The organism is Burkholderia sp. JP2-270, from assembly GCF_003233675.1.
In the GTDB taxonomy this organism is placed as follows: Bacteria; Pseudomonadota; Gammaproteobacteria; order Burkholderiales; family Burkholderiaceae; genus Burkholderia; species Burkholderia pyrrocinia_C.
On sequence record NZ_CP029824.1, the window covers coordinates 455669 to 511737 of the forward strand.

Annotated in this window: 61 protein-coding genes (2 of these 61 running past the window's edge); 4 read left to right on the forward strand and 57 right to left on the reverse strand. The window is 63.6% G+C overall.

The window, feature by feature from the left end:
• From ugpE to DM992_RS02180, 10 genes are all read right to left on the reverse strand, one after another.
• Positions 1 to 498: the 5' portion of a sn-glycerol-3-phosphate ABC transporter permease UgpE gene (gene ugpE / locus DM992_RS02135; RefSeq protein WP_111015492.1), read on the reverse strand. 348 nt of this gene lie to the left of the window's left edge; 498 of the gene's 846 nt are visible here — the first part of the coding sequence; its start codon is at positions 496 to 498; its stop codon lies off the left edge, out of view.
• The gene (gene ugpA / locus DM992_RS02140; protein WP_111015493.1) at positions 495 to 1379 is read right to left on the reverse strand and encodes a sn-glycerol-3-phosphate ABC transporter permease UgpA; all 885 of its coding nucleotides are present in this window, start codon (positions 1377 to 1379) and stop codon (positions 495 to 497) included. Before ugpA ends, ugpE begins: the two co-directional genes overlap by 4 nt.
• Before the next feature lie 96 nt (positions 1380 to 1475).
• Entirely contained in the window at positions 1476 to 2810 is a 1335-nt protein-coding gene (gene ugpB / locus DM992_RS02145) for a sn-glycerol-3-phosphate ABC transporter substrate-binding protein UgpB (RefSeq protein WP_111015494.1), read from the reverse strand.
• Between the two features lie 90 nt (positions 2811 to 2900).
• Positions 2901 to 4085 carry a deoxyguanosinetriphosphate triphosphohydrolase gene (locus DM992_RS02150; protein ID WP_239511321.1) on the reverse strand — a complete coding sequence of 395 codons (1185 nt, stop codon included), beginning with the start codon at positions 4083 to 4085 and terminating at the stop codon, positions 2901 to 2903.
• A gap of 65 nt (positions 4086 to 4150) precedes the next feature.
• The gene (aroB, locus tag DM992_RS02155) at positions 4151 to 5230 is read right to left on the reverse strand and encodes a 3-dehydroquinate synthase (protein WP_111015496.1); all 1080 of its coding nucleotides are present in this window, start codon (positions 5228 to 5230) and stop codon (positions 4151 to 4153) included.
• Entirely contained in the window at positions 5227 to 5781 is a 555-nt protein-coding gene (locus DM992_RS02160) for a shikimate kinase (protein ID WP_111017771.1), read from the reverse strand. The genes aroB and DM992_RS02160 overlap by 4 nt, the downstream gene beginning before the upstream one ends.
• A 40-nt stretch (positions 5782 to 5821) precedes the next feature.
• Positions 5822 to 7456 (reverse strand): type IV pilus secretin PilQ, encoded by a 1635-nt coding sequence (pilQ, locus tag DM992_RS02165; protein ID WP_111015497.1) that lies wholly within the window; start codon positions 7454 to 7456, stop codon positions 5822 to 5824.
• The gene (locus DM992_RS02170) at positions 7453 to 8319 is read right to left on the reverse strand and encodes a pilus assembly protein (RefSeq protein WP_111015498.1); all 867 of its coding nucleotides are present in this window, start codon (positions 8317 to 8319) and stop codon (positions 7453 to 7455) included. Before DM992_RS02170 ends, pilQ begins: the two co-directional genes overlap by 4 nt.
• A complete protein-coding gene (locus DM992_RS02175; RefSeq protein ID WP_111015499.1) occupies positions 8316 to 8960 on the reverse strand; it encodes a fimbrial protein in 645 nt (214 codons plus the stop codon). Before DM992_RS02175 ends, DM992_RS02170 begins: the two co-directional genes overlap by 4 nt.
• On the reverse strand, positions 8960 to 9883 hold the full coding sequence (locus tag DM992_RS02180; RefSeq protein WP_111015500.1) for a competence protein ComA: 924 nt from the start codon (positions 9881 to 9883) through the stop codon (positions 8960 to 8962). The genes DM992_RS02175 and DM992_RS02180 overlap by 1 nt, the downstream gene beginning before the upstream one ends.
• A 220-nt stretch (positions 9884 to 10103) precedes the next feature.
• Between DM992_RS02180 and DM992_RS02185 the strand changes: the two genes are divergently transcribed.
• Positions 10104 to 12497 (forward strand): penicillin-binding protein 1A, encoded by a 2394-nt coding sequence (locus DM992_RS02185; protein WP_162631572.1) that lies wholly within the window; start codon positions 10104 to 10106, stop codon positions 12495 to 12497.
• An 81-nt stretch (positions 12498 to 12578) separates the two neighbouring features.
• On the opposite strand, the gene cyaY is transcribed toward DM992_RS02185, so the two are convergent.
• A complete protein-coding gene (cyaY, locus tag DM992_RS02190; RefSeq protein ID WP_047899594.1) occupies positions 12579 to 12905 on the reverse strand; it encodes an iron donor protein CyaY in 327 nt (108 codons plus the stop codon).
• A 36-nt stretch (positions 12906 to 12941) separates the two neighbouring features.
• On the opposite strand from cyaY, the gene DM992_RS02195 reads away from it, so the two are divergent.
• The gene (locus tag DM992_RS02195) at positions 12942 to 13220 is read left to right on the forward strand and encodes a lipoprotein (protein ID WP_111015502.1); all 279 of its coding nucleotides are present in this window, start codon (positions 12942 to 12944) and stop codon (positions 13218 to 13220) included.
• 81 nt (positions 13221 to 13301) lie between these two features.
• Here DM992_RS02195 and msrQ read toward each other — a convergent pair whose 3' ends face one another.
• The 5 genes from msrQ to DM992_RS02220 all read right to left on the reverse strand — a co-directional run bounded on the left by msrQ (position 13302) and on the right by DM992_RS02220 (position 19351).
• On the reverse strand, positions 13302 to 13988 hold the full coding sequence (gene msrQ, locus DM992_RS02200; RefSeq protein WP_111015503.1) for a protein-methionine-sulfoxide reductase heme-binding subunit MsrQ: 687 nt from the start codon (positions 13986 to 13988) through the stop codon (positions 13302 to 13304).
• Positions 13989 to 14008: 20 nt separating this feature from the next.
• Positions 14009 to 15004 (reverse strand): protein-methionine-sulfoxide reductase catalytic subunit MsrP, encoded by a 996-nt coding sequence (msrP, locus tag DM992_RS02205; protein WP_111015504.1) that lies wholly within the window; start codon positions 15002 to 15004, stop codon positions 14009 to 14011.
• A 159-nt stretch (positions 15005 to 15163) separates the two neighbouring features.
• The gene (gene ccsB, locus DM992_RS02210; RefSeq protein ID WP_111015505.1) at positions 15164 to 16354 is read right to left on the reverse strand and encodes a c-type cytochrome biogenesis protein CcsB; all 1191 of its coding nucleotides are present in this window, start codon (positions 16352 to 16354) and stop codon (positions 15164 to 15166) included.
• A 4-nt stretch (positions 16355 to 16358) separates the two neighbouring features.
• Positions 16359 to 18575 (reverse strand): cytochrome c biogenesis protein ResB, encoded by a 2217-nt coding sequence (locus DM992_RS02215; protein ID WP_111015506.1) that lies wholly within the window; start codon positions 18573 to 18575, stop codon positions 16359 to 16361.
• Positions 18576 to 18697: 122 nt separating this feature from the next.
• Positions 18698 to 19351 carry a c-type cytochrome gene (locus DM992_RS02220; protein ID WP_072443826.1) on the reverse strand — a complete coding sequence of 218 codons (654 nt, stop codon included), beginning with the start codon at positions 19349 to 19351 and terminating at the stop codon, positions 18698 to 18700.
• Between the two features lie 214 nt (positions 19352 to 19565).
• Between DM992_RS02220 and yihA the strand changes: the two genes are divergently transcribed.
• Together yihA and hemB are read left to right on the forward strand one after the other, a co-directional pair.
• Positions 19566 to 20225, forward strand: coding sequence for a ribosome biogenesis GTP-binding protein YihA/YsxC (yihA, locus tag DM992_RS02225; protein WP_034183610.1), 660 nt, complete (start codon positions 19566 to 19568; stop codon positions 20223 to 20225).
• A 253-nt stretch (positions 20226 to 20478) separates the two neighbouring features.
• The gene (hemB, locus tag DM992_RS02230; protein WP_034183609.1) at positions 20479 to 21477 is read left to right on the forward strand and encodes a porphobilinogen synthase; all 999 of its coding nucleotides are present in this window, start codon (positions 20479 to 20481) and stop codon (positions 21475 to 21477) included.
• 162 nt (positions 21478 to 21639) lie between these two features.
• Here hemB and dsbD read toward each other — a convergent pair whose 3' ends face one another.
• The 41 genes from dsbD to rplA all read right to left on the reverse strand — a co-directional run.
• Complete coding sequence (gene dsbD, locus DM992_RS02235) at positions 21640 to 23493, reverse strand: protein-disulfide reductase DsbD (RefSeq protein ID WP_111015507.1); 1854 nt, start codon at positions 23491 to 23493, stop codon at positions 21640 to 21642.
• The gene (gene cutA, locus DM992_RS02240; protein ID WP_111015508.1) at positions 23486 to 23812 is read right to left on the reverse strand and encodes a divalent-cation tolerance protein CutA; all 327 of its coding nucleotides are present in this window, start codon (positions 23810 to 23812) and stop codon (positions 23486 to 23488) included. The genes dsbD and cutA overlap by 8 nt, the downstream gene beginning before the upstream one ends.
• Before the next feature lie 201 nt (positions 23813 to 24013).
• Positions 24014 to 24409, reverse strand: coding sequence for a 50S ribosomal protein L17 (rplQ, locus tag DM992_RS02245; protein ID WP_006477175.1), 396 nt, complete (start codon positions 24407 to 24409; stop codon positions 24014 to 24016).
• A gap of 139 nt (positions 24410 to 24548) precedes the next feature.
• Complete coding sequence (gene rpoA, locus DM992_RS02250) at positions 24549 to 25526, reverse strand: DNA-directed RNA polymerase subunit alpha (RefSeq protein WP_006477176.1); 978 nt, start codon at positions 25524 to 25526, stop codon at positions 24549 to 24551.
• A 124-nt stretch (positions 25527 to 25650) separates the two neighbouring features.
• On the reverse strand, positions 25651 to 26274 hold the full coding sequence (gene rpsD, locus DM992_RS02255) for a 30S ribosomal protein S4 (protein ID WP_012362893.1): 624 nt from the start codon (positions 26272 to 26274) through the stop codon (positions 25651 to 25653).
• Between the two features lie 154 nt (positions 26275 to 26428).
• Complete coding sequence (rpsK, locus tag DM992_RS02260) at positions 26429 to 26830, reverse strand: 30S ribosomal protein S11 (protein ID WP_004197937.1); 402 nt, start codon at positions 26828 to 26830, stop codon at positions 26429 to 26431.
• Positions 26831 to 26858: 28 nt separating this feature from the next.
• Entirely contained in the window at positions 26859 to 27224 is a 366-nt protein-coding gene (rpsM, locus tag DM992_RS02265) for a 30S ribosomal protein S13 (RefSeq protein WP_034183606.1), read from the reverse strand.
• A 38-nt stretch (positions 27225 to 27262) separates the two neighbouring features.
• The gene (gene rpmJ, locus DM992_RS02270; protein WP_004199844.1) at positions 27263 to 27379 is read right to left on the reverse strand and encodes a 50S ribosomal protein L36; all 117 of its coding nucleotides are present in this window, start codon (positions 27377 to 27379) and stop codon (positions 27263 to 27265) included.
• A gap of 20 nt (positions 27380 to 27399) precedes the next feature.
• Positions 27400 to 27618: a translation initiation factor IF-1 gene (gene infA / locus DM992_RS02275; protein ID WP_004521905.1), complete on the reverse strand. Its 219-nt coding sequence runs from the start codon at positions 27616 to 27618 to the stop codon at positions 27400 to 27402.
• Between the two features lie 8 nt (positions 27619 to 27626).
• Positions 27627 to 28976: a preprotein translocase subunit SecY gene (gene secY / locus DM992_RS02280; protein WP_006482915.1), complete on the reverse strand. Its 1350-nt coding sequence runs from the start codon at positions 28974 to 28976 to the stop codon at positions 27627 to 27629.
• Between the two features lie 42 nt (positions 28977 to 29018).
• Complete coding sequence (gene rplO, locus DM992_RS02285) at positions 29019 to 29453, reverse strand: 50S ribosomal protein L15 (RefSeq protein ID WP_006482880.1); 435 nt, start codon at positions 29451 to 29453, stop codon at positions 29019 to 29021.
• Between the two features lie 26 nt (positions 29454 to 29479).
• Positions 29480 to 29662, reverse strand: a complete 183-nt coding sequence (rpmD, locus tag DM992_RS02290; RefSeq protein ID WP_006400644.1) for a 50S ribosomal protein L30 — start codon at positions 29660 to 29662, stop codon at positions 29480 to 29482.
• A gap of 15 nt (positions 29663 to 29677) precedes the next feature.
• Complete coding sequence (gene rpsE, locus DM992_RS02295; protein WP_006482895.1) at positions 29678 to 30196, reverse strand: 30S ribosomal protein S5; 519 nt, start codon at positions 30194 to 30196, stop codon at positions 29678 to 29680.
• A 14-nt stretch (positions 30197 to 30210) separates the two neighbouring features.
• On the reverse strand, positions 30211 to 30576 hold the full coding sequence (gene rplR, locus DM992_RS02300; RefSeq protein WP_006477183.1) for a 50S ribosomal protein L18: 366 nt from the start codon (positions 30574 to 30576) through the stop codon (positions 30211 to 30213).
• Between the two features lie 12 nt (positions 30577 to 30588).
• A complete protein-coding gene (gene rplF / locus DM992_RS02305) occupies positions 30589 to 31119 on the reverse strand; it encodes a 50S ribosomal protein L6 (protein ID WP_006758786.1) in 531 nt (176 codons plus the stop codon).
• Positions 31120 to 31137: 18 nt separating this feature from the next.
• Complete coding sequence (rpsH, locus tag DM992_RS02310; RefSeq protein WP_034183605.1) at positions 31138 to 31533, reverse strand: 30S ribosomal protein S8; 396 nt, start codon at positions 31531 to 31533, stop codon at positions 31138 to 31140.
• Between the two features lie 14 nt (positions 31534 to 31547).
• Positions 31548 to 31853: a 30S ribosomal protein S14 gene (gene rpsN, locus DM992_RS02315; protein WP_006482884.1), complete on the reverse strand. Its 306-nt coding sequence runs from the start codon at positions 31851 to 31853 to the stop codon at positions 31548 to 31550.
• A 7-nt stretch (positions 31854 to 31860) separates the two neighbouring features.
• The gene (gene rplE, locus DM992_RS02320; protein WP_006482882.1) at positions 31861 to 32400 is read right to left on the reverse strand and encodes a 50S ribosomal protein L5; all 540 of its coding nucleotides are present in this window, start codon (positions 32398 to 32400) and stop codon (positions 31861 to 31863) included.
• 16 nt (positions 32401 to 32416) lie between these two features.
• The gene (gene rplX / locus DM992_RS02325) at positions 32417 to 32725 is read right to left on the reverse strand and encodes a 50S ribosomal protein L24 (RefSeq protein WP_006477187.1); all 309 of its coding nucleotides are present in this window, start codon (positions 32723 to 32725) and stop codon (positions 32417 to 32419) included.
• A 9-nt stretch (positions 32726 to 32734) separates the two neighbouring features.
• Positions 32735 to 33103, reverse strand: a complete 369-nt coding sequence (gene rplN / locus DM992_RS02330) for a 50S ribosomal protein L14 (RefSeq protein WP_006482918.1) — start codon at positions 33101 to 33103, stop codon at positions 32735 to 32737.
• A gap of 309 nt (positions 33104 to 33412) precedes the next feature.
• Entirely contained in the window at positions 33413 to 33685 is a 273-nt protein-coding gene (gene rpsQ, locus DM992_RS02335; protein ID WP_006752928.1) for a 30S ribosomal protein S17, read from the reverse strand.
• Positions 33682 to 33876 (reverse strand): 50S ribosomal protein L29, encoded by a 195-nt coding sequence (rpmC, locus tag DM992_RS02340; protein ID WP_006400652.1) that lies wholly within the window; start codon positions 33874 to 33876, stop codon positions 33682 to 33684. The genes rpsQ and rpmC overlap by 4 nt, the downstream gene beginning before the upstream one ends.
• A 9-nt stretch (positions 33877 to 33885) precedes the next feature.
• Positions 33886 to 34302, reverse strand: coding sequence for a 50S ribosomal protein L16 (gene rplP / locus DM992_RS02345; RefSeq protein ID WP_006482873.1), 417 nt, complete (start codon positions 34300 to 34302; stop codon positions 33886 to 33888).
• A 2-nt stretch (positions 34303 to 34304) separates the two neighbouring features.
• On the reverse strand, positions 34305 to 35105 hold the full coding sequence (gene rpsC / locus DM992_RS02350) for a 30S ribosomal protein S3 (RefSeq protein ID WP_006482899.1): 801 nt from the start codon (positions 35103 to 35105) through the stop codon (positions 34305 to 34307).
• Positions 35106 to 35116: 11 nt separating this feature from the next.
• A complete protein-coding gene (rplV, locus tag DM992_RS02355) occupies positions 35117 to 35446 on the reverse strand; it encodes a 50S ribosomal protein L22 (RefSeq protein WP_004199272.1) in 330 nt (109 codons plus the stop codon).
• 12 nt (positions 35447 to 35458) lie between these two features.
• Positions 35459 to 35734, reverse strand: a complete 276-nt coding sequence (rpsS, locus tag DM992_RS02360; protein WP_004199273.1) for a 30S ribosomal protein S19 — start codon at positions 35732 to 35734, stop codon at positions 35459 to 35461.
• A gap of 10 nt (positions 35735 to 35744) precedes the next feature.
• Positions 35745 to 36572, reverse strand: a complete 828-nt coding sequence (rplB, locus tag DM992_RS02365) for a 50S ribosomal protein L2 (RefSeq protein WP_006482900.1) — start codon at positions 36570 to 36572, stop codon at positions 35745 to 35747.
• A gap of 2 nt (positions 36573 to 36574) precedes the next feature.
• Complete coding sequence (rplW, locus tag DM992_RS02370; RefSeq protein WP_004199275.1) at positions 36575 to 36889, reverse strand: 50S ribosomal protein L23; 315 nt, start codon at positions 36887 to 36889, stop codon at positions 36575 to 36577.
• On the reverse strand, positions 36886 to 37506 hold the full coding sequence (gene rplD, locus DM992_RS02375; RefSeq protein ID WP_040143046.1) for a 50S ribosomal protein L4: 621 nt from the start codon (positions 37504 to 37506) through the stop codon (positions 36886 to 36888). The genes rplW and rplD overlap by 4 nt, the downstream gene beginning before the upstream one ends.
• The gene (gene rplC / locus DM992_RS02380) at positions 37506 to 38156 is read right to left on the reverse strand and encodes a 50S ribosomal protein L3 (protein WP_006482922.1); all 651 of its coding nucleotides are present in this window, start codon (positions 38154 to 38156) and stop codon (positions 37506 to 37508) included. Before rplC ends, rplD begins: the two co-directional genes overlap by 1 nt.
• 178 nt (positions 38157 to 38334) lie before the next feature.
• The gene (gene rpsJ / locus DM992_RS02385; RefSeq protein WP_004199280.1) at positions 38335 to 38646 is read right to left on the reverse strand and encodes a 30S ribosomal protein S10; all 312 of its coding nucleotides are present in this window, start codon (positions 38644 to 38646) and stop codon (positions 38335 to 38337) included.
• Between the two features lie 286 nt (positions 38647 to 38932).
• Positions 38933 to 40123 carry an elongation factor Tu gene (tuf, locus tag DM992_RS02390; protein WP_006482910.1) on the reverse strand — a complete coding sequence of 397 codons (1191 nt, stop codon included), beginning with the start codon at positions 40121 to 40123 and terminating at the stop codon, positions 38933 to 38935.
• 42 nt (positions 40124 to 40165) lie between these two features.
• The gene (fusA, locus tag DM992_RS02395; RefSeq protein WP_105393663.1) at positions 40166 to 42268 is read right to left on the reverse strand and encodes an elongation factor G; all 2103 of its coding nucleotides are present in this window, start codon (positions 42266 to 42268) and stop codon (positions 40166 to 40168) included.
• Positions 42269 to 42391: 123 nt separating this feature from the next.
• Positions 42392 to 42862 carry a 30S ribosomal protein S7 gene (gene rpsG, locus DM992_RS02400; RefSeq protein WP_006477195.1) on the reverse strand — a complete coding sequence of 157 codons (471 nt, stop codon included), beginning with the start codon at positions 42860 to 42862 and terminating at the stop codon, positions 42392 to 42394.
• 172 nt (positions 42863 to 43034) lie between these two features.
• Positions 43035 to 43415 (reverse strand): 30S ribosomal protein S12, encoded by a 381-nt coding sequence (gene rpsL / locus DM992_RS02405; RefSeq protein ID WP_006400662.1) that lies wholly within the window; start codon positions 43413 to 43415, stop codon positions 43035 to 43037.
• Between the two features lie 226 nt (positions 43416 to 43641).
• Positions 43642 to 45489 (reverse strand): DNA helicase RecQ, encoded by a 1848-nt coding sequence (recQ, locus tag DM992_RS02415; RefSeq protein WP_152859258.1) that lies wholly within the window; start codon positions 45487 to 45489, stop codon positions 43642 to 43644.
• A gap of 312 nt (positions 45490 to 45801) precedes the next feature.
• Positions 45802 to 50049: a DNA-directed RNA polymerase subunit beta' gene (gene rpoC, locus DM992_RS02420; RefSeq protein ID WP_111015509.1), complete on the reverse strand. Its 4248-nt coding sequence runs from the start codon at positions 50047 to 50049 to the stop codon at positions 45802 to 45804.
• A gap of 21 nt (positions 50050 to 50070) precedes the next feature.
• Entirely contained in the window at positions 50071 to 54177 is a 4107-nt protein-coding gene (rpoB, locus tag DM992_RS02425) for a DNA-directed RNA polymerase subunit beta (RefSeq protein ID WP_111015510.1), read from the reverse strand.
• Positions 54178 to 54554: 377 nt separating this feature from the next.
• The gene (gene rplL / locus DM992_RS02430) at positions 54555 to 54929 is read right to left on the reverse strand and encodes a 50S ribosomal protein L7/L12 (RefSeq protein WP_034183755.1); all 375 of its coding nucleotides are present in this window, start codon (positions 54927 to 54929) and stop codon (positions 54555 to 54557) included.
• Between the two features lie 63 nt (positions 54930 to 54992).
• The gene (gene rplJ, locus DM992_RS02435; RefSeq protein ID WP_034183754.1) at positions 54993 to 55490 is read right to left on the reverse strand and encodes a 50S ribosomal protein L10; all 498 of its coding nucleotides are present in this window, start codon (positions 55488 to 55490) and stop codon (positions 54993 to 54995) included.
• A 296-nt stretch (positions 55491 to 55786) separates the two neighbouring features.
• On the reverse strand, positions 55787 to 56069 hold the final stretch of the coding sequence (gene rplA, locus DM992_RS02440; RefSeq protein WP_006482906.1) for a 50S ribosomal protein L1. It continues 416 nt past the right edge of the window; the window shows 283 of its 699 coding nt (coding positions 417-699); its start codon lies beyond the right edge, outside the window; it ends in the stop codon at positions 55787 to 55789.

The following is a 56069-nucleotide window of genomic DNA, read 5'->3' on the forward strand; positions in this document are numbered from 1 at the left end:
GAAGAACTGACGGAACAGGAACGTCGCGGTCGCCGACGCGATCAGCGGCAGCGTGAGCCCCGCGTAGGTGTTCGTCAGGTGCAGCGTCGACACGACCTGCACGGTCGGGAAGATCCGCACCTCCACCGGCAGCATCAGCGTGACGAAGATCAGCCAGAACGCCGTGTTGCGGAACGGGAAGCGGAAATAGACGATCGCGTACGCGGACAGGATCGACATCGCGATCTTGCCGACCGCGATGCCGAGCGCCATCGCGAAGCTGTTCACGAGCAGGCGGCCGAACGGCGCCGTCGTGCCGCCGCTGCCGTGCCCCCAGATGTATGCGATGTTCTCGAACAGGTGTGTGCTCGGCACGAGCGACAGCGGCACCGTGAACACTTCCTGCGCGTTCATCGTCGCCGCGCAGAACGCGACGTAGACGGGGAACACGATCAGCACGACGCCCGCGACCAGCACCGCGTGGCAGAACAGGTCGAAGCCCTTGCGATTTTCGATCATGCGTATTGCACCCTGCGTTCGACGAAGCGGAACTGGATCACCGTGAGCCCGACGACGATGATCATCAGCACGACCGACTGTGCGCCCGAGCTGCCGATGTCGAGACCCTGGAAGCCCTCCGCGAAGATCTTGTAGATCAGCGTCTTCGTGCTCTGCGCCGGGCCGCCGCCGGTGGCCGCGTCGATCACCGGGAAGGTGTCGAAGAACGCGTAGACGAGGTTCACGACCAGCAGGAAGAAACTCGTCGGCGACAGCAGCGGCAGCACGATGTTGAAGAAGCGCCGCACCGGCCCCGCACCGTCGATCGCCGCCGCCTCGATCAGCGAGCGCGGGATCGCCTGCAGGCCCGCGTAGAAGAACAGGAAGTTGTAGCTCACCTGTTTCCACACCGACGCGAGCACGACGAGAAACATCGCCTGCCCGCCGTTCAGCGCGTGGTTCCACACGATGCCGTCCTTCGCGAGCGCATAGGTGATCAGGCCGATGCTCGGGTTGAACAGGAACGCCCACAGCACGGCCGCGATCGTCGGTGCGACCGCGTACGGCCAGATCAGCAGCGTGCGGTACACGCGCGCGCCGCGGATCACGCGGTCGGCGCACGCGGCGAGCAGCAGCGACACGACGAGCCCGCTCACCGTGACGAGCGAGCTGAACACGAGCGTCGTGCGAAACGAATCCAGATACAGCGGATCGGCAAACAGGTGCGTGAAGTTCGCAAAGCCGACGAATTCGCTCGACGTGCCGAACGCGTCCTGCATCTGCGTCGACTGCCACAGCGCGACGCCGGCCGGCCACAGGAAGAACACGGCGGTGATCGCGAGCTGCGGCGCGATCAGCAGGTACGGCACCAGGCTCGTACCGAAGCGGGAACGGGATTGCATCGCGGATATCCGGTCAGGCGAAACGGAAAGGAAACCGCGCCGCCGGACCGCACGCACGCATGCGCGGCGCGGCCGGCGGCACGAAGCGATGCGTGCTCAGCCGCCCGACTTCTCGAAGCGGCGCAGCAGTTCGTCGCCGCGCGAGGCCGCCGAATCGAGCGCGTCCTTCGGCGACTTCTTCTGCGCCCAGACCTGCTCGAACTCCTCGTCGACGATCGTGCGGATCTGCGGCATGTTGCCCAGACGCAGCCCCTTCGTGTACGGCAGCGGCGGCTTGTTCAGCATCTGCTTGATCGCTGTTTCGGCGCTCGGGTTCTTCGCGTAGAAGCCCTGCTGGCGCGTGAGGTCGTACGCGGCGGTCGTGACCGGCAGGTAGCCCGTGTCCTGGTGCCACTTCGCGGCGACGGCCGGCGATGCCAGGTACGCGAGGAATTTCGCGACGCCCTTGTAGGTCGCCGGATCCTTGCCGGCCAGCACCCACAGGCTCGCGCCGCCGATGATCGCGTTCTGCGGCGCACCCTTCACGTTCGCGTCGTACGGCATCATCCCCGTGCCGTAGCTGAACTTCGCGAATTTCTGCACGTTCGCGAGCGCGCCCGACGACGTCGTCATGATCCCGCAGTCGCCGCTGTAGAACTTCGCCGACGCTTCATCCTTGCGGCCCGCGTACGTGAACGTGCCGTCCTTCGCCATCTGCTGCAGGAACGCGATGTGCGCGATCTGCTGCGGCTTGTTGAATTCGAGCGCGGCGTCGGTGCCGTCGAAACCGTTGTTGCGGCTCGCGAACGGCAACCCGTGCCATGCGCTGTAGTTCTCGAGCTGGATCCAGCCCTGCCAGCCGGTCGTGAAGCCGCACGTCATCCCCGACTTGCGCAGCTTCTCGGCATCGGCCTGCACGTCGGCCCACGTCTTCGGCGGCTGGTTCGGGTCGAGCCCGGCCTTCTTGAACGCATCCTTGTTGTAGTACAGCACCGGCGTCGAGCTGTTGAACGGCATCGACACGAGATGGCCCGTCTTCGCGTCGCTGTAATAGCTCGAGATGGTCGGCACGAACGCCTTTTCGTCGAGCGGCACGCCGGCCTGCTTGAACACGTCGTAGACGGGCACGACGGCCTTCTTCGCCTGCATCATCGTGGCCGTGCCGACTTCATAGACCTGGAGAATCGCCGGCGCGTTGCCGCTGCGATAGGCGGCGATGCCGGCAGCAAGCGCCTGGTCGTAGGTGCCCTTGAAGACCGGCACGATCTTGTAGTCGCTTTGCGACGCGTTGAACTGCTCGGCAATCGCGTTGACCCGCTCGCCGAGCGCGGCCTCCATCGCATGCCAGAACTGGATCTCCGTCGCGGCGAGCGCCACGTGCTGCACACCGAACATCAGCGCGCCGCCGAGCGCGATCGAACGAACCATGGTCCCCGCAGGCTTCTTCTTCATCGACCTCTCTCCTATGAAAACGTTACCAACAGCGTGTGCAACATTCCCATCGCCATTGAACCGGCGAAGTCTAGTGATCGTTTGTGACAGTCAGTTGTCGTTGATGACGAACAGGCGCTGATACTCCTTCAGCGCGAAGCGGTCGGTCATTCCGGCGATGTAGTGCGCGACGAGACGCGGCTGCCGTGCTGCGTCGTCCGACTGGTACGGCGGCGGCAGCAGGCGCGGATCGTCGATGAACGCGTCGAACAGCCCCGTGACGACGCGCTGCGCCTTGCTCGCCATGCGCATCACCTTGTAGTGGCGATACAGGTTCTTGAAGAGGAAACGCTTGAGCGCGGCGGCCTGCGCGGCGACCGCCGCGCTGTGCGACACGAGCGGCGGCGCGGCGCGCACGTCGTCGAGCGACGCGGGCGCGACGCGCGCGAGATTGCGCGTCGTCTCGTCAATCAGGTCGACGATCAGCGTGTTGATGATGCGGCGTACCGTCTCGTGCACGAGACGGCGGCCCTCGAGGTGCGGGAATTCGGCGAGCGCCGCTTCGTAGTGGCGCTGCCACAGCTCGACTTCCGCGAGCTGCTCGATCGCGATCAGGCCGGAACGCAGGCCGTCGTCGACGTCGTGGTTGTTGTAGGCGATTTCGTCCGCGATGTTTGCGAGCTGCGCTTCGAGCGACGGCTGGCGGCCCTGCAGGAAGCGCTCGCCGAGCGCGCCGAGCTTGCGCGCGTTCTCGCGCGAGCAGTGCTTCAGAATGCCCTCGCGCGTCTCGAAGCACAGGTTCAGCCCGTTGAACGCGCCGTAGTGTTCCTCGAGCTCGTCGACGACGGCAAGGCTCTGCAGGTTGTGCTCGAAGCCGCCGTGGTCACGCATGCACGCATTCAGCGCGTCCTGGCCGGCATGGCCGAACGGCGTATGGCCGAGATCGTGCGCGAGCGAGATCGCCTCGACGAGATCCTCGTTCAGGCGCAGGTTGCGCGCGACCGAGCGGGCGATCTGCGCGACTTCGAGGCTGTGCGTGAGGCGCGTGCGGAACAGGTCGCCTTCGTGATTGACGAAGACCTGCGTCTTGTATTCGAGCCGGCGAAACGCGGTCGAATGGACGATGCGGTCGCGGTCGCGCTGGAATTCGGTGCGCGCCGCCGGCGGCGTTTCCGGATGGCGGCGGCCGCGCGACTGCGACGCGTGTGCGGCATACGGAGCGAGATGGGCTTCCAGCGCCGCCAGCGTCGGCGGCTCGGCCACCGGCGCAGCGGATGCGCGGCCGGCTTCGGGCAGTGTGCTGCTGGATGTCTCGCTCACGTCTCCTCCATGTCAGGGGCGCCGGGGCATCCGGGCCGCCGTTACCGGGTTGTCTGCGCCAGTGTAGCGAATACGGCTTCGTCCGGCGCCTGCGTGATCAGCGTATCGCCGAATCGCTTCAGCAGGATGAATTTTATCGCGCCGGCTTCAGCCTTCTTGTCGACGCGCATCAAGTCCATATAGCGCGCGTCGCCGAGCGCGGGCCCGCGGGTCGGCAGATGGGCGGCCGCGATCACCGCGTCGAGCCGCTGCCGCGACGCTTCGTCGAGCAGGCCGAGCCGTACCGACAGGTCGCCCGCCATCACCATCCCGCAGCCGACCGCCTCGCCGTGCAGCCACTCGCCGTAGCCAAGGCCGGCCTCGATTGCATGGCCGAACGTGTGGCCGAAGTTCAGGATCGCACGCAGGCCGCCTTCGCGCTCGTCGGCCGAGACCACGCTCGCCTTGATCTCGCACGAGCGCTTCACGGCGTGTGCGAGCGCTGCCGGCTCGCGACGGTTCAGCACGTCGACGTTCGCCTCGATCCAGTCGAAGAATTCCGCATCGGCGATCGCGCCGGTCTTGATGATCTCGGCGACGCCGGCCGCCAGTTCGCGGTCGGGCAGCGTCGCCAGCGCGCCGATGTCCGCGATCACGGCCTGCGGCTGGTAGAACGCGCCGATCATGTTCTTGCCGAGCGGGTGGTTGATGCCCGTCTTGCCGCCGACCGACGAATCGACCTGCGACAGCAGCGTCGTCGGCACCTGGATGAACGGCACGCCGCGCATGTAGCACGCGGCGGCAAAGCCCGTCATGTCGCCGACCACGCCGCCGCCGAGCGCGACGAGCGTCGTCTTGCGGTCCGCGCGCTCGGTCAGCAGGCCGTCGAAGATCAGGTTCAGCGTTTCCCAGTTCTTGTACGCCTCGCCGTCCGGCAGCACGACCGTCGACACATGCTTGCCGAGCGGCGCGAGCGCCGCGCGCAGCGTGTCGCCGTAAAGCGGATCGACCGTCGTGTTCGTGACGATCGTGACGGAAGAACCCTTGATGTGAGGCGCGAACAGCTCCGCGCGGCCGATCAGGCCGGCGCCAATGTGAATCGGATAGGCGCGGTCGCCCAGATCGACGTTGACAGTAATCATGCTTGTAGCGGCTTGGCGATGACGCCCGCCAGTTCGAGTTGCATCAGCACCATGTTGACGAGACCGTTGACCGACGGACGGCCGGTCTCGATGACGAAATCCGCGCATTCGCGGTACAGCGGGTCGCGCACTTCGTAGAGCGCTTCGAGGCGCCCCTTCGGATCTTCGGTCTGCAGCAGCGGACGGTTCTTGTCCTTACGCGTGCGCAGCCACAGATCGTGCGGATTGGCACGCAGATAGACGACGATGCCATGTTTTTTCAGGCAGTCGCGATTTTCCGGGCGCAGCACCGCACCGCCGCCCGTCGCGAGCACGATGTTCTCGCGCTGCGTGAGCTCGGCGATCACCTGCGTTTCGCGATCGCGAAACCCGGCCTCGCCCTCCAGCTCGAAGATCACCGGAATGCGCGCGCCCGTACGGGCCTCGATTTCGTGGTCGGAGTCGAAGAACGTCCTGTCGAGACGACGCGCGACCGCACGGCCCACGGTGGTCTTACCCGCTCCCATAAGGCCGACGAAAAATACGTTTGCATGTGGGTCCCGCGCTTGCAACGGCTTCCTCTGCTTCAATCTTGCTGGTGTGTGGCGCAGCTTACTGGCAAAGCGGCTGCCTTGTCGAGCCTGCACCGGCGGCTTCCGGCCCCGTTTTATCGGGATCCGCGCCAGCCGCGCCGCGTGCATCGCAGCGCGCGTCGACGACGGTCGGCGTGATGAAGACGACCAATTCGCTGCGCTGGTCGCGCTGCGCGCGGTGCCGGAAAAGCGCGCCCAGAAACGGTATTTTGCCCAAGAGCGGCACGCGCGTCACATCGTTCCGGCGCAGTTGCTCGTAGATCCCGCCGATCGCGACCGTCCCGCCGTCCTCGACCTCGACGCGCGTCTGCACGTGCTTCGTATGGATAGCCGGGCCGGCCGCCGTCGGCTCGCCGACACTGTCCTTCGTCACGTCCAGGTCGAGCACCACGCGCCCGTCGGGCGTGATCTGCGGCTCGACCTCGAGCTTGAGCGTCGCGCGGCGGAACTGTACGCCGCTCATGCCGTTGCCGACCTTCGCCTGGTACGGCAGCTCCGAACCCTGCTCGACGATGGCCTTGACGCGATCGGCGGTCACCACGCGTGGACTCGAAACGATCTGTCCCCGCCCCTGCGCTTCGAGTGCGCTCAGTTCGATGTCGAGTACGCGGCTGAGCGGCGCGGCGAACAGCGTGAAGCCGGCGGTTGCCGCCTCGAAGCCGCCGAGCGGCCGCGCAGCAAGGTCGAGCGCGTTGCGCGCGTCCGTCGTGAATGTGGCGCCGTCGCCCGACGACTGGCGCCCCTGCGCACGCAGCGCGACGCGTGCGCCGAGGTTGCGCGAGAAGCCCTGTTCGCCCTCGACGATGCGCGCCTCGATCCGGACCTGCCGCGACGGCCGGTCGATCGCGTCTATCAGGCCCGCGATCTGCGCGATACGCGGTTCGAGATCGGTGACGAACAGCAGGTTCGTGCGCGGATCGGCCGCCGCGGCGCCGCGCTTCGACAGCAGGCGCTGGCCGGTCGCGCCGGTCAGTAGTCGCTGCACGTCCTGCGCGCGCGGGTAGTGCAGCGCGAACGTACGGCTCGCGAGCGGCTCCAGATCGGCGGCCCGCGCGTGCATCTCGAAGCGCTCGCGTTCGCGCGCGGCCAGTTCGGCAGCCGGCGTGACCCATATCACGTTGCCGCGCCGCGACATCGCGAGCCCGTGCGTGTCGAGCAGCGTATCGAATGCATCGCGCCAGCGAACATTGTTCAGACGTAACGTGACGGTGCCGCGCACCTGCTCGCCGACGACGATATTGAGCCCCGTGAACCGGGCGAACGCGTCGAATGCAGCTGCGAGACCGACGCCTTGCAGATTCAGCGAGATTCGCCGGACGTCGTTCGTATCGCCCGGTTGCCGTGCCGCGTCGTCGCTCATCCGGACCGGCGGCGCCAACGGGATCGGCGGCCCCTCCAGCCGGGGAGCCGGAGCGGCGGTTTCTGCCTGACGCGCCGCGTGAGCCGCCTGATCGAACCGTTGCGGGCCGACCTCCGCCGACACGGCATCATCCACGCCATCGACCAAACCTCCGGGCGGCGGCAGGCCCGGCACCTGCGCATCGATCGCCGCTGCTGGCCAGACGGCCGGCAGCGGTGGCAATGACGCGCTTGCTCCGGCCGCCGTCAATCCGGCCCAGACGACGGCGAGTGCCCGACATCCGTACTTCATCATGGCCGGCCTCCGTCATCGAGGACGAGCCGGTGCGCCCCGTCCGCCGTCGCGAGCGTCACGGCCGCGGGCTCGACACGCACCACGCGCGCAGCCCCGAGCGCTTCGCCGGCCGCCACGGCGGTGAACGAGCCGTCGCCGCCGTCGAACAGCGCGAGACCGGCGCGCGCGTCGCGAATCGTGCCGGCCAGGCGGGCCGCCTGACCATCCGCTGCGGACAAGCCAGCCGTGTCGAACGGGTCGTCGTCGAGCGCCGCTGCCGGAACCGCCACCGTGCCGCCAGCGCCCGTTGCAGCCGGCAGCGCCGGAAAAACGTCGACGGACATTTCCACGCGTGCAGCTTGCAATCCTCGCTCGACACGCAGCGCCGACGGTACCGCCAGCACCGGAAAGCCCGCCAGCCCGCCGACCATGTGCAACAACGCACGAAAACCGCCATCCGCGACGATACGCACCGTGCGCCGGCCGTCCGGCGCCGCGCCGCCGGCTTGCTGCGGTTCGATCGATACGCGACGCAGCCCGCTCGACGCTGCGAGATCGGCCAGTTCGAGCATCAGCGCGCCCCATTCCGGCGCAGGCGACACGCGGTCATCGCGCGTTGGTGCCGGACCTGCGTCGCGCCGCTGCCCGGCGCCGGCAAGCACGTGCTGTGCATCGGCCTCACGCACCTGCGCCGCTGCCAGCAACGAGCGACTGTGCGCGAGCCCGCTCCAGTCGGCGGCATTCGCCAGATGAATGCCGCCCGCCAGCACGGCTGCGAATGCCAGCGCACAGCCGGCCGCATGGGCAGCCTCGGGCGACACGCGCCGCATGCCGCGCAGCCATGCTTCACCGCGCGGCGCAGGCCGATGCATGATCGCCGTCATGCGCCACCTCCCGATGTGTTCCGCGACGGCATCGCATCGCGCCAGCGCAGTTGGACCGAGAACCGGAACGACATCCCCGTCGACGCGACCGGTGCATCCGAAGCAGGCTTCAACGCGTCGATATCGATCCGCCAGTCCCGCTGCTCGCGCGCCATCCCGGCGAGCCATCGTTCGGCCGCCCGGTAACTCGTGGCGCGCGCATCGAGCTCGGCACCCGTCGGTGTCATGCGCAGCGTGTCGAGCCGAACCGCGTCGTCTCGCACCTGCGCCAGCGTCGCCAGCAGCGCTGCGACGCGCCGGTAAGGCGCGGCGAGCTCGGCTGCCCGCGCGCCGCGCCGGGCGGCGGCTGCTGCTGCACTGGCGGCGCGCGTCGCAACTTCCACCCGCGGCTGCAACTGCCGCAGCCGCGTCTCCACGCTTACGCGCTCGGCGTCCGCGCGCCACCGCAGCCATGCGGCAGCGCCCGTCCACAGACCGGCGCCGAGCACGCCGAGCAGGATTGCCGTTCCGCACTGCGCGGCCCGGCGACGTCGCAACGCCTGCGCCAGCCGCTCACGGTACGGCAGCAGGTTGAAACCGCCGAGCCCCGCACGATCGAACCCGGCCGGCCCGGACGCGCGTGCCGGCATGCGACCGGCCATCATTCCCACACCCCGCGCAACGCCAGCCCGAACGCGACGGCAAACGCCGGGCCGCCCGGCATGCCGGCGGGCGGGCACGGCTGCCCATCCCAGCCCGTGCAGTCGAACGGCACCGCAACCGCGCCGAGCACGTCGCCGATATCGGCGACGGACGTCCCGAAGCGGGCGATGCACCGCTCGTCCCCAGCCACGACTACGCAACGCACTGCCCCGAGCACGCGCTGGCGCAATGCGTCGGAGAACGCCTCCGGCACCCCGCCCGACAGCTCGAGCACCTGCGCGGCCAGCGCACCGTCGACCCGCCACGCCCGCACGCCCGAGTCGCTGAACCAGAGCGCGGCATAGGGACCGTGCGCGTCAAGCTCGAACTGCGCCGCATAACGCAACGCGCGCAGCGCAGCCGCCGACTCACCGTCGACGGCCGTCAGGTCGACACCGGCCTGGGCGGCCACGTCGATCCGCCGTTCGAGCAGCGCCAGCGGGGTCACCGCGACCTCGATCTCGCCAGACTGCGCGCTGCCATCCTGCCGCCAGTCGAACGCGAGGCTGTCCGGCGCGAGCCCCGAAATGCGCTCGGCCGCCTGCCGCGCGGCATCCTCGACGTCGTCGCGCCCGGCCAGGTCGAGCGTCGCGGTGCGGATCTCGTCATCGCACAGCGCCATCACGCCGCACGCCTCGCACCGCACACCCGCCGCCGACAGCCGCGACACGGCCGCCGCCAGCGAGCGCGCAACCGCCGCCCAGCGCGCGTCTTCCGGCCCGCCCGCCAACCCGACCGGCTCCCGCTCGAGCCCCTCGACACGCACATCGGCAGCGCGGCCGCGCCGGCTCAGCGCGACCACCCTCACCTCGTCCGCCCCGACGTCGATTCCCGTCGCCCCGTGCCTACCCTGCGCGAACCGCGCCATCCATCGTCCCGCCATCCCGGCCTCCCGCGATCGTCGCGGCCCACGCCGCGTTTCCGAGACCTGATTCTGCAAAGCGATGCGTTCGGCCGACAGTCGGCCGAACGGCCAGCATCGGCTCGGAACGGCCGCGCGCGGGCTATGCTGAAGACACGGCAACCCGCTGCTTTCCGGCGGGCAGCCCCCGCGTCAGGACCGGTCTTACCGGGCAGCTATAATCGCGGGACTGTTTTCCGGTATGCCTATGCAATCCACGACTCCTACGTCCCCGCCTCCCGCCCCGGAGCCGAAGAAGCGGCCCTGGTGGCAAAAAGTCCTGCTCGGCTTCGCCGCGATGTGCGTGGCCCTCGTCGTGGCCGGCGGCCTCGTGCTCGGCTATGCGCTCGTCGTCGCGTGGCCGAACATGCCGTCGCTCGACGCGCTGACCGACTATCGCCCGAAGGTGCCGCTGCGCATCTATACCTCCGATCACGTGCTGATCGGCGAATTCGGCGAAGAGCGCCGCGACGTCGTCCATTTCAAGGACGTGCCCGACTCGCTGAAGAAGGCGATCCTCGCGATCGAGGACGCACGCTTCTACGATCACGGCGGCGTCGACCTCACCGGCATCATCCGCGCCGGCTTCGTCGCGCTGACGAACGGCCATGCATCGCAGGGCGCGAGCACGATCACGATGCAGGTCGCGCGCAACTTCTTCCTGTCGAGCGAGAAGACCTACACGCGCAAGATCTACGAGATGCTGCTCGCGTACCGGATCGAGCGCGCGCTGACGAAGGATCAGATTCTCGAGGTCTACATGAATCAGATCTATCTCGGCCAGCGCGCGTACGGCTTCGCGAGCGCCGCGCGGGTTTATTTCGGCAAGGACCTGAAGGACATCACGCTCGCGGAGGCCGCGATGCTCGCGGGGTTGCCGAAGGCGCCGTCCGCGTATAACCCGGTCGTGAATCCGAAGCGCGCGAAGGTGCGCCAGGAATACATCCTGCAGCGGATGCTCGAGCTGAACTTCATCACGCGCGAACAGTACGACGAGGCCGTCGCGCAGCCGCTCGTCGTCAAGGGCCCGGGCCGCGATTTCAGCGTGCACGCCGAGTACGTCGCGGAAATGGTCAGACAGATGATGTACGCGCAGTACCGCGAGGAAACCTACACGCGCGGCTTCAACGTCGTGACGACGATCGATTCCGCAGACCAGCAGGTCGCGTACACCGCGCTGCGCAAGGGCATCATGGATTACGAACGCCGGCACGGCTATCGCGGGCCGGAAGGCTTCATCGAGCTGCCGGCCGGTGCGGACGACCGCGAACAGGCAATCGACGACGCGCTGCTCGAGCACCCCGACAACGGCGAACTGATTGCGGCGGTCGTCACGGCCGCGAGCCCGCGCCAGATCACGGTCGCGTTCATCGACGGCAGCACGGCGACGATTGAAGGCGACAACCTGCGCTTCGCGTCGGGCGCGCTGTCGACCAACGCGCAGCCGAACCGCCGCATCCGCCCGGGTGCGATCGTCCGCGTCGTGAAGAGCGACACCGGCAAGTGGTCGATCACGCAGTTGCCGCAGGTCGAAGGCGCGTTCCTGTCGATCATCCCGCAGGACGGCGCGATCCGCTCGCTCGTCGGCGGCTTCGACTACAACAAGAACAAGTTCAACCACGTCACGCAGGCATGGCGGCAGCCGGGTTCGTCGTTCAAGCCGTTCATCTATTCGGCGTCACTCGACAAGGGCCTCGGGCCGGCAACCGTGATCAACGACGGCCCGCTGTATTTCAGCGCCGCCGAAACGGGCGGCCAGCCGTGGGAGCCGAAGAACTACGGCGGCGGCTTCGAAGGCCCGATGTCGATGCGCACCGCGCTGCAGCGCTCGCGCAACCTCGTGTCGATCCGGATCCTGAACCACATCGGCACGAAGTACGCGCAGCAGTACATCACGCGCTTCGGCTTCGACGCCGAGCGCCATCCGGCCTACCTGCCGATGGCGCTCGGCGCGGGCCAGGTCACGCCGCTGCAGATGGCCGGCGCGTACTCGGTCTTCGCGAACGGCGGCTACCGCGTCAATCCGTACCTGATCGCCGAAGTCACCGATCCGAACGGCGCGATCGTCGCGCGCGCGCAGCCGCTCGTCGCCGAGCAGAACGCGCCGCGCGCGATCGACGCGCGCAACGCATACGTGATGAACAGCCTGCTGCAGAGCGTCGCGCAGCGCGGCACGGGCGCGCGGACCAACATCCTGAAGCGCACCGACCTCGCGGGCAAGACCGGCACGACGAACGATTCGCACGACGCGTGGTTCGCCGGCTACCAGCACTCGCTCGCCGCGATCGCGTGGATCGGCTACGACAACCCGCGCAGCCTCGGCGATCGCGAAACCGGCGGCGGCCTGTCGCTGCCCGTCTGGATCGACTACATGGGCGCGGCACTGAAGGGGGTGCCGGAGTTCAAGCCGACGGTGCCGGACGGCGTCGAGTCGCTCGGCAGCGAGCTGTACTTCACCGACTTCACGCCGGGGCACGGTTTCGTGTCGACGGTCGGGGTGCCGCAGGCGCCGGCCGCGCAGAACGTCGACGAAGCGGTGCCGCACGTCGACGAGCAGGAAAAACAGGACATCATGAACCTGTTCCGCGGCCACTGACCCGCGGCCCCGGACATGAAAAAAGCGCCCCGCGGGGCGCTTTTCTTTTGGTTCGACGTTCGGGGCCCGGCGCCCCGGCCGTCACGCGCTGAACGTGATCGGCAGGCCGGCCTGCTGCGTCGCGTATTCGGTGAGCGCCGCGTAGAACTCGGTGCCCGTGCGCGTATCGCGCCATTCGCCGTCCACGAAACGGTAGTGGAATCCGCCCGCCTTCGCGGCGATCCACACTTCCTTCATCGGCGGCTGCAGGTTGACGATGATCTTCGAGCCGTTCTCGAACGTCAGCGTCAGGACGCTGCCGTTGCGCTCCAGATCGATGTCGTGGTCGCCGTCGTTCGCGGTGTCGACGGTACGCTCGACGGCCGTCAGCACGGCCTCGGCACGGGTCAGGTATTCGGTATCGGACATGCTAAACTCTATCGGTTCAATTGTTCAGGGACGATCATGCGAGTCGTTTTCCGGATGAGCGCGATTGTAGCGGCTTTGGCGATTCTTGCCGGCTGCGGTCAAAGCGGCCCGCTCTATCTGCCTACCGTGCCTCCGCTGCCCAAGCCGATCCAGCAGCAGGACACGCCGCCGTCGGACGTGAAGCCGACCGATGAAAACGCGTCATCCGACAGTGTGCCCGATTCGTCCGGCACGCCGCTCACGCTGGCGCCCGAACTGTCGAGCGACGCATCGAAAATGCCCGCACCGGCGTCGGGCTCGGCCGTCGCGCAGTAACGACGCGACGGCGCCCGCGCAGCTCGCGAAACAAGGCGACGACTTCCCGGTCATCGCCTTTTGTTTTTGCAGGCCGTGCCGTCACGCGCACACGCGCCGCCATCCCCATGCGGCCAGCCGCCAGCCGAGCAGCGCGGCGACGATCGCCGCGTAAAGCTTCGGCTGCGCGAGATCGTGCTTGCCGGCCCTCATCCACCAGAAGTGCAGCACGCCGAACAGCGCGATCGCGTAGACCGCACAGTGCAGCGTCGCCCAGTGACGGCCGAGCCGGCGCACCATCGCACGCGGCGACGTCGCGGCGAGCGGGATCAGCAGCACGAACGCGGCAAAGCCGACCGTAATGAACGGGCGCTTGCCGACGTCCTTCAGGATCGCGACGACATCGAACCACTTGTCGAACCACAGGTAGGTCGTAAAGTGCAGCGTCGCGTAAAAGAACGCGAACAGCCCGATCATCCGGCGAAAGCGCAGCAGCGTCGCGAAGCCCGTCATGCGCCGGAGCGGCGTGACGGCCAGCGTGATGCACAGCATCACGAGCGTCCACAGGCCAGTCGAACGCGTGATGAATTCGATCGGGTTCGCACCGAGCCGGTCGGTCAGTCCGAACAGCACGAGACGCGCAAGCGGATAGAGGCCGGCCGCGAAAACCAGCACCTTGGCCGGCACGAGCCAGCGCGGCGCGCCGGTACGGATCGCACCGGCCCGGGCCGCGCGTGCGGTCGATCCGGTGCCGGCTGCGCGCGCGGGTGTCAGTGTCGAAGGAGGCATGTCGTTTCTCACTGTCGCGCTCAGAAGTTCTTCTTCAGGTCCATGCCCTGATACATCGACGCGACCAGATCGCCGTAGCCGTTGAACATCAGCGTCTTGCGCTTCGGCGTGAAGAAGCCGTCCTCGCCGATGCGCCGCTCGGTCGCCTGACTCCAGCGCGGATGATCGACGTTCGGGTTCACGTTCGAATAAAAGCCGTACTCGTTCGCTGCGTACGTGTTCCAGCTCGTCTTCGGCTGCTTGTCGACGAAGCGGATCTTCACGAGCGACTTCGCGCTCTTGAAGCCATACTTCCACGGCACGACGATTCGCACCGGCGCACCGTTCTGGTTCGGCAGCACCTGCCCGTAGACGCCCATCGTCAGCAGCGTCAGCGGATTCATCGCCTCGTCCATCCGCAGCCCTTCCGAATACGGCCAGTCGAGCACGGGTGTCGAGAGGCCCGGCATCTGCGACGGATCGGCCAGCGTGATGAACTGCACGTATTTCGCGTTGCCGGTCGGCTGCACGCGCTTGATCAGCTCGGACAGCGGCACGCCGATCCACGGAATCACCATCGACCAGCCTTCGACGCAGCGCAGCCGGTACACGCGCTCCTCGAGCGGTGCGAGCTTCAGCAGTTCGTCGAGATCGAACACCTTCGGGTGCAGCACCTCGCCCTCGACGCTCACGCGCCACGGGCGCGGCCGCAGCGTGCCGGCGTTCTGCGCCGGGTCGCTCTTGTCGGTGCCGAATTCGTAGAAGTTGTTGTAGGACGTGATGTCCTTGAACGGCGTCACCTTGTCGGCCGCGACGAACTTCGGGTTCGTTTTCGCCGCGAGCTTCGCCGCCCGCGCGTCGGGCGACGCATACGCGGCAATTGCCGCGCCGCTGCCGCCGAGCAGCCCGCCCGCCGCCGCGAGGCCGGCCGCCTGCAGGACGCGCCGCCGGTTCTCGAACACCGCGCGCGGCGTGATCTCGCTGTGCGCGATATCGGCGCCGGTCAGTACGTTCCGCAAAGGGCGTTTGATCCACATCGTGCTGCTCCTTCTGCATGCGCCGCGCACACGCTTCATGAGCGTTCGACCCGGCCCGTCATGCGCCGTTCGACGCCCGGATCGCCCGCCCGTTACAAAAGAAAACCGCCGGGCACGCAGTGCACCGGCGGTCTTATAGTCGGACGAGCGGCCGAAATCTTACAGCTTGCCGTAGCTGTGCAGCCCGGACAGGAACATGTTGACGCCGAGGAACGCGAACGTCGTCACGAGCAGGCCCGTGAGTGCCCACCAGGCGGCAACCGCGCCGCGCAGGCCCTTCATCAGCCGCATGTGCAGCCACGCCGCGTAGTTGAGCCACACGATCAGCGCCCAGGTTTCCTTCGGGTCCCAGCTCCAGTAGCCGCCCCATGCCTCGGCCGCCCACAGCGCGCCGAGGATCGTCGCGATCGTGAAGAACGCGAAACCGACCGCGATCGACTTGTACATCACGTCGTCGAGCACCTCGAGCGTCGGCAGGCGATCGGCGAGCACACCGCGCTCCTTCATCAGGTACGCGACCGACACCATCGCCGACAGCGCGAAGCTGCCGTAGCCGATGAAGTTCGCCGGCACGTGGATCTTCATCCACCAGCTCTGCAGCGCCGGCACGAGCGGCTGGATCTGCTGCGCATCGCGCGCGACCGAGTACCACATCAGGAAGCCGACCGCCGCGCTGATGACCAGCAGCACGAACGCGCCGAGCGAACGCGTGCCGTAATGGCCTTCGTAATACAGATAGAGCAGCGCGGTGATCAGGCTGAACAGGACGAACACCTCGTACAGGTTCGATACGGGGATATGCCCGACGTCGGCGCCGATCAGGTAGGACTCGTACCAGCGCACCATCAGCCCCGTGAAGCCCATCAGCACGGCGACCCACGTGAGCTTCTGGCCGATCGCGGCGCCCGTTTCCGAGCGCGCGAGCAAGCCGATCCAGTAGAAGATCGTCGCGAGCACGAACAACGCGCTCATCCACAGGATCGCCGACTGGCTCGACAGGAAGTACTTGAGGAAGAACGCCGTATCGGCGCGCGCGAGATCGCCCTGGTAGATCTGGATCGACAACAGCGACAGCACGGCGATCGACGCCATCATCAGCCGCGCGGGCTTCCAGCGCCAGCCGAGCGCGACGAGCGCCGGCACGGTGCCGATCATCACCGCCTTGTCGTAGTAATCCATGTGCGCGTTGTAGTGCACGAGCGCATAACCCGCGCCCGCCACGAGCGCCAGTGCGAACAGCCAGTCGATCAGCGACAGGCGCGCGAGAAACGGACGGTCGTCGAACAGCGGCGCCGAAACCGGGGCCTGGGCCGACGCCCGACGGGAGGAGGAGACTTGCGTGAGATCCATGATGTTACCGGGTGGAATTCTCGGAATCGGAACCGCCGCCGGCAGGCGGGCGGGCCGTCGATGCCGTGCCGACGGGCGCGGCGTCGCGAGGTGCGGCGCGCAAGGCGACGCCGGCCGCGTCGCGCGTCTGCACGAATTCTTTCTCGAAATCGAAGGTCTTGCGGGCCGTGGACATCGCCATCACCACCTCGACGCCCGGGCCGGCATCCTTGAGCCAGAACCAGAGGCGCCGTTCGCGCACGTAGAACATCGAGAAGATGCCGGCGACCAGCAGCAGGCTGCCAAGATACACCAGATTCTTGCCGGGTGCGCGCGTCAGCTGAAATACCGAAGCCTGCACCTGCTTGAATGAGTCTAGCTGCAGATAGACGGGCGATCCATACAGAAAGCTGTCGGATAGCGCATTGATCGCGTTCTGCACGAATCGAATCGTGTCGGTGCCCTGCTGGGCGGCCGGCTCGCCGGCCCGCTCGCGCGCGATCTGCCACACCTCCCACATCGAGCCCTCGAGCATCCGCAGCAGCAGGCTCGCGGCCTTCTCCTGCTCGGCCTTCGGCACCGAGCGGTCGATGAACGTCGCCACGGCCTGGAAGCCGCCGATCGGCTGGCCGTCGGCACTGCGGCCGACGCTGTCGTCGCTGGCGGCAAACAGGGTCAGCACCTTCGATGCGCTGTCCTGCAGGCGGCCGCGCAGCGATGCGTCGGTGCCCGGCAGCGAACGCTGCGCGAAGCGCGCGGCGGCTTCGGCGCGCACGGCCGGATCCTCGAGCGCGGCGCGCAGGTGCATCCATTCGCCGATCGAATCCTGGCTGTCGGCCGGAATCCGCATGTAGCGGAACGGATCGTTCGGGCTCGCGCGCACGCCGGCGAGAAACACGCGCACGCCGTTCATGTCGACGGGCAGCATGTAGTTGTTGAATTCGCGCGCCTGGCCGTCCTTGCCGCGGATCTTGTACTGCACGGACGGGCCGATGTTGTGGAGCTGCACCGGCTTCGACGTCTTCGCGCCGGAGCCGAGCCGTTCGTCGAACGCCTCCTTCAGCGACGCGGTCTTCGCGACGCCGCGCACATCCGGCTTGCCGTTCGCGTCGATCATGTTCTCGACGTTGATCGCGCGGAAATCGGAGAACTCGATCGTATCGCCGTCGGCGCCCGGCATCTGCAGCGGCGCCGAACTGCCGATCGTGCCCTGCACGGGGAAGGTCTTCGCGTTGCCGCCCGTCATCGGATAGGCCGTCATCTGCATCTGCGAGCCGCCGTCCTGGAAGCTCGACTGGTAGATCGACACACCCTTGTACGTGAACGGCTTGTTGACCTCGACGCGCGCCGGGATCTTCCGGCCGGTCTCGCGATCGATCACGACGATGTCGCTCGCGAACAGCTTCGGCATGCCCGTCGTGTAGTAGTCGACGATGAACTTGTTGAGCTGGATCGAGAACGGCAGGTCCTGGATCAGCGAGCCGCTCGGCTGATTCAGGATCGCGGTCGACACGAACTGGCCCTCGGGCACCCACGCATAACCGCGGAACGTCGGGTTCGACGCGGACAGGCGGTGGTCGGGCGAGATCTCGCTGATCGTCGCGCTCGTGTTGACCGGGCTCTTGCCGAACATCCACATCTGGAATTTGATCGGCAGGTTGCTGTCGAGCAGGCCGCCGATACAGATCACGACGATCGCGACGTGCGCGGAGATATAGCCCCACTTGGTCATCGCACCGCGCTTCGCGGAGATCAGCGTCGCGCCGTCGGTTTCACGCACGACGTGCTTGTAGCCGGCCTTGGTGACGAACGTGGCGAGCGTCGCCGCAACGGCCGCGCGCGTGCCGGAAGCCGTGTACTCGGCCTTGTGGTGGAACGCGCGCAGGCTGCCTTCGCGGACCTTGTCCTTCCAGCTCTTCGCATCGGCAAGCATCTTCGGCGCGTTGCGGATCACGCACAGCGAGATCGACACGACGAGGAAGATCAGGATCAGCATGAACCACCACGCGCTGTACACGTTGTACAGGCCGAGCGAGCGGAAGATGTCCGCCCAGAACGGCCCGAACTGGTTCACGTAGTTCGGATACGGATCGTCCTGGGTCAGGACCGTGCCGACGATACTCGCGATCGACAGCACCACCAGCAGCGCGATCGCGAAACGCATCGAGCTCAGCAGCTCGACCACGCGCTTCGACGCACCCTGACCCGACTTCGACTGCAACCCCGACGTGGTAACGCTCATTCAAACTCCGACTGACAACAAAAAAGGGCAAGGCGACCGCAACGGTGCGGCGCCCCACCCTTTTCTTGTTCTGACTCCGGACGCCCTTCGGGCGCCCGGTCATTCCATTCGCGACCGACCGCTCAACGCAGGCCCGCGATGTAATCCGCGACGGCCTTGATCTCGTTGTCCGACAGGCGCGTCGCGATCTGATGCATCGCGTCGTTGTTGTTGCGCGCGCCAACTCCCTGCTGGAACGCGGTCAACTGCGCGACCGTGTAATCGGCCCACTGCCCCGACAGACGCGGGTACTGGACCGGAAGCCCCTGCCCGGTCGGCCCGTGGCAGCTCGCGCAGGCGGGCACGCCCTTCTCCGCAATGCCGCCGCGATAGATCTTCTGGCCGATCGGCACGGTCGCCGCATCGCGTGCGGTACCGAGCTTCGTCGTCTGCGACCCGTAGTACGCGGCGACGTTGCGCATGTCGTCCGCGCTCAACGCGCTCGCGAATCCGACCATCACCGCGTTGGTACGCACCGGCCCCTTCGCGCCCGGCTGCGTCTTGAAGTCGTTCAACTGCTTGACCAGATACTCGGGATGCTGGCCGGCAAGCTTCGGGAAACTGCCCGACGCGCTATTGCCGTCGGCGCCGTGACACGACGCGCAGACCTGCCCGGCAATCGCCTTGCCGCGATCGAGATCCGGCTTTGCCGCATCCGCCGCGTTTGCCTCCGCTACGAAACCTACGAACCCTGCTGCAACCTGAAGCACCATCAGAGACTTGCACAGTCGATTCATTCGCACACCCTGTTTCGTCTTGTGGGAATTTGAGGTTCTGCAAAAAACGACGGCGACCAGTCTACCGCAGAAGCCACATAAAAGCGCGAGGCAGGCGCCCGGTGGCCTTCGGCAAAACCGCCGTATTGTACAATATCGTGTTGAAAGCTCCCGCGCCTATCGGGGCTACCCCGCCTCCACCAAGCGGCTCGCGCCGCCCGTCCTTCCGGTTCCCATGGCCTTTCTGCTCCATCAAGCCCGCTTCTACACGACCGTCAACCATCTGCGCGACCTGCCGCCGACGGTACAGCCGGAAATCGCGTTCGCGGGCCGCTCGAACGCCGGCAAGTCGACGGCGATCAACGTGCTGTGCAACCAGAAGCGGCTGGCCTTCGCATCGAAGACGCCCGGCCGCACGCAGCATATCAACTACTTCTCCGTCGGCCCGGCCGCCGAGCCCGTCGCGAACCTCGTCGACCTGCCCGGCTACGGCTACGCGGAAGTGCCGGGCGCCGCGAAGGCGCACTGGGAAATGCTGCTGTCGTCCTACCTCGCGACCCGCTCGCAGCTCTGCGGCCTGATCCTGATGATGGATTCGCGCCGTCCGCTGACCGACCTCGATCGCCGCATGATCGAGTGGTTCACGCCGACCGGCAAGCCGATCCATACACTGCTGACGAAGTGCGACAAATTGACGCGGCAGGAAAGCATCAACGCGCTGCGGACCACGCAAAAGGGGCTGGATGCGTATCGCGACCAGGGCGTCCAGGGCAAGCTGACAGTCCAGCTGTTCTCCGCGCTGAAACGCACGGGGCTCGACGAGGCGCATGAGCTGATCGAGAGCTGGGTGCGGCCGTCCGTCGCCGACGAAAAAAGCGAGCCTGTAGCACAATGATCGGGCAACGCGCGGCCGGGATCGGCGGCGCGCACCTGACGGCGCCTGCGGATTCGGCCGGCTCATAAAAAAACCCGCCGTTTAACGGCGGGTCAAACAGCCTAATCGAAAAACGACAGGCACCCGCTCAGGGAGGAGAAGCGGGGAGCTGCACGCGACGCGTGCCGCTCGATCGCTATCATATACCAACGCTCCCGAAAATGACCTAAGGGTTCCGTAAGGTCCTTACTGCCCTGATTTCTGCCCAATCGACATGAGCTTCCATCCGCTTCATCGTCCGCGCCGGATGCGCCGCGACGACTTCTCCCGGCGCCTGATGCGCGAAAACCGCCTGACCACCGACGACCTGATCTATCCGGTGTTCGTCGTCGACGGCACCAATGAACGGCAGCCGGTGCCGTCGATGCCCGGCGTCGAGCGCGTGTCCGTCGATCTGCTGATGCATGTCGCCGAGCAATGCGTCGAACTCGGCGTGCCCGTGCTGTCGTTGTTCCCGGCCATCGAGCCGTCGCTGAAAACGCCTGACGGCCGCGAGGCGGCCAATCCGGAAGGCCTGATCCCGCGTGCGGTGCGCGAGCTGAAGAAGCGCTTCCCCGAGCTCGGCGTGCTGACCGACGTCGCACTCGACCCGTACACGAGCCACGGCCAGGACGGCGTGCTCGACGAGAACGGCTACGTGATCAACGACGACACGATCGAGATCCTGGTCGATCAGGCGCGTGCGCAGGCCGAAGCCGGCGTCGACATCGTCGCGCCGTCGGACATGATGGACGGCCGCATCGGCGCGGTCCGCGAGATGCTGGAAAGCGACGGCCATATCCATACGCGCATCATGGCCTACTCGGCCAAGTTCGCGTCGGCGTTCTACGGCCCGTTCCGCGACGCGGTCGGCTCGGCATCCAACCTGGGCAAGGGCAACAAGATGACCTACCAGATGGATCCGGCAAACAGCGACGAAGCACTGCGCGAAGTGCGCCTCGACATCGACGAAGGCGCCGACATGGTGATGGTCAAGCCCGGCATGCCGTACCTCGACATCGTGCGTCGCGTGAAGGACGAGTTCCGCTTCCCGACCTACGTGTACCAGGTGAGCGGTGAATACGCGATGCTGAAGGCTGCCGCGATGAACGGCTGGCTCGACCACGACAAGGTCGTGCTCGAATCGCTGCTCGCGTTCAAGCGTGCGGGCGCCGACGGGGTGCTCACGTACTTCGCGCTCGACGCCGCGCGTCTGCTGAAAGCGCAACGCTGATCGCGCGCCGGCAGGCGTAAGAAAAAACGGCGGGACACCTCGGTGTTCCGCCGTTTTTTTGTTTGCCGCCGATCGAGGCCCGCCTGCCTGCCGACGTCGAATCGTCAGTTCATGCCGCGCGAGCGCCCCGGTGTGCCACCGGCCCGCACCCGGCGGGCCCCCTCATACCGTCGGGACAGCGGCCCGATCGAGGCTGCGCAGGAACGTCTCGGCCGCCTGATAGCCGACCACGCGCCCTATTTCGTTGCCGCTGCGATCGAAGAAGATGATGCCCGGCGGCCCGAACAGGTTGAAGCGCTTGAGCAGCGCCTGGTCGTCCGGGTTGTTCGCGGTGACATCCGCGCGCACGAGGTGAAGCTTCGCGAGCCGCGCCTGCACGCGCGCGTCGGTAAACGTCAGATGCTCCATCTCCTTGCAGCTCACGCACCAGTCGGCGTAGAAGTCGAGCATCACGGGCCGGCCCGACGTCTTCAGCAGCGCGTCGAGCTCGCTACTGGAGCGCACCGATGCGAACGCGGGCCCGTCCTGCGCGGCTGCCGTGCCCGCCGCCGCACCGCCCGACGCAACCGTGCGAGCCGCAAGGACCGCCAGCGGCTTGACGGGATCGGTCGACCCTGCAGCCAGGCCGACGAGCAGCGTCGCCGCCCAGATCGCGAGCGCGGCGCCCACGCCGCGGCCCAGGCGGCGCCAGATCGACGCGGTGCCGGCATTCGGCGTGAACAACCCGAGCGCCGCGGCCGCGATGAGCAACCACAACGCGGCGAGCACCATCTTCAGACCACCCGCGAGCACGGGCCACACGATCCACAGCGCGGCCGCGAGCAGCACGATGCCGAAGAACACCTTCACGCCGTCCATCCATGCGCCCGCGCGCGGCAGCACCGTCCCGGCACCGACGCCGACGACGAGCAGCGGCACGCCAAGCCCCAGCCCCATCGCGAACAGCGCCGCACCGCCGAGCAGCGCATTGCCGGTGTGCGCGATAAAGGCGAGCACCGCGAACAGCGGCGCCGTCATGCATGCGCCGACGACCAGCGCCGACAATGCGCCCATCGCCGCGACCGCGGCGAAATGGCCGCCCCGGCGCGCGCTCGATGCCTCGGCCGCGCCGTTCTGCCAGCGCTCCGGCAGCGCGATGTCCTTGCCTGAAATCAGCGATACGGCGAACGCGGTGAGCAGCACGCCGAACGCGCCGAGCACCCACGGGTTCTGCAGCCACGCGCCGAGACTCTGGCCGACCAGCGCCGCGGCGATGCCGAGCACCGTATAGACCAGCGCCATGCCGACCACATAGGTCAGCGACAGCGCGAAGCCGCGTACATGCGTCACGCGCGTGCCCTGGCCGATGATGATCGCGGACACGATCGGAATCATCGGGTACGAACAGGGCAGGAGGCTCAGCACGACGCCAGCGACGAAGTACAGCGCGACGATCGTGAAGAAGCCGTGCCCTTCGAGCAGCGACTGCGCGAAATCGGCGCTCGTGACCTTGTCGAACCAGCTGCCTGCGGCAGCCGTTTCTCCGGACGACGATGCGGCAGCACCCAGCGCGGCGCCGTCGACCTTCACGACGTGCTCGGCCGGCGGATAGCAGATCCCCTCGTCCGCGCACCCCTGCGACGTCACCGCGAGTTCGAACGGCCCCGACGCCTGCTTGACCGGCACGTGCACCACGACTTCGTCACGATAGGTCTCGACGTTCTTCTGGAAGGTCTGGTCGAACTTCACGTGGCCGGCCGGCAATTGCGGCTCGCCGAGCGTCGCCTGCCCGCTCTTCACCGCAAACGCGAACCGCTCGCGATACAGGTAATAGCCGTTGGCGACCCTGAAGCGGACGTCCACCTGTCCCGGCGATTCGCTCGCGCTGAACTTGAACGCAACCGACGGATCGAGGAAATCGTCGGCCGCGCGCGCAACCGACAGGCCGCCCAGCACGAGCACGAGCACGAGCGACAACAGAACTGCAAGAAACCGCAGCGCGCGCACGCGCACGGGAAGCGCCATACCATTAAACATGAAATAGACGTTGAGTTTCGCTGGTCACCCACTGGCCGTACGCGGCCGATGCCGTTGCCTGCCACGAGACGATTTCGGGCGTCTCGTACGGATGATGCGCAAGAATAAATCGCTCCAGTTCGAGCGCCCGCACGGCGCTCGTCTTGAACAGCAACTGGATCTCGTCGGCCGTTTCGACCTTGCCCTGCCAGTGATAGCGCGACTTGATCGTGCCGAGCTCCGACACGCACGCGGCAAGCCGCGCGTCGAGCGCACCGTCGGCGAGCGCCGCGGCAGTCGCCGCGTCGGGTACCGTCGTCAGCATCAGCACCACTATCATCCGCGCCTCCTGGCTGGTCTACCGGCTCCTGCCGGCGCGGGTTGCCCACCTGGGAACCACGCCGGTTGCCCCGTATCGTAGCTCAGCCGGCGCGACGCTGCCGGGGGCGGCCTGCGACAATCGATCGCAGCCGGCGTCTCAAAAACAAAAAGGGCCAAGCAATCGCTCGGCCCCTTTCGGATACTGCTGCGTACCGGAAGCTTATTCAGCTTCTTGCACGTTTTCCGTTTCGTCGACTTCCGGACGGTCGAGCAGTTCGACCAGTGCCATCGGTGCGTTGTCGCCGACGCGGAAGCCGAACTTCAGCACGCGCAGGTAGCCGCCCGGACGGTTCGCGAAACGCGGACCGAGCACGTCGAACAGCTTCGCCACCGAGTCACGATCGCGCAGGCGGTTGAATGCCAGGCGACGGTTTGCCAGCGACGGCTTCTTGCCGAGCGTGATCAGCGGCTCGACGACTTTACGGAGTTCCTTCGCCTTCGGCAGCGTCGTCTTGATGACTTCGTGCTCGATCAGCGAGTTGGACATGTTACGGAGCATAGCCAGACGGTGGCTGCTCGTGCGGTTCAGTTTCCGCAGACCATGACGATGGCGCATTTCAGTTTCCTTGATTCAAAGTTTTGATCCAGCTCTTCTATCGCACCTCGATGGGTGCACGGGCCGGTAACGAAAAAAAAGCAAGATGCGGATTTTAAAGGAAAATCCGCATCTTTGCCAACTACAGCAACAACCGGGATTACTTGTCGAGACCAGCCGGCGGCCAGTTCTCGAGCTTCATGCCCAGCGTGAGACCGCGCGAAGCGAGCACTTCCTTGATCTCGTTGAGCGACTTGCGACCGAGGTTCGGCGTCTTCAGCAGCTCGTTTTCCGTGCGCTGGATCAGGTCGCCGATGTAGTAGATGTTCTCGGCCTTCAGGCAGTTCGCCGAACGAACCGTCAGCTCGAGATCGTCCACCGGACGCAGCAGGATCGGATCGATCTGCGGTGCACGCGAGGGTGCCTCGGCAGCCGTTTCCGTACCTTCCAGCGCCGCGAACACGGACAGCTGGTCGACCAGGATGCGGGCCGATTGGCGGATCGCTTCTTCCGGCGTGATCACACCGCTCGTCTCGATGTTCATCACGAGCTTGTCGAGGTCGGTACGCTGCTCGACACGTGCGCTTTCGACAGCGTAGCTCACGCGGCGAACCGGCGAGAACGATGCGTCGAGGACGATGCGGCCGATGATCTTGGCCGTGTCTTCTCCGTAGCGACGGACGTTGCCGGGCACATAGCCGCGACCCTTCTCGATCTTGATCTGAACGTCGAGCTTGCCGCCCTTCGACAGGTGCGCGATCACGTGATTCGGGTTGATGACTTCGCAATCGTGAGCCAGCTCGATATCGCCGGCCGTGACGACGCCTTCGCCTTCCTTGCGCAGCGTAACCGTCACTTCGTCACGGTTATGCAGCTTGAACACCACGCCCTTCAGGTTCAGCAGCAGGTTGACGACGTCTTCCTGCACGCCATCAAGCGTCGAGTACTCGTGCACCACGCCGGCGATCGTGACTTCGGTCGGCGCGTAGCCAACCATCGACGACAGCAGCACGCGGCGAAGCGCATTGCCCAAGGTATGGCCGTAACCGCGTTCGAACGGCTCCATGACCACCCTCGCGTGGTTCTCGCCAAGCGATTCCACGGCGATGATCTTGGGTTTCAGCAAACTGGTTTGCATGGGCTTTCCTTTTCAATACCCTCGGCTCGTTACACCGATAAGGCTGACCGGTAACAACCAGAAAATAAACAGCCGAGGCCCGTCCTTGCGCAACGCAATCGGGGTACCTCGGCCGTCAATCGGATTAACGCGAATACAATTCGACGATCAGGCTTTCGTTGATGTCGCCTGCGATGTCAGCGCGTTCCGGCATTTGCTTGAACGTGCCTTCGAACTTCTTCGCATCGACTGCAACCCAGCTCGGCATGCCGCCTTGCTCGGCCAGCGACAGCGCTTCGACGATACGCGCCTGCTTCTTCGCCTTTTCGCGGATCGCGACGACGTCACCCGCCTTCACTTGCTGCGACGGGACGTTCGCGACGACGCCGTTCACCGTGATCGACTTGTGGCTCACGAGCTGACGCGCTTCGGCGCGGGTCGAGCCGAAGCCCATGCGATACACGACGTTGTCGAGGCGCGACTCGAGCAATTGCAGCAGGTTTTCACCCGTGTTGCCCTTGCGGCGGTCGGCTTCGGCGAAGTAGCGGCGGAACTGACGCTCCAGCACGCCGTAGATGCGCTTGACCTTCTGCTTTTCGCGCAGCTGCGTACCGTAGTCGGACGTACGTGCGCCCGAGGTACGGCCGTGCTGGCCCGGCTTGCTGTCGAGCTTGCACTTGTCGGCGAGCGAGCGGCGCGCGCTCTTCAGGAACAGGTCGGTGCCTTCACGGCGGGACAGCTTGGCTTTGGGGCCGATATAACGTGCCACTTTGCATTCCTTTATCAATCAGTCACGCGGATCGAAATCCGCGCTAGTCCGCTCCCTTTGGGGCGAACGGTGGGCTTAGTCAATCAAAAAAGCAACGCCCGTCGACGCTAGGCGGCGACAGGCAATGCGCTAGCACGAACGTGCCAGCACATTCTTAGATACGACGACGCTTCGGCGGGCGGCAGCCGTTGTGCGGAATCGGGGTGACGTCCGAAATCGCGGTGATCTTGATGCCGAGGCCGTGCAGTGCACGCACCGCCGACTCACGACCCGGGCCCGGGCCCTTGATCCGCACTTCCAGATTCTTCACGCCATATTCCATCGCGACGCGGCCAGCCGACTCGGCTGCGACCTGAGCAGCGAACGGCGTCGATTTGCGCGAGCCCTTGAAGCCCTGGCCGCCCGACGTCGCCCATGCCAGCGCGTTGCCTTGGCGATCGGTGATCGTGATGATCGTGTTGTTGAACGACGCGTGGACGTGAACCACACCTTCAGCGACGTTCTTCTTAACCTTCTTGCGAACGCGTTGCGCCGCGGTGTTCGAAGCCTTAGCCATTACGTTTTCCTGTAACTGTCAGTTCCGCTTACTTCTTCAGCGCTTGCGCTGCACGACGCGGACCCTTGCGAGTACGTGCGTTCGTACGCGTACGCTGACCGCGCATCGGCAGGCCCTTGCGATGACGGACGCCACGGTAGCAACCGAGGTCCATCAGGCGCTTGATGTTCATCGTCACTTCACGGCGCAGATCGCCTTCGACGACAAACTTGCCCACTTCTTCACGCAGCTTTTCGAGATCTGCGTCGGTCAGGTCCTTGACCTTCTTCGAGAATTCCACGCCAGCTGCCACGCAAATGCTGCGCGAGCGCGTGCGGCCGACACCGAAGATTGCCGTCAGGCCAATCTCGGTATGCTGGTGATTCGGGATGTTAACCCCTGCGATACGAGCCATTGTTTTTCCTCAAACAAAAAGCGCAAACAAACGCGCGGTCAGCCTTGGCGCTGCTTGTGGCGCGGATCCGAGCTGCAGATCACGCGAACGACGCCTTTGCGCTTGATGATCTTGCAATTGCGGCAAATGCGCTTAACCGATGCCATCACTTTCATGATAATACCCTTTTTTCAAATCACTTCGCCCGGAACACGATCCGCGCACGAGACAGATCGTAAGGCGTCAACTCAACCGTCACCTTGTCGCCCGGGAGAATGCGGATGTAGTGCATCCGCATCTTTCCGGAGATATGCCCCAACACGACATGGCCGTTTTCCAGCTTCACACGGAAGGTCGCATTCGGGAGGTTTTCGATCACCTCACCCTGCATCTGGATTACATCGTCTTTGGCCATAGTCCTTATTAACGCATTGGGATGTTGCCGCCCTTGAAGTTAGCCTTCTTGAGCAGCGACTCATACTGTTGCGACATAACGTACGACTGCACCTGCGCCATAAAGTCCATCGTGACGACGACAATGATCAGCAGCGACGTTCCACCAAAATAAAACGGCACGTTCCAGCGCAGCACCAGGAATTCCGGCAGCAGACACACGAAGACGATGTAGATCGCACCGGCCAGCGTCAGACGCGTGAGGATGCGGTCGATATATCGCGCGGTCTGATCGCCCGGACGGATGCCCGGAACAAACGCGCCGCTCTTCTTCAGGTTGTCCGCGGTTTCCCTGCTGTTGAACACCAGTGCGGTGTAGAAGAAGCAGAAAAACACGATTGCCAGCGTGTACAGCAGCACATAGACCGGCTGGCCCGGCTTCAGCGCTTCCGCAACGTTATGCAACGTATTGGAAATCCAGCTTCCCGTCGGCTGACCCGTACTGAACCAGCCGAGAATCGTTGCCGGGAACAGGATGATCGACGATGCGAAGATCGGCGGAATCACGCCCGACATGTTCAGCTTCAGCGGCAGGTGCGACGACTGCCCGCCGTAGATCTTGTTGCCGACCTGGCGCTTCGCGTAGTTCACGAGGATCTTGCGCTGACCGCGTTCGATGAACACGACCAGGTAAGTCACCGCAGCAATCAGAACGACGATGATGATCGCCGAAATGATGCTCATCGAACCCGTACGCACCAGCTCGAACAGCCCACCGACGGCATTCGGGAACCCTGCTGCGATCCCGCCGAAGATGATGATCGAGATACCGTTGCCCAGACCACGCTCGGTAATCTGCTCGCCGAGCCACATCAGGAACATCGTGCCGGTAACCAGCGTCACGACCGTCGTCAGACGGAACAGCATGCCGGGATCGGTGACGAGGCCCGGCTGGTTTTCCAGCGCAGCCGCGATACCGAACGCCTGGAAGGTCGCGAGCACCACGGTGAAATACCGCGTGTACTGCGTGATCTTCCGTTGCCCTGCCTGCCCTTCCTTCTTCAGCGCCTCGAGCTGCGGCGAGACGATCGCCAGCAACTGCATGATGATCGACGCCGAGATGTACGGCATGATCCCCAGCGCAAAGATCGTGAAGCGGGAAAGTGCGCCACCCGAGAACATGTTGAACATGCCCAGGATGCCACCCGCCTGGCTCTGGAACAGCTTAGCCAGTTGATCCGGATCGATGCCCGGCACGGGAATGTGCGCGCCGATGCGATAGACGATCAGCGCCAGGAGCAGGAACATCGCTCGCCGACGCAGATCGCCGAATTTCGCCGTGCTTCGACCGGGTTTTGCAAGACTCGGGCTGTTAGCCAAGTACCTTCTCCGATGAATGCAAGTGACGACGCGCTACGCGTGTCACTCGGCGAACGAACCGCCGGCCGCTTCGATCGCAGCGCGCGCACCCTTGGTCGCACCGAGACCCTTCACGACGATCTTGCGCTTCAGCTCGCCCGTCGCGATGATCTTTGCGCTCTTCGTCAGCTCGCCGACCAGGCCGGCTTGCTTCAGTGCGAGCAGATCGATCTCGTCGACCGGCAGTTTCTCGAGGTCGCCCAGGCGCACTTCACCGACGAATTCCTTCGTCAGCGACGTGAAGCCGCGCTTCGGCAGACGACGTTGCAGCGGCATCTGACCGCCTTCGAAACCGACTTTGTGGAAGCCGCCCGAACGCGATTTCTGACCCTTGTGACCACGGCCAGCCGTCTTGCCGAGGCCCGAACCGATGCCACGGCCGACGCGACGCTTGGCGTGCTTGGCGCCAGCGGCCGGCTTCAGGTTATTCAATTCCATATCAACTCCTTGATCCGTAGGGCCGCTTACGCGATGACCTTAACGAGGTACGAGACCTTGTTGATCATGCCGCGGACCGCCGGCGTGTCCTGCAGCTCGCTGACCGAGTTGAGTCGGCGCAGGCCCAGGCCACGCACGGTCGCGCGGTGCGATTCGCGGGTCCCGATCAGGCTCTTAACGAGCTGAACCTTGACAGTTTTTTCAGACATGGTGACCACCCGGGCTTAGCCCAAAATTTCTTCGACGGACTTGCCGCGCTTCGCCGCGATGTCTGCCGGGGTGGACTGCTTGCGCAGGCCGTCCAGCGTGGCGCGAACGAGGTTGTACGGGTTCGTCGAACCGTGGCTCTTCGCCACAACGTTCTGAACGCCCATCACGTCGAACACTGCGCGCATCGGGCCGCCGGCGATCACGCCCGTACCTGCCTTCGCCGGAGCGAGGAGGACGGCCGATGCGCCGTGCTTGCCGTGCACTTCGTGCTGCAGCGTGCCGTTCTTGAGCGGCACCTTGAACATGTTGCGGCGAGCTTGTTCCATTGCCTTCTGGACAGCGACCGGCACTTCCTTCGCCTTGCCCTTGCCCATACCGATGCGGCCATCACCATCGCCAACCACGGTCAGTGCGGCGAAGCCGAGAATACGGCCACCCTTCACGACCTTGGTCACGCGATTGACCGAAATCATCTTTTCACGAAGGCCGTCGTCGCGCTCGTCAGCCTGAACTTTCGCTTGCATCTTTGCCATGACGAATTCCTTCCTTAGAACTTGAGCCCAGCTTCGCGAGCTGCCTCAGCCAGCGCTTTAACGCGGCCGTGGTAGCGGAAGCCCGAGCGGTCGAAGGCGACGGATTCGATGCCGGCGGCCTTTGCCTTCTCGGCAATACGCTTGCCGATCAGCGTCGCGGCGTTAACGTTGCCGCCCTTGCCCGACTTGTCGGCGAGCTCGGCGCGCACTTCTGCCTCGAGCGTCGACGCGCTGGCCAGCACCTTGGTGCCGCAGGGCGAGAACACTTGAGCGTAGATGTGCGTGTTCGTGCGATGCACGGCGAGACGCGCGACCTGCAGCTCAGCGATCTTGATACGCGTCTGGCGAGCGCGGCGCAGGCGAGATTGAGTCTTATCCATGATTGCGCACCCTTACTTCTTCTTCGTTTCTTTGAGGATCACAACCTCGTCGGAATAGCGCACGCCCTTGCCCTTGTAGGGCTCCGGCGGACGGTAACCGCGAACTTCCGCAGCTACTTGACCGACTTGTTGCTTGTTGATCCCCTTGATCACGATTTCGGTTTGCGTCGGGGTTTCAGCCTTGACGCCTTCCGGCATCTGGTGCACCACCGGGTGCGAGAAACCCAGCGACAGGTTCAGCTTGTCGCCTTGCGCTTGCGCACGGTAACCGACGCCAACCAGCGTCAGCTTGCGCTCGAAACCCTTGGTCACGCCGTGCACGGCATTCGCGATGATCGCGCGCATCGTGCCCGACAGTGCGTTTGCTTCGCGGCTTTCGTCGACCGGCGACAGATTCAGCGTGCCGTCGTTGTTCGCCACGTTCACGAGCGGATTGATCGCTTGCGTGATGGTGCCCAGCGGGCCCTTGACGGTGATTGCACCGTCGGCCAGCTTGACTTCCGCGCCTTGCAGCGCGATCGGGCTCTTACCTACTCGAGACATGTTTCTCTCTCCTCGGCTTTAAGCGACGTAGCAGATGACTTCGCCGCCGACGCCGGTAGCGCGCGCCTTGCGGTCGGTCATCACGCCCTTCGGCGTCGACACGATTGCCACGCCGAGGCCATTCATGACCTGCGGAATGTCGTTACGGCCGCGGTAGACGCGCAGGCCAGGCTTCGACACGCGCTCGAGGCGTTCGATGACCGGACGGCCAGCGTAGTACTTCAGCGCGATGTTCAGTTCTGCCTTCGCGCCTTCAGCCTTCACCGCGAAATCGTCGATATAACCTTCGTCCTTCAGGACTTGCGCGATTGCAACCTTGACCTTCGACGAGGGCATCGCGACCGATACCTTCTCGACCATCTGCGCGTTGCGGATGCGAGTCAGCATATCGGCGATAGGATCACTCATGCTCATTTACGTTTCTCCTATTACCAGCTCGCCTTGGTCAGGCCAGGAATCTCGCCACGGAATGCGATTTCACGAATCTTGTTACGCGCGAGGCCGAATTTACGGAACGTGCCACGCGGACGGCCCGTGATCGCGCAGCGGTTACGCTGGCGGGTCGGGTTTGCGTTGCGGGGCAGTTGCTGCAGCTCCAGGCGTGCTTCGTAGCGCTCTTCTTCCGACTTGCTTTGGTCTTCGACGATCGCCTTCAGCGCTTCGCGCTTTGCTGCGAACTTCGCGACCAGGCGGGCGCGCTTCTTTTCACGTTCGATCAGTGCCAGTTTAGCCACGGTAACCTCAGTTTCTGAACGGGAACTTGAAGCTGGCGAGCAGAGCCTTTGCTTCGTCGTCGGTCTTCGCAGTGGTCGTGATGCTGATGTTCAGCCCACGCAGTGCGTCGATCTTGTCGTAATCGATTTCGGGGAAAATGATCTGCTCTTTCACACCGATGTTGTAGTTGCCGCGGCCATCGAAAGCACGACCCGACACGCCACGGAAGTCACGCACGCGGGGCAGGGCAACGGTCACGAAACGGTCGAGGAATTCATACATCGCACGACCACGCAGCGTCACCATCGCGCCGATGGGGTAACCCTGGCGGATCTTGAAGCCTGCGATTGCCTTGCGCGCCTTCGTCACGACCGGCTTCTGACCTGCGATCTTCGTGAGGTCGCCAACGGCGTTCTCGATGATCTTCTTGTCAGCGATCGCTTCGCCAAGACCCATGTTCAGCGTGATCTTGGTGATGCGCGGCACTTCCATGACCGACTTGTAACCGAACTTCTCGATCAGGCCGGGCACAACCTTTTCTTTGTAAAACTCTTGAAAACGAGCCATTTTTTACTCCGCTGCGTCAGGCGCTCAGTACGGCACCGGTCGTCTTCAGGAAGCGAACCTTCTTGCCTTCCTCGACCTTGATGCCAACACGCGACGCCTTGCCATTCGCGTCGACCAGTGCGACGTTCGAAATATGCAGGGGCATCGTCTTCGCTTCCACGCCGCCCGTCGTACCCTTCATCGGGTTCGGCTTCACATGCTTCTTGACGAGGTTGATACCTTCAACCGTCACATGCTCAGCACCGACAGCCAGCACGACGCCGCGCTTGCCCTTGTCCTTGCCGGTAACGACGATCACTTCGTCACCCTTGCGAATCTTGTTCATCGCGACTCCTTACAGCACTTCCGGCGCCAGCGAAACGATCTTCATGAATCGTTCGCTACGCAGCTCACGCGTCACCGGCCCGAAGATACGGGTGCCGATCGGCTCGAGCTTGTTATTCAAAAGCACAGCGGCGTTGCCGTCGAACTTGATCAGCGAGCCGTCTTGACGGCGCACACCCTTGGCGGTGCGGACCACCACGGCGTTGTAAATTTCGCCTTTCTTCACGCGCCCGCGCGGCGTTGCCTCTTTGACGCTCACCTTGATGATGTCGCCAATGCCGGCATAACGACGCTTCGAGCCGCCGAGCACCTTGATGCACAGGACTTCACGTGCACCCGTGTTGTCGGCTACTTCGAGCCGAGATTCGGTCTGGATCATGGTTTGTCTTTCCCAACTTAATCCGGATGCACCACCATGATGCATTCGGTCAGTCTTGGTCCCGTCAGCCAATCGGCTGCTTGGGTTGGAACAGCAGCGACGGCAAACGAAACCCGCCATCGCAATTCGGTGAATCTTTCGGACAGGCTGGCGCCAGTCCGCTTCCCCCACCAACTTCGCCCGCGACGGGGCTCCCATAAAGAGGGAAGACCAGGATTATAACAAATAACCCTGGTCACGCAAGCAAAAACTTTGCGATTTCAAGCACTTCGTGGAGAAGTGCCTGTTACTGCCTACCGCACGGCCCGCTTAGATGACGCGAGCTGCTTCGACGAGGCGCGACACCGTCCAGGCCTTCGTCTTCGAAACAGGACGAGTTTCCTGGATTTCGACGAGATCGCCTTCGTTGCAGGTGTTCGCTTCATCGTGCGCGTGGTACTTCTTCGAGCGCACGACATACTTGCCGTAGATCGGGTGCTTGACGCGGTGCTCGATCAGCACGGTGACGGTCTTGTCCATCTTGTTGCTGACGACCCGACCGACCAGCGTCCGCTTCAGCGAGGTTTTCACGCTATCGTTCATTTCTGGTTCGCCTTCTGAGTCATGACGGTCCGCACACGTGCGATGTCGCGACGAACCTTCTTCAGCTGGCTCGTGTTCGTGAGCTGCTGGGTCGCGAGTTGCATGCGCAGGCCGAATTGCGCCTTCAGCAGGTCCGCCAGCTCCTTGTTGAGCGCGGCCTGGTCTTTCTGGAGAAGTTCGGAAGCCTTCATGTTTTCTCCTTAGGCGCCGAGCTGGCGCACGATGAATGCCGTCTTCAGCGGCAGCTTGGCTGCAGCCAGACGGAACGCTTCGCGTGCCAGTTCTTCGGTTACGCCGTCCATTTCATAGAGCATCTTGCCCGGCTGAATCTCGGCGACGTAGTACTCCGGGTTACCCTTACCGTTACCCATACGCACTTCGGCCGGCTTCTGCGAAATCGGCTTGTCCGGGAAGATCCGGATCCAGATGCGGCCGCCACGCTTGATGTGACGCGTCATTGCACGACGCGCCGCTTCAATTTGACGTGCGGTCAGACGACCGCGACCGATCGCCTTCAGGCCGAATTCACCGAACGACACTGCGTTGCCGCGCGTCGCCTTGCCGGTGTTACGACCCTTCTGCTCTTTACGATACTTTCTGCGTTTCGGTTGCAGCATCGTTATTCTCCAGTCTTGCCGTCTTCGGGCTTGCCGGCGCCACGGCGCGGTGCGCCACGGCGAGCACCCGGAGCGCCGCCTTCGCCGTCACGGCGCGGACGACGATCGCCCGGACGCGCATTGCGACGCGGACGCTTGTCTTCGGCTACTTCTTCCACCACCGGTGCGTCATTGCGGCCGAGCGTGTCGCCCTTGTACACCCACACCTTGACGCCGATGATCCCGTAGGTCGTCTTCGCTTCCGAAGTCGCGTAGTCGATATCGGCACGCAGCGTGTGAAGGGGCACGCGACCTTCGCGATACCACTCCGTACGAGCGATTTCGATACCGTTCAGACGGCCAGCGCTCATGATCTTGATGCCCTGGGCACCCAGACGCATCGCGTTCTGCATCGCACGCTTCATCGCGCGACGGAACATGATCCGGCGCTCGAGCTGTTGCGTGATCGAGTCAGCGATCAGTTGCGCATCGGTTTCCGGCTTGCGGATCTCTTCGATGTTGACGTGGACCGGAACGCCCATGCGGCGTTGCAGTTCCGTCTTCAGCTGTTCGATATCCTCGCCCTTCTTGCCGATGACCACGCCCGGACGCGAGCTGTAAATCGTGATGCGCGCGTTCTTAGCCGGGCGCTCGATGACGACCCGACCGACCGAAGCGTTCTTCAGCTTCTTCTTCAGGTACTCACGAACACCGATGTCTTCCTGCAGCATCGCCGCGAAATTGTTGTTGTTCGCGTACCAACGCGAAGCCCAATTGCGGCTGACAGCCAGGCGGAAGCCAGTCGGATGAATTTTCTGTCCCATCGTATGGCTCCTTAATTCCCGACCGTCACAGTGATGTGACAGGATTGCTTCTCGATGCGGTTACCGCGGCCCTTGGCGCGCGCGGTGAAACGCTTGAGCGATGCAGCCTTGTCGACGTAGATGCTCTTGATCTTGAGCTCGTCGATATCGGCGCCTTCGTTGTGCTCCGCATTCGCGATTGCCGACAGCACAACCTTCTTCACGATGCCAGCCGCCTTCTTCGGCGAGAACGTCAGAACGTTCAGCGCCTTGTCGACCGGCAAACCGCGGATCTGGTCAGCCACAAGGCGCGTTTTTTGCGCCGAGATGCGGGCACCGCGATGAATTGCTTTCACTTCCATCTTGATTGCCCCTTATTTCTTGGCCTTCTTGTCGGCTGCGTGACCCTTGAACGTACGGGTCAGTGCGAACTCGCCAAGCTTGTGGCCGACCATGTTTTCCGAGATGTACACCGGAACGTGTTGACGGCCGTTGTGAACAGCGATCGTCAGGCCGATGAAATCCGGCAGAATCGTCGAGCGACGCGACCAGGTCTTGATCGGCTTTTTGTCGCGCGAAGCTGCAGCCGCCTCAACTTTCTTCAGCAAATGGGCGTCGCAGAACGGACCTTTTTTAACAGAACGTGCCATTGCCTACTCCTTAACGCTTGTGACGGCGCTGGACGATCATCGTCGTCGTGCGCTTGTTGCTGCGGGTGCGGTAACCCTTAGCCGGCGTACCCCACGGGCTCACCGGGTCGCGACCTGCAGCCGTCTTGCCCTCACCACCACCGTGCGGGTGATCGACCGGGTTCATCGCAACGCCACGCACCGTCGGGCGGATACCGCGCCAGCGGTTCGCGCCAGCCTTGCCGATCTGGCGCAGGCTATGCTCTTCGTTGCCGACTTCACCGATCGTTGCACGGCACTCGATGTGCACGCGGCGGATTTCGCCCGAACGCAGGCGAACCTGCGCGTAGACGCCTTCGCGCGCCAGCAGCATGGCCGACGTGCCAGCCGAACGCGCCATTTGCGCGCCCTTGCCCGGCAGCATCTCGATGCAGTGGATCGTCGTACCGACCGGAATGTTGCGGATCGGCAGCGTGTTGCCTGCACGGATCGGCGCTTCCGAACCCGACATCAGCTGTTGGCCGACCGTCAGGCCCTTCGGGGCGATGATGTAGCGACGCTCGCCGTCTGCGTAGAGCACCAGCGCGATGTTCGCGCTGCGGTTCGGGTCGTACTCGAGACGCTCGACCTTTGCCGGGATGCCATCCTTCGTGCGACGGAAATCGACGATACGATAGTGCTGCTTGTGGCCACCGCCCTTATGGCGCGTGGTGATGCGACCGTTGTTGTTACGGCCGGCGGTCGAGCTCTGCGAGTCGAGCAGTGCCGCGAACGGCTTGCCCTGGTGCAGGTTCTTGTTGACCACCTTGACCATCGCGCGGCGACCCGGCGAAGTCGGTTTAACTTTCACGATTGCCATGATTACTTGGCCTCCGCTTCAAAGTTGATTTCCTGGCCGGGCTTCAGGCAAACGTACGCCTTCTTCACGTCCTTGCGGCGGCCCATCGAACGGCCAAAGCGCTTCTGCTTGCCCTTCTGAACCAGCACGTTGACGGAATCAACTTCCACCTTGAACAGCAGCTCGACAGCTGCCTTCACTTCCTGCTTCGTGGCATCCGGTGCGACTTCGAACACGACTTGCTCGTTCTTGTCGGCAACCAGCGTCGCCTTTTCCGAGATCACCGGTGCGAGCAGGACCTGCATCAAACGATGATCGTTCTTGCGAATCTCGCTCATGACAGCAACTCCTCGATCTGGGCGACCGCAGCCTTCGTGACCAGCACTTTCTTGAAGTAGATCAGCGACAGCGGGTCAGCGTAGCGCGGCTCGACAATTGCCACGTGCGGCAGGTTGCGCGAAGCCAGGTACAGGTTTTCGTCAACCGTGTCGGTGATGATCAGCACGGAGTCGAGACCCATGGTCTTGAATTTGTCGGCCAGCAGCTTGGTCTTCGGCGCTTCGAGGACAATATCCTCGACGACCGACAGACGGCCTTCACGGGCCAGCTGCGAGAAGATCGAGCAGAGACCTGCGCGATGCATCTTCTTGTTGACCTTGTGCGAGAAGTTTTCTTCCGGCGAGTTCGGGAAGATACGACCACCGCCACGCCACAGCGGGCTCGACGACATACCGGCACGAGCACGACCCGTACCCTTCTGGCGCCACGGCTTCTTGGTGGTGTGCTTGACCTGCTCGCGGTCCTTCTGCGCGCGGTTACCCTGGCGAGCATTCGCCTGGTAAGCGACGACGACCTGGTGGATCAGCGCTTCGTTGTAGTCACGACCGAACACGACGTCCGATGCGTTGACCACTGCACCTTCCTGACCATTTTCGTTCAGGAGCTTGAGTTCCATTATTTCGCCCCCTTGGTCTTGACGGCCGGCGTGACAAAAACCTTGCCACCCTTCGCGCCCGGAATCGCACCCTTGACGAGCAGAAGCTTGCGCTCTGCGTCGATACGAGCGATTTCGAGGTTCTGCACCGTCACGGTCACGTCACCCATGTGACCCGTCATGCGTTTACCCGGGAACACGCGACCCGGATCCTGCGCCATACCGATCGAGCCCGGCACGTTGTGCGAGCGCGAGTTACCGTGCGTGGCACGGCCGGAGGAGAAGTTGTAACGCTTGATCGTACCGGCGTAGCCCTTACCGATCGACACGCCCTGCACGTCGACTTTCTGGCCCACTTCGAAAAGATCTGCACCGACCACGGCGCCATTCGACAGCTCGGCTGCCTTGGCCGCGTCAATGCGGAATTCCTTGAGGATTTCACCGGCTTCGACACCGGCTTTGGCGAGATGACCTGCCAGCGGCTTCGTCACGCGCGATGCGCGGCGGGAGCCGAATGCAACCTGCACGGCGGTGTAGCCGTCGGTTTCAACAGTCTTGATCTGCGTCACGCGGTTGTCCGACACGTCCAGCACGGTGACGGGAATCGAATCCCCTTCAGCCGTGAAGATACGGGTCATGCCAACCTTGCGACCTACGAGTCCAAGGCTCATCATTTTCTCCATTCCCGACTGCGATTGGTCGGGGCTGATTTACAAAATGCCGGGCACGCAAGGCCCAACTTTTTTACGCGAATACGCGAAAAGCCAAGCAGTATAGCCCGACCTCTCGATTTCCGCAAGCAATACAAAGACTTAGCGCCGCCCGGCAAGCCGATCGGCGCCGGAAGCCTTACTGCAGCTTGATTTCCACGTCGACGCCAGCCGGCAGATCGAGCTTCATCAGCGCGTCAACCGTCTTGTCGGTCGGATCGACGATGTCCATCAGGCGCTGGTGGGTGCGGATTTCGAGCTGATCGCGCGACGTCTTGTTGACGTGCGGCGAACGCAGGATGTCAAAACGCTGAATGCGCGTCGGCAGCGGCACCGGGCCACGGACGATTGCGCCAGTCCGCTTCGCGGTATCGACGATCTCGGCAGCCGATTGATCGATCAGACGATAGTCGAAAGCCTTCAGGCGAATGCGGATTTTCTGTTGCTGCATGACGATTCCTTGAAAAGAGCGAGGCGATGTTGCATCGCCGGACACTAAAAGAACGTGAAACATGACGCCTGCGGGGAGCGAGACATCAGGTTCCGGACAGTACTTCCACTGCTAAGTCCGCGATTCTACACGAAATTGTGGAGCGGTGGTGCGGGTTTCTCGCCTCATGCAATCGGGCACCGGAAAAACAAAACCGGGTGCCAGCACAAGCTGGGCACCCGGTTTCGACGGTACGACTGCATACCGCGGAATCGCGGACCCCGTCGGGATCCGCGGATCGTCGATATTACTCGATGATCTTGGCGACGACGCCGGCGCCGACGGTACGGCCGCCTTCGCGGATTGCGAAGCGCAGACCTTCTTCCATCGCGATCGGAGCGATCAGCTTCACCGTGATCGACACGTTGTCGCCCGGCATCACCATTTCCTTGTCCTTCGGCAGCTCGATCGAGCCCGTCACGTCCGTCGTACGGAAGTAGAACTGCGGACGGTAGTTGTTGAAGAACGGCGTGTGACGGCCGCCTTCGTCCTTGCTCAGCACGTACACTTCAGCCGTGAAGTGCGTGTGCGGCGTGATCGAACCCGGCTTCGCCAGAACCTGGCCACGCTCCACGTCTTCACGCTTCGTGCCGCGCAGCAGGATACCCACGTTGTCGCCTGCCTGACCTTGGTCCAGCAGCTTGCGGAACATTTCAACGCCCGTGCAGGTCGTCTTCACCGTCGGCTTGATACCGACGATTTCGATTTCTTCGCCGACCTTCACGATGCCGCGCTCGACACGACCCGTCACCACCGTACCACGGCCCGAGATCGAGAACACGTCTTCCACCGGCATCAGGAACGCGCCGTCAACTGCACGCTCCGGCGTCGGGATGTACGTGTCCAGCGCGTCGGCCAGGCTCATGATCGCCACTTCGCCCAGCTCGCCCGTGTCGCCTTCCAGCGCCAGCTTCGCCGAACCCTTCACGATCGGCGTGTCGTCGCCCGGGAAGTCGTACTTCGACAGGAGTTCGCGAACTTCCATCTCGACCAGCTCGAGCAGTTCAGCGTCGTCCACCATGTCGCACTTGTTCAGGAACACGATGATGTACGGAACGCCAACCTGACGCGCCAGCAGGATGTGCTCACGCGTTTGCGGCATCGGGCCGTCTGCTGCCGAGCAAACCAGGATCGCGCCGTCCATCTGTGCCGCGCCCGTGATCATGTTCTTCACATAGTCAGCGTGGCCCGGGCAGTCGACGTGTGCGTAGTGGCGGTTAGCCGTTTCGTACTCAACGTGTGCCGTGTTGATCGTGATGCCGCGCGCCTTTTCTTCCGGTGCCGCGTCGATCTGGTCGTACGCCTTCGCTTCGCCGCCGAACTTCTTCGTCAGAACCGTCGTGATCGCTGCCGTCAGCGTCGTCTTGCCGTGGTCAACGTGACCAATCGTACCAACGTTCACGTGCGGCTTGGTCCGCTCAAACTTTTCCTTTGCCATGATTCTCTTCTTTCAAAAAATAATCGGTTGATAGCTTCAGATTTACTTCGACTTCGCGCTGATGATCGCGTCGGCAACGTTGCGCGGAGCTTCAGCGTAGTGCTTGAACTCCATCGTGTACGTTGCACGACCTTGCGTCAGCGAGCGCAGCGACGTCGAATAACCGAACATTTCCGACAGCGGCACTTCGGCGCGCACGATCTTGCCGCCGCCAACCATGTCTTCCATGCCCTGGACGATACCGCGACGGCCCGACAGGTCGCCCATCACGTTGCCCATGTAGTCTTCCGGCGTCTCGACTTCGACAGCCATCATCGGCTCGAGCACGACCGGGTTCGCCTTGCGCATCGCTTCCTTGAACGCCATCGAACCGGCCATCCGGAACGCGTTTTCGTTCGAGTCAACGTCGTGGTACGAACCGAACGTCAGGTGAACCTTCACGTCGACGACCGGGAAGCCTGCCAGCACGCCCGACTTCAGCGTGTCCTGGATACCCTTGTCGACCGCCGGGATGTATTCACGCGGAATCACACCACCCTTGATCTCGTCGAAGAACTCGTAGCCCTTGCCCTGTTCGTTCGGCTCGAGCGTAATGACCGCGTGACCATACTGGCCGCGACCACCCGACTGCTTGACGAACTTGCCGTCGACATCCTTCGCCGTCGAACGGATCGTTTCGCGGTAGGCAACCTGCGGCTTGCCGACGGTTGCTTCCACGCCGAATTCACGCTTCATCCGGTCGACCAGAATTTCGAGGTGGAGCTCGCCCATGCCCGAAATGATGGTCTGGCCCGACTCTTCGTCGGTCTGCACGCGGAACGACGGGTCTTCCTGCGCCAGGCGGTTCAGCGCGAGGCCCATCTTTTCCTGGTCGGCCTTGGTCTTCGGCTCGACAGCCTGCGAGATCACCGGCTCCGGGAACACCATGCGCTCGAGAATGATCGGGTTCGCCGGATCGCACAGCGTGTCGCCCGTGGTCGCTTCCTTCAGGCCGACCGCAGCAGCGATGTCGCCTGCGCGCACTTCCTTGATTTCTTCGCGCTGGTTCGCGTGCATCTGCAGAATACGACCCAGACGTTCCTTCTTGTCCTTCGTCGAGTTCAGCAGCGTGTCGCCCGAATTCACCACGCCCGAGTACACACGGAAGAAGATCAGCTGGCCGACGAACGGGTCGGTCATGATCTTGAACGCGAGTGCCGAGAACTTCTCGTCGTCCGACGCACGGCGCTCTGCCGAATCGCCGTTTTCGAGTTCGCCCTTGACCGGCGGGATGTCGACCGGCGACGGCAGGAAATCGATCACGGCGTCGAGCATGCGCTGCACGCCCTTGTTCTTGAACGCGGTACCGCACAGCATCGGCTGGATTTCGCACGCGATCGTACGGTCGCGCAGCGCCTTGACGATGTCGGCTTCCGGCAGATCGCCTTCTTCCAGGTACTTGTTCATCAGGTCTTCGTTGGCTTCAGCAGCCGCCTCGACCATCTTTTCGCGCCATTCCTTGCAGGTCTCGGCGAGTTCGGCCGGGATGTCGACGTAGTCGAACTTCGTGCCTTGCGACGCTTCGTCCCAAATGATCGCCTTCATCTTGATCAGATCGACGACGCCCTTGAAGTTTTCTTCCGAGCCGATCGGCACCACGACCGGAACCGGGTTCGCCTTCAGGCGCAGACGGAGCTGGTCGTAGACCTTGAAGAAGTTCGCGCCGGTACGGTCCATCTTGTTGACGAACGCGAGACGCGGCACCTTGTACTTGTTCGCCTGGCGCCACACCGTCTCCGACTGCGGCTGCACGCCGCCCACTGCGCAGTACACCATGCATGCGCCGTCGAGCACGCGCATCGAACGCTCAACTTCGATCGTGAAGTCGACGTGGCCCGGGGTGTCGATGATGTTGATGCGGTGTTCCGGATAGTTGCCGCCCATGCCCTTCCAGAAGGCCGTGGTAGCAGCGGACGTGATCGTGATGCCACGCTCCTGTTCCTGCTCCATCCAGTCCATCGTGGCTGCGCCGTCGTGAACTTCACCGATCTTGTGGTTCACACCGGTGTAAAACAGAATGCGCTCGGTCGTCGTCGTCTTGCCGGCGTCGATGTGAGCGCTAATACCGATATTGCGGTAGCGCTCGATAGGAGTCTTGCGAGCCACTTTGATCCTCTACTGGGATGACATGATGCAGCCCTGCTGCATCATGCTTCAACACAAACGGGCGAGGCGCCTGAAAAGCGCACCCGCCCGGAATTTATTTCCGCTAACAGCCCAGCCAGGCGCTTAGAAACGGAAATGCGAGAACGCGCGGTTGGCTTCTGCCATGCGGTGAACTTCGTCGCGCTTCTTCATCGCGCCGCCACGGCCTTCGGCCGCTTCGGAGAGTTCACCTGCCAGACGCAGGGCCATCGACTTCTCGCTGCGCTTCTTCGCAGCCTCGCGCAGCCAGCGCATCGCCAATGCCATACGACGCGACGGGCGCACTTCGACCGGAACTTGATAGTTGGCACCACCAACGCGACGGCTCTTCACTTCGACCACCGGCTTCACGTTGTTGAGCGCAACCGTGAACACTTCCAGCGGGTCCTTGCCACCCTTGGTCTGGATCTGTTCGAATGCGCCATAAACGATGCGCTCTGCGACCGACTTCTTGCCGGACAGCATCAGCATGTTCATGAACTTGGCTACATCAACGTTGCCGAACTTCGGATCCGGCAACACTTCCCGCTTGGGGACTTCGCGACGACGCGGCATGATTCTTCCTTTACTTGTTCAGTTGGAGCTGTATCCAGCTCCGCGGCCACCAACAAACCCGATCACATCTTCACGACTAACCAGCTTGGCCGGGTGACCACTTACTCGACAGCACCGGCAATCCGGCACTCCCGCCTTGACCGCCCAGAGGCGATCCCTGATCAAAAACTGCTTACTTGGCAGCCTTTGCACGCTTCGCGCCGTACTTCGAGCGCGCTTGCTTACGGTCCTTGACGCCCTGGGTATCCAGCGAGCCGCGAACCATGTGGTAACGCACACCCGGCAAGTCCTTCACACGGCCGCCGCGGATCAGCACAACCGAGTGTTCCTGCAGGTTGTGGCCTTCACCGCCGATGTACGAAATCACTTCGAAGCCGTTCGTCAGACGAACCTTGGCAACCTTACGGAGTGCCGAGTTCGGCTTCTTCGGCGTCGTCGTGTACACACGGGTGCACACGCCGCGACGCTGGGGGCAGTCCTGCAGGGCCGGGCTCTTGCTCTTCGTCGTTTCCGACTGACGGCCTTTGCGAACCAGTTGGTTGATGGTTGGCATTGTTTATTCCTGAAATTGAACAAAATCCGCACACCGATTTCGGGCAAAGCGAGAATCGGCGCACAGTTGACTTCCGAACGGCGAAACGGACGCGAACCTTCGAACGCGACTCGGCCCACCGAATACCGGAACCAAACATGATATTCCGGAAATGCCAACTAAGTCAACGGCTTGCGTGAGTTGCCGGCCGGCCGCGCGGTTTACCGGAAGGGTCGGAACACCTGTGTCAGGCCGATTCGACGACGTCGATGATCTCGTCGCCGAAGCGCTCGAGCTTGCGCACGCCCATGCCGGGGATATGGCGGAGGTCGTCGATCGTCTCCGGCGCATTGCGCGCGATTTCGGCGAGCGTCGCGTCGTGGAAGATCACGTAGGCCGGCACACCGTCCGTCTTTGCGGTTTCCGCGCGCCACGCGCGCAGCGCATCCCATCGTGCGCGCTCTCGCGTGCCCATGCCGGCCGTCGGATCGACGCGCGTGCCGCTGCGGCTCGACGACTGCCGCGTGCGCTGCGGCTTTACGTAGCGGCGCAGCGTGACCTTCTCCTCGTTCTTCAGCACGGGCTTCGCAGCCTCGGTCAGCATCAGCGCGCCGAAGCCGCCATGATCGACCGCCAGGTAGCCGTACGCGACGAGCTGCCGGAAAATCGCGCGCCACTCGGGTTCGGACAGCGACGCGCCGATCCCGAACGTGCTCAACTGATCGTGGCCGCGCTGCAACACTTTCTCGGTGCGTCCGCCGCGCAGGATTTCGATCAGGTGGCTCGAACCGAAATTGAAGCCGCTCGAACGCTGCGCGCGGAACACGCACGACAGCGCCATCTGCGCCTCGCGCGTCGCGTCCCACGAATCGGGCGGCTCGAGGCACGTGTCGCAGTTGCCGCACGGCTGGCTCGCCTCGCCGAAGTAGTTCAGCAGCCGCACGCGGCGGCACGAAATCGTCTCGCACAGCCCGAGCAACGCGTCGAGCTTCGACGTCTGCACACGCTTGTGCGCGTCGTCCGCGTCGGACTCGTCGATCATCTTGCGCTGCTGGACGACATCGCCGAGGCCGTACGCCATCCATGCATTCGCGGGCATCCCGTCGCGGCCCGCGCGACCGGTTTCCTGGTAATAGCCTTCGACGCTCTTCGGCAGATCCAGGTGCGCAACGAAGCGCACGTCGGGCTTGTCGATGCCCATGCCGAACGCGATCGTCGCGCACATCACGATGCCCTCCTCGCGCTGGAACATTTCCTGGTGCTTCTGCCGCACCTCGAACTCCATCCCCGCGTGATACGGCAGCGCGCGCACGCCCTGCGCCTTCAGCCACTCGGCCGTTTCCTCGACCTTGCGGCGCGACAGGCAATAGACGACGCCCGCATCGGTCGTGCCGTCGGCATTCGTGTGTTCCGCGCGGATGAAGTCGAGCAGTTGCGAACGCGCGTTGTCCTTTTCGACGATCCGGTAGCGGATGTTCGGGCGATCGAAGCTCGATATGAACACGCGCGCATCGTCGAGCGCGAGACGATGGATGATCTCGTCGCGCGTGATCGCATCGGCCGTGGCGGTCAGCGCGATGCGCGGCACCGACGGGAACCGCTCGTGCAACACCGACAGCTGGATGTATTCCGGGCGGAAATCGTGCCCCCATTGCGACACGCAGTGCGCTTCGTCGATCGCGAACAGGCCGATCTTCGCGCGCTCGAGCAACTCGAGGAAACGCCCCGTCATCAGCCGTTCAGGCGCGACATACAGCAGGTCGATCTCGCCCTCGCGCAGCGCGCGCTCGGTCGCCGCGGCTTCGGCGCCCGACAGCGTCGAATTCAGGTAGGCCGCGCGCACGCCGACTTCGCGCAGCGCTGCGACCTGGTCCTGCATCAGCGCGATCAACGGCGACACGACGATGCCGGCGCCCTGCCCGGCCTCGCGGCGCAGCAGCGCCGGGATCTGGTAGCACAGCGACTTGCCGCCGCCGGTCGGCATCAGCACGAGGCAATCGCCGCCGCCGGCGACGTGCTCGACGATCTCGCCCTGCTGGCCGCGAAATGCGGAATAACCAAAGACTTCGTCGAGAATTTCGAGGGCGCGGGACATGAGTGAGAACGAGGACGGCGGAAGGATGACCGCAATTTTAACAACCCGCTCGCGCGACGCGTGGCGAATCGTGCAACGTTGGCCGATCGGACAGGGTTCGTTCGCGCGCATGACGGGCCTGCCTCGGCCGCGCCGCAAGCGATCGCGATGCCTGCGACAGCACCTGCAGCCATGCTGGAGCGCCGCTCGCAGGCAGCCGGTGCCGGCGATGCGCAAGCGCGTCATGCGCGTGAACGACGGATAAAAAAAACCGCCCGGCAAAACCGGGCGGTTTCGATGACAGCGAGGCGAGGCGGCTCGCGCCGCCCGCGCTTATTCGGCTGCCGGGTGCTGTTGCGGCTCTTCTGCAGCAGGCGTGCTCGGCGTGCCGAAATCGAACGCCTCTTCTGCTGCGATCTGGTCGAAACGCTCGCGATCCGACGATTCCTTCGCCTTGCGTGCCTTGTGGAACGCGAGACCCGTACCGGCCGGAATCAGACGGCCGACGATCACGTTTTCCTTCAGGCCGCGCAGATCGTCGCGCTTGCCCATGATCGCCGCTTCGGTCAGCACGCGGGTCGTTTCCTGGAACGATGCCGCCGAGATGAACGAGTCGGTCGACAGCGACGCCTTCGTGATACCGAGCAGCACGTTGTCGTACGAAGCCGGACGCTTGTCCTCGGCGATCATGCGATCGTTCTCGTCCAGCATGTCGGAACGTTCGACCTGTTCGCCCGGGATGAAGCGCGTATCGCCGTTGTCGGTGATCTGCACACGACGCAGCATCTGGCGAACGATCACCTCGATGTGCTTATCGTTGATCTTCACGCCCTGCAGACGGTACACGTCCTGCACTTCGTCGACGATGTAGCGCGACAGCGCCTCGATACCCTGCAGACGCAGGATGTCGTGCGGATCGGCCGGACCGTCCACGATCATTTCGCCCTTGTTGACGACCTGAGCGTCGTGGACCAGCACCTGCTTTTCCTTCGCGATCAGGAACTCGTGCTGGTTGCCCTCGAGATCCGTGATGACGAGACGCTGCTTGCCCTTCGTGTCCTTACCGAACGACGTCGTACCGGTGACTTCCGCGAGAATGCCGGCATCCTTCGGCGAACGCGCTTCGAACAGTTCCGCCACCCGCGGCAGACCGCCGGTAATGTCACGCGTCTTCTGCGCTTCGGTCGGGATACGTGCGAGCACTTCACCGACCTGCACCTGCTGGCCATCCTTCACGGTAATCAGTGCGCCGACCTGGAAGCCGATCTGCACTGCGTGCTCCGTGCCCGGAATCTTCACTTCTTCGCCGTTTGCGTCGAGCAGCTTCACCTGCGGACGCACGCTCTTCGAAGCCTGCGAACCGCGACGCTTCACGTCGATCACGACCAGCGTCGACAGGCCGGTCACGTCGTCGATCTGCTTCGCGACCGTCACGCCTTCCTCGACGTTCTCGAACTTCACCGTACCACCGTACTCGGTGATGATCGGACGCGTCAGCGGATCCCACGTGGCGAGCTGCGTGCCTGCCTTGATGGTCGCACCGTCGAGCTGCAGCAGCGTCGCGCCGTACGGCACTTTGTGACGCTCGCGCTCGCGACCGAAGTCGTCGGTGATCATCGCTTCGCCCGAACGGGAAATGACGATCTGCTCGCCCTTCGCGTTCGTGACGTAGCGCATCGTCGCCGTGAAGCGCACGATACCGTTGCTCTTCGCTTCGACCGACGAAGCCACTGCCGCACGCGATGCCGCACCACCGATGTGGAACGTACGCATCGTCAGCTGCGTGCCCGGTTCACCGATCGACTGTGCCGCGATCACGCCGACTGCCTCGCCGACGTTCACGAGCGAGCCGCGGCCGAGGTCACGGCCGTAGCAGGCTGCGCACAGGCCGTAACGCGTTTCGCAGGTCAGCGGCGTGCGCACGCGCACTTCGTCGATGCCGAGGCGTTCGATTTCCTCGACCGCCGTTTCGTCGAGCAGCGTGCCCGATTCGTACAGCGTTTCCTGCGTTTCCGGGTTCACGACGTCCGCGACCGCGACGCGGCCGAGGATACGGTCGCGCAGCGCTTCGACGACTTCACCGCCTTCGACCAGCGCCTTCATCGCGACGCCGTTCGACGTGCCGCAATCGTCTTCCACCACGACCAGATCCTGCGTGACGTCGACCAGACGACGCGTCAGGTAACCCGAGTTCGCGGTCTTCAGTGCCGTATCAGCCAGACCCTTACGTGCACCGTGGGTCGAGATGAAGTACTGCAACACGTTCAGGCCTTCGCGGAAGTTCGCGGTAATCGGCGTCTCGATAATCGAGCCGTCCGGCTTCGCCATCAGGCCACGCATACCGGCCAGCTGACGAATCTGCACCGCCGAACCCCGGGCGCCCGAGTCGGCCATCATGTAGATCGAGTTGAACGACTCCTGGCGCGTCTCGTTGCCGTCGCGGTCCGTCACCGGCTCCGTCGACAGCTGCTCCATCATCGCCTTGCCGACCGCTTCCGACGTCGCCGACCAGATGTCGACCACGTTGTTGTAGCGTTCCTGCGCGGTGACGAGACCCGACATGTACTGGCGGTCGTACTCCTTCACCTTCTTCGCGGCGTCGCCGACGATCGTTTCCTTCTGCGGCGGCACGAGCATGTCGTCCACGCAGATCGAAATGCCGGCGCGCGTCGCGAGACGGAAACCCGACTGCATCAGCTGGTCGGCGAACACCACCGTCGCGCGCAGACCGCACTTGCGGAACGCCGTGTTGATCAGGCGCGAGATTTCCTTCTTCTTCAGCGGCTTGTTCAGCACCGAGAACGGCAGGCCGTGCGGCAGGATCTCCGACAGGATCGCGCGACCGACGGTCGTCGCGTACAGCGAGATCTTCGGCACGAATTGCGGCGCGCCTTCCGACTTGTCTTCGTTGTGGACCATTTCGGTGATCCGCACGTTGACGCGCGATGCCAGCTCGACTTCCTTGTTCTCGTACGCGCGGATCACTTCCGACACGCCCGTGAACGACAGGCCTTCGCCCTTGCCGTTGATCGCTTCGCGGGTCGCGTAGTACAGACCCAGCACGATATCCTGCGACGGCACGATCGACGGATCGCCGTTGGCCGGGAACAGCACGTTGTTCGACGCCAGCATCAGCGTGCGCGCTTCCATCTGCGCTTCGAGCGACAGCGGCACGTGAACGGCCATCTGGTCACCGTCGAAGTCGGCGTTGAACGCCGCGCAGACGAGCGGGTGCAGCTGGATCGCCTTGCCTTCGATCAGCACGGGCTCGAACGCCTGGATACCGAGACGGTGCAGCGTCGGCGCACGGTTCAGCATCACCGGGTGCTCGCGGATCACCTCTTCGAGGATGTCCCACACCACCGGCGTCTGGTTCTCGACTTCCTTCTTCGCAGCCTTGATGGTCGTCGCGACGCCCATCACTTCCAGCTTGTTGAAGATGAACGGCTTGAACAGCTCGAGCGCCATCAGCTTCGGCAGACCGCACTGGTGCAGCTTCAGCGTCGGGCCGACCACGATGACCGAACGGCCCGAGTAGTCGACGCGCTTGCCCAGCAGGTTCTGACGGAAACGACCGCCCTTGCCCTTGATCATGTCGGCGAGCGACTTCAGCGGACGCTTGTTCGCGCCCGTCATCGCCTTGCCGCGACGACCGTTGTCGAGCAGCGAGTCGACGGCTTCCTGCAGCATCCGCTTTTCGTTGCGGACGATGATTTCAGGCGCCTTCAGCTCGAGCAGACGCTTCAACCGGTTGTTACGGTTGATCACGCGGCGATACAGGTCGTTCAGGTCCGACGTCGCGAAACGGCCGCCGTCCAGCGGCACCAGCGGACGCAGTTCCGGCGGCAGCACCGGCAGCACTTCGAGGATCATCCACTCGGGCTTGATGCCCGAGCGCTGGAATGCCTCGAGGACCTTCAGGCGCTTCGCGTACTTCTTGATCTTCGCTTCCGAGCCGGTGTTCTTCAGCTCGGTGCGCAGCGTCTCGACCTGCTCGTCGATGTTGATCGCACGCAGCAGCTCACGCACGCCTTCCGCGCCCATCTCGGCACGGAATTCGTCGCCGTATTCCTCGACCTTGTTGTAGTAATCCTCTTCGGTCATGATCTGCCGCGCCTTCAGCGGCGTCATGCCCGGTTCGATCACCACGTACGCTTCGAAGTACAGCACGCGTTCGATGTCGCGCAGCGTCATGTCGAGCACCATGCCCAGACGCGACGGCAGCGACTTCAGGAACCAGATGTGCGCGACCGGCGAGGCCAGTTCGATGTGGCCCATGCGCTCGCGGCGCACCTTCGCCAGCGTCACTTCGACGCCGCACTTCTCGCAGATCACGCCGCGATGCTTCAGACGCTTGTACTTGCCGCACAGGCACTCGTAGTCCTTGATCGGCCCGAAGATCTTCGCGCAGAAGAGACCATCGCGTTCCGGCTTGAACGTACGGTAGTTGATGGTCTCCGGCTTCTTCACTTCGCCGAACGACCACGAACGGATCTTGTCAGGCGAAGCCAGACCGATCTTGATCGCGTCGAAAACTTCTTCCTGTTGGACTTGCTTGAATAGATCGAGCAGAGCTTTCATTGCTTTCTCTCCGTAGTCCGATTAATTGCGGTCGAGATCGATATCGATACCGAGCGAGCGGATTTCCTTCACGAGCACGTTGAAGGATTCCGGCATGCCTGCATCGATCACGTGATCGCCCTTGACCAGGTTTTCGTACACCTTCGTCCGGCCGGTCACGTCGTCCGACTTCACCGTCAGCATTTCCTGCAGCACGTAGGACGCGCCGTACGCTTCGAGTGCCCACACTTCCATTTCACCGAAACGCTGGCCACCGAACTGCGCCTTACCACCCAGCGGCTGCTGCGTGACGAGCGAGTACGGACCGGTCGAACGCGCGTGCATCTTGTCGTCGACCAAGTGGTGCAGCTTCAGGTAGTGCATGTAGCCAAGCGTCACGCGGCGTTCGAACATTTCACCCGTGCGGCCGTCGTACAGACGGACCTGGTTCTTCGACGGGTTCATGCCGAGCTGTTCCGCGATGTCGTCCGGGAACGCGAGGTCGAGCATCTTGCCCATTTCTTCCTCGGTCGCACCGTCGAACACCGGCGTTGCGAACGGCACGCCTTCGCGCAGGTTCTTCGCGAGCTCGAGGATCTCGTCGTCGGTGAAGCTTTCCAGATCTTCCTGGCGGCCCGACTCGTTGTAGATCTTCGTCAGGAACACGCGCAGTTCCTCGATCTTCGCCTGACGCTGCAGCATTTCGCCGATACGCCAGCCGAGGCCCTTCGCGGCCCAGCCGAGGTGCACTTCCAGAACCTGACCCACGTTCATCCGCGACGGCACGCCGAGCGGATTCAGCACGACGTCTGCCGGACGGCCGTCGGCCATGTACGGCATGTCTTCGATCGGGACGATCTTCGACACGACACCCTTGTTACCGTGACGGCCTGCCATCTTGTCGCCAGGCTGCAGACGGCGCTTCACCGCGAGGTACACCTTGACCATCTTCAGCACGCCCGGCGGCAGTTCGTCGCCTTGCGTGAGCTTCTTGCGCTTCTCTTCGAACGCGAGGTCGAACTGGTGACGCTTTTCCTCGATCGAGTTCTTGATCGCTTCGAGCTGCGCCGCTGCTTCGTCGTCCGCCAGGCGGATATCGAACCAGTGGTAGTGGTCGAGGTCTTCCAGGTAAGCCTGGTCGATCTTCGTGCCCTTCGCGAGCTTCTTCGGACCGCCGTTCGCGACCTTGCCCACGAGCATGCGCGCGAGACGCTGGAACGCGTCGCCTTCCACGATGCGGAGCTGGTCGTTCAGGTCGAGACGGTAGCGCTTCAGTTCGTCGTCGATGATCTGTTGCGCACGCTTGTCGCGCTGGATGCCTTCACGCGTGAACACCTGGACGTCGATCACGGTACCGCTCATGCCCGACGGCACGCGCAGCGACGTGTCCTTCACGTCCGAGGCCTTCTCGCCGAAGATCGCACGCAGCAGCTTCTCTTCCGGCGTCAGCTGGGTTTCGCCCTTCGGCGTGACCTTGCCGACCAGCACGTCGCCCGCTTCGACTTCAGCACCGATGTACACGATGCCCGATTCGTCGAGACGGCCGAGCTGGACTTCCGCCAGGTTCGAGATGTCGCGCGTGATTTCTTCCGGCCCGAGCTTCGTGTCGCGTGCAACGACGTTCAGCTCTTCGATGTGGATCGACGTGTAGCGATCGTCGGCCACGACCTTCTCCGAGATCAGGATCGAATCCTCGAAGTTGTAGCCGTTCCACGGCATGAACGCGATCAGCATGTTCTGGCCGAGCGCGAGCTCGCCCAGGTCCGTCGAGGCGCCGTCGGCCAGCACGTCGCCGCGCGAGACCTTGTCGCCCATCTTCACGATCGGACGCTGGTTGATGTTCGTGTTCTGGTTCGAACGCGTGTACTTGATCAGGTTGTAGATGTCGACACCGACTTCACCCGCGACCGCTTCGTCGTCGTTCACGCGAATCACGATACGGCCTGCGTCGACATAGTCGACGACGCCGCCGCGGAACGCCTGAACCGTCGTGCCCGAGTCGACCGCGCAGGTGCGCTCGATGCCCGTCCCGACGACCGGCTTTTCCGGACGCAGACACGGCACGGCCTGACGCTGCATGTTCGAACCCATCAGTGCACGGTTCGCGTCATCGTGCTCGAGGAACGGGATCAGCGACGCTGCGACCGACACGATCTGCGACGGCGCGACGTCCATGTACTGGATGCGGTCCGGCGTGACCATCATCGTTTCGCCGGCTTCGCGCGACGACACGAGTTCGTCGATCAGCTGGCCGTTCTCGTCGATCGCGGCGTTCGCCTGCGCGATCATGTAGCGGCCTTCCTCGATCGCCGACAGGTAGTCGATCTGGTCGGTCACCTTGCTGTCCACGACCTTGCGATACGGCGTCTCGAGGAAGCCGTACTCGTTCAGGTGCGCGTACAGTGCGAGCGAGTTGATCAGACCGATGTTCGGACCTTCCGGCGTTTCGATCGGGCACACGCGACCGTAGTGGGTCGGGTGCACGTCGCGGACTTCGAAGCCTGCACGCTCGCGCGTCAGACCGCCCGGGCCCAGTGCGGAAACACGGCGCTTGTGCGTGATTTCCGACAGCGGGTTGGTCTGGTCCATGAACTGCGAAAGCTGCGACGAACCGAAGAACTCGCGAATTGCCGACGAAATCGGCTTCGAGTTGATCAGGTCGTGCGGCATCAGGTTTTCGCTTTCGGCCTGGCCGAGGCGCTCCTTGACCGCGCGCTCGACGCGCACGAGACCAGCGCGGAACTGGTTTTCCGCCAGTTCGCCGACGCAACGCACGCGACGGTTGCCGAGGTGGTCGATGTCGTCCACTTCGCCCTTGCCGTTGCGCAGCTCGACGAGGATCTTGATCGTCGCGAGGATGTCGTCGTCCTGCAGCGTCATCGGGCCGGTGATCTCGTCACGGCTGACGCGGCGGTTGAACTTCATGCGGCCGACCTTCGACAGGTCGTACGCTTCTTCGCTGTAGAACAGACGGTTGAACAGTGCCTCGACCGCTTCTTCGGTCGGCGGCTCGCCCGGACGCATCATGCGGTAGATCGCGATGCGCGCGGCCGTCCTGTCGGTCGTTTCGTCGACACGCAGCGTCGACGAGATGTACGGACCCTGGTCCAGATCGTTCGTGTAGAGCGTCTGGATATCCTTGATGCCCGCTTCGCGCAGCTTCTCGAGCACGCTTTCCGTGACTTCGTCGTTCGCGCTCGCGATCACTTCGCCGGTATCGCCATCGACGACGTTCTTCGCCAGCACGCGGCCGAGCAGATAGTCTTCCGGCACCGAGATGAACTTGGTCTTCGCGGCTTCGAGGTCGCGAATGTGCTTCGCGTTGATCCGCTTGTCCTTCTGGACAATGACCTTGCCATCACGATCCGTGATGTCGAAACGCGCGACTTCGCCACGCAGGCGCTCGGGCACGAACTCGAGTTGCGCGCCTTCGTCCATCAGCGTGAAGTTGTCGAACACGAAGAAGTTCGCGAGGATCTGTTCCGGCGTCAGGCCGATGGCCTTCAGCAGGATCGTGACCGGCATCTTGCGGCGACGGTCGACGCGGAAGTACAGGATGTCCTTCGGATCGAATTCGAAGTCGAGCCACGAGCCGCGGTACGGAATGATCCGTGCCGAGAACAGCAGCTTGCCCGAGCTGTGCGTCTTGCCCTTGTCGTGTTCGAAGAACACGCCCGGCGAACGGTGCAGCTGCGAGACGATGACACGCTCGGTGCCGTTGATGACGAACGAGCCCGTCGGCGTCATGAGCGGAAGTTCGCCCATGTACACTTCCTGCTCCTTCACTTCCTTGACGACCGGCTTGTTCGGCGATTCCTTGTCGAGGATGACGAGGCGGACCTTCGCGCGCAGCGCGGAGCAGTACGTCAGGCCGCGCTGCTGGCATTCCTTGATGTTGAATGCCGGCGCGGACAGCGCATAGCTCACGAACTCGAGGCGCGCGAAGCCGTTGTGCGAAACAATGGGAAATACCGATGTGAACGCGGCCTGCAAACCTTCAGGCTTGCGTTGCGTCGCGGGCACATCGGCTTGCAGAAACGTGCTGAATGATTCAAGCTGGGTAGCCAGCAAGAAAGGAACTTGGTGAACGATGGGGCGCTTCGCGAAACTCTTGCGAATGCGCTTCTTCTCGGTGAAGGAATATTGCATACGATCTCCGAATCACGGCGGGTGCTATCGAGGCGGAATACCTGGACGTTTCAAACCCGAGTGTTCACCGACTGAGACCCGATGGCCGTCCGACGGCTTGAACGAGCCGAGAAGCTTGGTGGTTGGCCGCTACCAACCGCTGGCTGACGGCAGCGGATGCCTGTGTTGCCCGCTACCCGACCAAACTTGCCTTCTGCAGTCGCTTCAGAAGACAAAGAGAAACGCCAATCGTGACCAATGACAACGATTAGACGGTTTTCTTTGGCTTCTGGGGCCGATTATTCGGGCTCCCGAATGAGTGCCAGAATAACGTCCCCACAAAGCACAAAAAGGCCGGCGGTGAAAATACCGCCAGCCTTCGCACAGCGCGTCGAAACTTACTTGATTTCGACCTTCGCGCCTGCGTCTTCCAGCTTCTTCTTGGCTTCTTCCGATGCAGCCTTGTCGACGCCTTCCTTGACAGCCTTCGGTGCGCCGTCAACCAGGTCCTTCGCTTCCTTCAGGCCCAGGCCCGTCAGTTCGCGAACTGCCTTGATGACTGCAACCTTGTTGCCGCCTGCTTCAGCCAGAACGACCGTGAATTCGGTCTTCTCTTCAGCAGCAGCAGCAGCGCCGCCGCCTGCCGGGCCAGCGACTGCCACTGCAGCTGCCGACACGCCAAACTTCTCTTCGAACGCCTTGACCAGTTCGTTCAGTTCCAGAACGGTCATCCCTTCGACTGCTGCCAGGATGTCTTCTTTTGCGATTGCCATTTGAAATACTCCTAAATTGAATTCGGATACAGCCAGCGATCAATGACGCTGATGCACGTTCGATTACGCAGCTTCCGCTTGCTTCTTCTCGGCCAGCGCGGCCAGAGCACGCGCGAAGCCCGAAACAGGCGATTGCATAACGAACAGCAGCTTCGAGAGCAGTTCTTCGCGGCTCGGGATGCTTGCCAGCGCTTGCACGCCAGCCTTGTCCATCACCTTGCCATCGAACGAACCAGCCTTGATGACCAACTTGTCATTGCTCTTGCTGAAGTCGTTGACGACCTTAGCAGCAGCAATTGCATCTTCCGAGATGCCGTAGATCAGCGGACCAGTCATCTGCTCTGCCAGCGGAGCAAACGGCGTACCTTCGACAGCGCGACGCGCCAGCGTGTTCTTCAACACGCGCAGGTAAACCTTTTGCTCACGCGCTTGCGCGCGCAGCTTGGTCAGATCGCCAACCGCAATTCCACGATACTCAGCCAGCACAACGGTCTGGGCCTTCGCGACTTGCGCGGAAACCTCAGCTACGACGGCTTGCTTGTCTTCTCTATTAAGCGGCACGGTTAGCCTCCAGAAACGATACGTTCGGCACGAAACCTCACGTACCTCGTTCAACAACGGCGTCCGACCTCGTTAGGAGTATTTCCACCTCACGCCGCGAATCGCTTCACGGCCTGCGGCTTCACCACTGCAAAACTTTTTCGGGTTCGCCATCTGCGTTGGCTTGAATTAAGGGATCGCCTGCCTGCTGCGCCCCACCAACGGTCTTTGATAACCGGTTGCCCGCCTTTGCTGCACGAACAACCGCCCAAAGCCCATGAAGGCCGCTTCGCAAGCGAAGCGGCCTGAATACTTGCTTACTGTGCTGCCAGCGTAGCCTGGTCGACACGCACGCCGACGCCCATCGTGCTCGACAGTGCGATCTTGCGCAGGTACACGCCCTTGCTCGTTGCCGGCTTTGCCTTCTGCAGCGCTTCGATCAGCGCCGACAGGTTCGAACGCAGCGCGGTCGGCTCGAACGATGCACGGCCGATGGTCGCGTGGATGATACCGGCCTTGTCGACACGGAATTGCACCTGACCAGCCTTCGCGTTCTTGACGGCGGTTGCGACGTCCGGCGTGACCGTACCGACCTTCGGG

Coding starts and splice junctions, on each gene's coding strand:
- ugpA (WP_111015493.1), bottom strand. CDS start 1,379: ATGCAATCCCGTTCCCGCTTCGGTACGAGCCTGGTGCCGTACCTGCTG.
- ugpB (WP_111015494.1), bottom strand. CDS start 2,810: ATGAAGAAGAAGCCTGCGGGGACCATGGTTCGTTCGATCGCGCTCGGC.
- aroB (WP_111015496.1), bottom strand. CDS start 5,230: ATGATTACTGTCAACGTCGATCTGGGCGACCGCGCCTATCCGATTCAC.
- pilQ (WP_111015497.1), bottom strand. CDS start 7,456: ATGATGAAGTACGGATGTCGGGCACTCGCCGTCGTCTGGGCCGGATTG.
- DM992_RS02170 (WP_111015498.1), bottom strand. CDS start 8,319: ATGACGGCGATCATGCATCGGCCTGCGCCGCGCGGTGAAGCATGGCTG.
- DM992_RS02175 (WP_111015499.1), bottom strand. CDS start 8,960: ATGGCCGGTCGCATGCCGGCACGCGCGTCCGGGCCGGCCGGGTTCGAT.
- DM992_RS02180 (WP_111015500.1), bottom strand. CDS start 9,883: ATGGCGGGACGATGGATGGCGCGGTTCGCGCAGGGTAGGCACGGGGCG.
- DM992_RS02185 (WP_162631572.1), top strand. CDS start 10,104: ATGCCTATGCAATCCACGACTCCTACGTCCCCGCCTCCCGCCCCGGAG.
- cyaY (WP_047899594.1), bottom strand. CDS start 12,905: ATGTCCGATACCGAATACCTGACCCGTGCCGAGGCCGTGCTGACGGCC.
- DM992_RS02195 (WP_111015502.1), top strand. CDS start 12,942: ATGCGAGTCGTTTTCCGGATGAGCGCGATTGTAGCGGCTTTGGCGATT.
- msrQ (WP_111015503.1), bottom strand. CDS start 13,988: ATGCCTCCTTCGACACTGACACCCGCGCGCGCAGCCGGCACCGGATCG.
- msrP (WP_111015504.1), bottom strand. CDS start 15,004: ATGTGGATCAAACGCCCTTTGCGGAACGTACTGACCGGCGCCGATATC.
- ccsB (WP_111015505.1), bottom strand. CDS start 16,354: ATGGATCTCACGCAAGTCTCCTCCTCCCGTCGGGCGTCGGCCCAGGCC.
- DM992_RS02215 (WP_111015506.1), bottom strand. CDS start 18,575: ATGAGCGTTACCACGTCGGGGTTGCAGTCGAAGTCGGGTCAGGGTGCG.
- DM992_RS02220 (WP_072443826.1), bottom strand. CDS start 19,351: ATGAATCGACTGTGCAAGTCTCTGATGGTGCTTCAGGTTGCAGCAGGG.
- yihA (WP_034183610.1), top strand. CDS start 19,566: ATGGCCTTTCTGCTCCATCAAGCCCGCTTCTACACGACCGTCAACCAT.
- hemB (WP_034183609.1), top strand. CDS start 20,479: ATGAGCTTCCATCCGCTTCATCGTCCGCGCCGGATGCGCCGCGACGAC.
- dsbD (WP_111015507.1), bottom strand. CDS start 23,493: ATGTTTAATGGTATGGCGCTTCCCGTGCGCGTGCGCGCGCTGCGGTTT.
- cutA (WP_111015508.1), bottom strand. CDS start 23,812: ATGATAGTGGTGCTGATGCTGACGACGGTACCCGACGCGGCGACTGCC.
- rplQ (WP_006477175.1), bottom strand. CDS start 24,409: ATGCGCCATCGTCATGGTCTGCGGAAACTGAACCGCACGAGCAGCCAC.
- rpoA (WP_006477176.1), bottom strand. CDS start 25,526: ATGCAAACCAGTTTGCTGAAACCCAAGATCATCGCCGTGGAATCGCTT.
- rpsK (WP_004197937.1), bottom strand. CDS start 26,830: ATGGCTAAGGCTTCGAACACCGCGGCGCAACGCGTTCGCAAGAAGGTT.
- rpsM (WP_034183606.1), bottom strand. CDS start 27,224: ATGGCTCGTATCGCAGGGGTTAACATCCCGAATCACCAGCATACCGAG.
- rpmJ (WP_004199844.1), bottom strand. CDS start 27,379: ATGAAAGTGATGGCATCGGTTAAGCGCATTTGCCGCAATTGCAAGATC.
- infA (WP_004521905.1), bottom strand. CDS start 27,618: ATGGCCAAAGACGATGTAATCCAGATGCAGGGTGAGGTGATCGAAAAC.
- rplO (WP_006482880.1), bottom strand. CDS start 29,453: ATGGAATTGAATAACCTGAAGCCGGCCGCTGGCGCCAAGCACGCCAAG.
- rpmD (WP_006400644.1), bottom strand. CDS start 29,662: ATGTCTGAAAAAACTGTCAAGGTTCAGCTCGTTAAGAGCCTGATCGGG.
- rpsE (WP_006482895.1), bottom strand. CDS start 30,196: ATGGCAAAGATGCAAGCGAAAGTTCAGGCTGACGAGCGCGACGACGGC.
- rplR (WP_006477183.1), bottom strand. CDS start 30,576: ATGGATAAGACTCAATCTCGCCTGCGCCGCGCTCGCCAGACGCGTATC.
- rplF (WP_006758786.1), bottom strand. CDS start 31,119: ATGTCTCGAGTAGGTAAGAGCCCGATCGCGCTGCAAGGCGCGGAAGTC.
- rpsH (WP_034183605.1), bottom strand. CDS start 31,533: ATGAGCATGAGTGATCCTATCGCCGATATGCTGACTCGCATCCGCAAC.
- rplE (WP_006482882.1), bottom strand. CDS start 32,400: ATGGCTCGTTTTCAAGAGTTTTACAAAGAAAAGGTTGTGCCCGGCCTG.
- rplX (WP_006477187.1), bottom strand. CDS start 32,725: ATGAACAAGATTCGCAAGGGTGACGAAGTGATCGTCGTTACCGGCAAG.
- rplN (WP_006482918.1), bottom strand. CDS start 33,103: ATGATCCAGACCGAATCTCGGCTCGAAGTAGCCGACAACACGGGTGCA.
- rpsQ (WP_006752928.1), bottom strand. CDS start 33,685: ATGAACGATAGCGTGAAAACCTCGCTGAAGCGGACGCTGGTCGGTCGG.
- rpmC (WP_006400652.1), bottom strand. CDS start 33,876: ATGAAGGCTTCCGAACTTCTCCAGAAAGACCAGGCCGCGCTCAACAAG.
- rplP (WP_006482873.1), bottom strand. CDS start 34,302: ATGCTGCAACCGAAACGCAGAAAGTATCGTAAAGAGCAGAAGGGTCGT.
- rpsC (WP_006482899.1), bottom strand. CDS start 35,105: ATGGGACAGAAAATTCATCCGACTGGCTTCCGCCTGGCTGTCAGCCGC.
- rplV (WP_004199272.1), bottom strand. CDS start 35,446: ATGGAAGTGAAAGCAATTCATCGCGGTGCCCGCATCTCGGCGCAAAAA.
- rpsS (WP_004199273.1), bottom strand. CDS start 35,734: ATGGCACGTTCTGTTAAAAAAGGTCCGTTCTGCGACGCCCATTTGCTG.
- rplB (WP_006482900.1), bottom strand. CDS start 36,572: ATGGCAATCGTGAAAGTTAAACCGACTTCGCCGGGTCGCCGCGCGATG.
- rplW (WP_004199275.1), bottom strand. CDS start 36,889: ATGAGCGAGATTCGCAAGAACGATCATCGTTTGATGCAGGTCCTGCTC.
- rplD (WP_040143046.1), bottom strand. CDS start 37,506: ATGGAACTCAAGCTCCTGAACGAAAATGGTCAGGAAGGTGCAGTGGTC.
- rplC (WP_006482922.1), bottom strand. CDS start 38,156: ATGAGCCTTGGACTCGTAGGTCGCAAGGTTGGCATGACCCGTATCTTC.
- rpsJ (WP_004199280.1), bottom strand. CDS start 38,646: ATGCAGCAACAGAAAATCCGCATTCGCCTGAAGGCTTTCGACTATCGT.
- tuf (WP_006482910.1), bottom strand. CDS start 40,123: ATGGCAAAGGAAAAGTTTGAGCGGACCAAGCCGCACGTGAACGTTGGT.
- rpsG (WP_006477195.1), bottom strand. CDS start 42,862: ATGCCGCGTCGTCGCGAAGTCCCCAAGCGGGAAGTGTTGCCGGATCCG.
- rpsL (WP_006400662.1), bottom strand. CDS start 43,415: ATGCCAACCATCAACCAACTGGTTCGCAAAGGCCGTCAGTCGGAAACG.
- recQ (WP_152859258.1), bottom strand. CDS start 45,489: ATGTCCCGCGCCCTCGAAATTCTCGACGAAGTCTTTGGTTATTCCGCA.
- rpoC (WP_111015509.1), bottom strand. CDS start 50,049: ATGAAAGCTCTGCTCGATCTATTCAAGCAAGTCCAACAGGAAGAAGTT.
- rpoB (WP_111015510.1), bottom strand. CDS start 54,177: ATGCAATATTCCTTCACCGAGAAGAAGCGCATTCGCAAGAGTTTCGCG.
- rplL (WP_034183755.1), bottom strand. CDS start 54,929: ATGGCAATCGCAAAAGAAGACATCCTGGCAGCAGTCGAAGGGATGACC.